Genomic DNA, 56,475 nt, shown 5'->3' on the forward strand with positions numbered 1-56,475 from the left:
CAAATAATTTAATAGTGCTGCTGTATCATCAGCCATTTGTTTAATAGTATATGGACTGTCTGGCGCCGAGCTTTTCCCTACTCCTCGGTTATCTAATCGAATTACTTGATATTTCTTTATAAGTGCTGGTACAACTGCCGACCAGTAGGAGCTATCACAATCAAATCCAGCAATTAATATAAGAGGTTCACCCGTTCCTTGAACGTTGTAAAATAAATCAATTCCGTTGACATTAATTTTTTGCATAATGATTACTCTTACAGCATCGTGCGTTGTAACTCAGGGAAAACTTTCGATACTTTACTCAATATATAATCTCCGTATGTACTTTGAAGTTTATGTACACTGGCGTCATCCCAGCGTTCGCTTCTATCATCTACAATTACTTTACCTATGTTAAAAATAATCTTACCAACAGAACTTGCCTTTTTGGTCGAGCCACATCTCCCACAAGATACTAAATTTATCTGCGTAAACCCTGATGGTGACTTTGATGGTGATATTAGCGATGCTGAAGTCTACTTTAACGGGTTTAAATTAAAAAATACGACGCTTCATAAAGTATTAGCAGCAGCACCAAGCATACGCTGGCAGCATACACCAAGTTCAGGTGTGAATCATATTCTTACACCTATATTTTTAGAACGCTATATAACTCTTACCAACGGTTCGGGAGTTCATGCTATACCCATTGCTGAATTTGTGCTGAACTTTATGCTCTACCATGCCAAAAATGTCCAGAAGTTGCAAAGTTTGCAAGCAGACAGGTCTTGGAATAAATGGTTTGAGTTACAGGAATTATATAACAAAACTGTATTAATTATTGGTACGGGAACTATTGGTAAAGAAATTGCTGTTCGCGCAAAAGCTTTTGGTATGAATGTTTGGGGTAGTCGTCGCAATCCTGAACCGTTACCTAATTTTGATAAAATAGTCGGCGCCAATTCATGGCAATCTCTACTTCCACAGGTAGACTATTTGGTAGTTGCCACACCGCTAACTCCAGAAACCAAAGGTTTAATAAACGCTTCGGTACTACGGTCAATGCGTCCGACTGCTTACTTTATTAATATAGCTCGCGGCGCCATTGTGGATGAAGAAGCATTACTTACCGCACTACGTGAAAATTGGATTGCTGGTGCCTCCTTAGACACCTTTATTACTGAACCTTTACCACCAGAAAGTCCTTTTTGGTCATTACCTAATGTATTTGTTACACCACATAATTCAGCGCTAACTCCACAGCTTTACGACCGAATTGTGTCATTGTTTCTTGATAATTTAAATAGATATCGAACTGGTCAGCCGTTACGTAATGTTATAGATAAACACATAGGTTATTAAGTAATTTTCACGAAGTAATATATCAAATGGCGCCATTCAATAACTTAACGAGTAATCCGTACTTAGGAACACGACGTGTAATGATGGGTTCTCGCGGTGCAGTTGCCACGAGTCAACCAAATGCAGTTGCGGCAGGTATGTCCATGTTTAACTTGGGGGGAAATGCAGTTGATGCAGCGATTGCAACAGCTATTGCCCTTACTGTTGTAGAACCGACTTCCAACGGTATTGGTTCAGATGCGTTTGCTATTGTTTGGGATGGAAAAATTCACGGTTTAAATGGTTCTGGTAAAAGTCCTCAACATCTTACACTTTCAGATTTTGCAGAATTTACTGAGGTACCAGAACGAGGTTGGCATTCTGTAACTGTACCTGGCGCCGTTTCGGCATGGCGTGCTTTATGGGAACGCTGGGGAAAGTTACCATTTGAGACTTTATTTATACCAGCAATTCGTTATGCTGAGTCAGGTTTCCCTGTGGCGCCAGTTACATCCATATTATGGAAAGCAGCAGAAAGAATTTTTCTTCCCCTTACAGGTGTGGAGTTTGAACCGTTTAAAAAAGTCTTTTTTCCTAAAAATAGGGCGCCTGTTGCTGGAGAAATTTGGGCTTCTCAACTTCATGCCGAAACATTAAGGGAAATTGCTGCGACAGGTGGTGAAAGTTTTTACCGAGGCGCGCTTGCTCAAAGCATGGTTGAGTTTGCTAATGCTACTAGTGGATACTTAAGTTTGAATGATTTCGCAACACATCGAGCTGAATGGGTGGCGCCTATTTCTACCAACTACCGAGGTTTGACAGTTTGGGAAATACCTCCTAACACTCAAGGTATTGCCGCATTAATTGGTTTAAATATTCTTTCTGGTTTTGATTTATCTGATTATCCACGAGATTCAGTAGAAAGTTACCATTTGCAAATCGAAGCAATAAAACTAGCTTTTGCTGATTTACACAAGTACGTTGCTGATGAACGTTTTTTTGCTGTACCTACTGAGCATTTTCTTGACCCTAATTATGCAGCAAGGCGCCGTGCTTTAATTACAGACACAGCTATTCCACTCGCTTCCCCAGGACTACCAACAGGAGGAACAGTATATTTAGCAACCGCTGATAATGACTTGATGGTATCTTTTATACAATCAAACTATCACGGCTTTGGCAGTGGAATACTCCCACAAAATACAGGTATTGCATTACAAAACCGAGGTTACGGATTCACTTTAGAATCAGGACACGCAAATCAATACGCACCAGGTAAACGTTCATTACATACAATAATTCCTGGTTTTCTTACTCAAGACAATCAACCTATAGGCCCATTTGGAGTGATGGGAGCAGCAATGCAACCCCAAGGACATTTGCAAGTAGTAACCAATATGGCTGATTATGATATGAATCCGCAAACAGCTTTAGATGCTCCCAGATGGCGTTTTAATATAGGTTCTCAAGTATTTCTAGAACCGAGCGTACCGCAAGTCATAGCTCAACAACTTTCAGCGCGCGGTCACGATGTACAATACAGTTCAAATATTGGGCTTTTTGGTCGCGGTCAAATTATTTGTAAGCACAATGGAGTTTTTATCGCTGCAAGTGACTACCGCGCAGACGGGTTAGCAAGCGTCTGGTAATAATATGTATACGTAGGGTGCGTTACAGTCTGAAAAAATTGACACTAAGAATAAAAATTAAACTAGCTGTAACGCACCAACCATATTTGTCAATTATATAATTAATATATGCTTGACACATAGTGAATTAAAGCTTATGAATTTAGAAGAATTTAAGCAAGCTCTAACAAATGCACAAATATCTTTAACCTCGCTCCCGACTCCATTGAAAGCACTCTATCACGATAAAATAGGTAATTGGGATGCAGCACACGAAATCTTAGAACATGCCATTGATAAAAATAGCGCATGGGTTCACGCTTATTTACACAGGAAAGAAGGTGATATTAATAACGCTCGTTACTGGTATCGACGTAGTGGAAAACCAGAATTTCAAGGTGAACTAGACGAAGAATGTGAACATATAACTACGCAGTTACTCTTAAACATAAAGCGCGTGATCTAAATTGGCGCCACTCCAAAAAATATCTTCAAAACAAGAATTTCACTTTTGTATATTACCGGATTTAAAATTATATATGTTTGATTAAGTTTAAGGAAAAAGATGAATCAAGAACAATGGACTGTAGTTGATAAATATATTACTGACCTTTTTATACCCCCTGACCCAGTACTTGATGCGACAATTCAATCTACCATTGATGCTAATATGCCATTAATCAACGTGGCGCCTAATCAAGGAAAGTTACTGCACGTACTTGCACTTATGAAAGGCGCCCGTAAAATATTAGAGATTGGTACACTCGCTGGTTACAGCACAATTTGGTTGGCACGCGCGCTACCTGTTGATGGTAAGTTAATTACATTAGAAGCAGACGCAAAACATGCTGCGGTTGCTCGCGATAATATTGCACGCGCAGGATTAACTGATAAAGTTGAGGTACGTTTAGGAGCAGCACTAGATACTTTACCGCAGCTTGAAGCCGAAGGGCAGGCGCTGTTCGATTTAGTATTTATTGATGCCGACAAAGTTAACACGACAGAGTATTTCGAGTGGGCACTTAAATTCACGCGACGTGGTAGTTTAATTATTACTGATAATGTTGTGCGAAAAGGCGCCGTAATTGATGCCAATAGTACAGATGTAAATGTTCAAGGGGTGCGGCGCTTTAATGCTGCGCTGGCAGCAGAACCCCGTGTGACAGCAACAGTAATTCAAACAGTCGGTAGCAAAGGTTACGATGGTCTAGCAATTGCACTTGTAAATAGCAATTTTTAATTAGATGTTAAAGCGAAAATAAATGTTTATTTAAAAGATTGTAATATTGCTTTTTTAGCTAAAACGGCACCTTGGTTTGTAAAGATAATTTTCCTAAAATTGGATGTGTAAAGTGAAGCTCGCGTGCGTGTAAATGTAATCTATCTGATGAGTTATTGCTTCCATATAACCTATCGCCTAAAATAGGTGTTCCAAGTCCTTGTTTATCGGCTGCATGAACTCGTAACTGATGCGGGCGCCCTGTTAGAGGTGTAAACTCAATACGAGTATAATTACTCTTGTCAATTACTTTGTAATGAGTTGTGCATTTTTTGCCATGCTCCCAGTTTACTTCTTGGTATGGACGGTTTTGTGGATTTCCCCAAAGTGGAAGTTCGATGATACCTGTGTCTGAATTTATGTTACCGGAAAGTACAGCTTCATAGACTTTCTGAACTTGCCTTTGTTGAAACTGCACAGCAAGTTGACGATATATATCTAAATTACGTGCAATTAGTAATATTCCTGATGTATCCTGGTCTAGACGATGTACAGGAATTAATTTCATCCCATCGGTTAATGTATTACGTAAACGGCTTAATACACTATCTTGAGTATTACGATAGCGACCAGGAACGGACAGTAACCCCGAAGGTTTATTAATAGCTATTATATATTCATCTTCATACAGTAAATTTTGAAGGGGCGCCATTAGTTCTGGTGTATGTAACCCAGAAAGTAAAAACCCCATAATAGGTTGGCAACGTTCGGAACAGGCGCCATAAAACTCTCCTTGAATTTTATCACCGTTGGGTAATGACTCTCCCCACCAAAATTCAGCCATTGCCAGAGGTTTTAAATTATGTATTGCAGCATAATGAAGTAATTTTGGGGCACAACAGTCACCCGTCCCAGTGGGTGCTTGCGGCATTAATTGCTGTAACGATTGTGACATTCCTAAAAAATTAGTCAGCGAATATACTGCGTGCATTTTTGCTTGGAGTTGACGCGATATTTCTTTACGCTGCTGTTTTAATTCGGTAATACGGATGTTGGCTGATTCAATAATTTGTTTTAATGGGTGTAATTTTTCATCACGTTGACGCTTGAGTAATTTTTTTTCAATACCATCTCGACGACTTTCTTCTAGAAGTTCTTCTTCGTTTATATTGGATAGCAGGCGCCTTTCTTGACGCTGCTGTTTACGTTGTTCATGGCGTATATTTAATTGTTGTATTTTGTCTGCGAAGTGAAGCGATAAGTTTTCATATTCTTGATGCTCAGGCATTTGTTGTAAAGTGATTAATTCTTGTTTGATAGTATCTAACTGTGAAAGCACTTGCGTTTCATCAAATGCAACTTCCGAGCGTCCGGGTATAGGTGGCGCCCAACCTGGTACAAAACTTTCTCCATTTAATAATCCTGAGAATGCTTTAATAACTCTAGTATCATTTGATGGTAATTCTACTATTAATATGCCATACATTTTACCTTCTTGGGAATAACGCGCGTCTTGTCCTAAATGTCGCATCAAACCACGCGCAACTTCTTCTGAAAGGGCAGTTCGAGGAAGTCGCTGTGAATGTCCTTCGTAATAGTAGTTAGGAAGTGCCGAACTTTCTAATACTGGATGAATGAAGTCTGATATTTGATGTAATATAACCATAAAATCCCCCTAATCCCCCGCTTTCTTTGGGGAGATTAAATATTTTTATATCAAACTTGCAGAATCAGCGTCTAAAAATAACGTTGCCTGCGTTTGATGGCGTAAAATAGAAGCTGGACAAGTTGTAGTAACTTCACGCCGGAGCATTTGAGCGATGATTTTAGCTTTACGTTGACCAGGCGCCAGACAGATTATTCTCTTAGCAGCGCAAATTGTAGGTATCGTAACAGTAAAAGCATATTGGGGCACTTGTTCAATATTAGAAAAATATCCTGTATTAACCTGTTGTTGACGATTAACCTCATCTAGTTTAACTAGCTTAACAGTATATGGGTCATTAAAATCTGCTACTTTAGGGTCATTAAATGCCAAATGCCCATTTTCCCCAATACCTAATAAACACAAATCAATCTTGTGTGTTTGTAGCAATTCTGAATAACGCGCGCACTCTATCAATGGTTGTTGAGCATCTGCTTCGATATAATGAAATACCTGGGGATGAACTTTTTGCTCAACCTTTTCTCTGAGGTATTGTCGAAAACTTGCTGAATGGTTAGCCGAAATTCCTAAATACTCATCTAAATGAAAACAAGTAACCCGTGACCAGTCAATACCACCTAGTGATATTAACTCGTCTAAGAACTTAAGCTGTGAATTACCTGTTGCTAATAATACACTTGCTGTTTCTTGTTCCTGCAACACATTATATAGATACTCATATACAATTTCAGCAGCAGCGCGCGCTATCTCAGCTTCAGAATTATAAACATTTACCTTAAGGGATGAGACGCTAAAGTTCTTTGACGGATTTATCATATGTTGTAAAGCTCTGTAGGATAGGCGTCTTGCCTGTCATACAGGATTATTGATTTCTCGAATTACCCTCACATTATAATTTTACTACTATCAAGGGTCTATGGCGCCACTAACAAAACGGACGCTTATATAATTACATTCTCTGTATAAAAACAATCTACGTATATAAACGTAATTATCAGGGTTAATATGCAGGCGCCTTCAGAGTGAGTTTACATAAATGGTAGTATTATCAAGTAACTCAATAGTAAATTCTAAATATCATTAAAATGCATATTCCTGAAATCACTCAAACATTGTTGGAAGCAAAAGACGAGAAAGGGTTAAGTTTTGAAGATTTAGCCAAACTCGTGAAAAGGAATGAAGTTTGGGTTGCTTCTGTAATTTATCGGCAAGCTAGTGCTTCACTTGAAGAAGCAAAAATTTTAGTTGATGCGCTAGAAGTTGCTCCATACTATGCTTCTGAGTTAATCAAATATCCCATTAAAGGTAGTGATTCTATTGTACCAACTGACCCTTTTATTTATCGTTTTTACGAAATTGTGCAGGTGTATGGACTACCCCTCAAGGATATAGTTCAAGAAAAGTTTGGCGATGGAATTATGAGCGCGATTGATTTTACTTTAAATGTGGAAAAGGAAGAAGACCCAAAAGGTGATAGGGTTAAAATCGTTATGTCTGGTAAGTTTCTTCCTTATAAAAAATGGTAATTTTGCTCTCTAATGATACGAAATAATGCATTTAGACGTTAACCGATTTGTCGCGCGGTAGCTTTAGAAACATTACAATCAGTAACGACACACAATTTGTGCAATTTCAAACTTGTTAAAATTGAAAGTACGGTGGGCTTCGGCCCACCATTCATAAACGCGCTTTAATAAAATTTTATTGTTTAACGTTTTCCTGGACAGTTTTCACATCCAGCTTTAAGCTTTCTGCTATTTGCTCGATAGTAAACCCTGCCTTTAGTAAGATAGGGATTGTCTCTATTTTTTGTTCGAGTCGTCCTTCTTCTCGTCCTTCTAAATAGACCTTGCTTTTTCTTAACGATTCTAACTCAAGCATAGCTTCTAATTCCTTTACTGATAAGTTTGGAAGTTTGTCCATTACCACCGTTTGAATAAATTGTAGAACTTTTTCTTTCAAAGCGGGACTGGTAATTTCCGAATTTGTTCTAATTATTAGCTGTCGAGCTAATTTCCCTATTTTCTCTCTGCCTTGCTTCTTTGCAACTAAACACATAACACCTACGCTCAAGGATTGATTTGGGTCTTTACCAAGTTCATCTAGATAAAACCGACGTAGGACAGGTAAGAATATCTCTAAATATGGTGGAAGCGTTCTTTCATTGCAGCGTCTATCGTAGATTACTATCGCGTACCATTTTTTGTTAGGTGGTTTTTTTTGGGTCAAATACATCATTATTTTGCCAAAAAAGCTGTTGTAGAAGTCACTGTCCTTATATCCTTGTGCTTCGACAAAATATAGTGGCATAAAGCTATATCCTGAGCTTGTTTTGTATAAACCATCTAAGCGATAACTTTGTTGCTTGAGTTCTTCTGCACCGAACTCGTATCCGGTTTTATTATCCTGTCCTTCACCGATGAGTTCAAAAAATAGCTCTGGTAGGTTTTGGAAGATTTTGTAGAAGAGTGGATCTGCTGTCATTCACTTTTCGCTCACACCTGGAGACGTGGTAGATTTTGATTAAGTATAATATTACCATATAGTTTAATGGTTACATGTCTATATACAAATTAATGTTGGCGAACTTAGAATTTTGGACAGGCGCCCTTTCTCATGTAAAATATGTAAAGAAAGTTTATGTTTTCTTAACTTTATTTACATAGCTTATGCTGGCAGCACTTCTGTTCGATTTAGATGGAACCCTTGTTAACACAGACCCCATCCATTTTTTAGCTTGGCAGAAAATGCTAAGTCGCTATGATATACATATAGATGAAAGTTTTTACCAGAAAAATATCAGTGGAAGATTGAATCCGGAGATACTCGCGGATATTTTGCCACAGTTGTCACCGCACCAAGCTGTGGGATTTGCCGATGAAAAAGAAGCGATGTTTCGAGAAATGGCGCCATCTTTACAGCGTTTACCAGGACTAACCGAGTTATTAGCTTGGACAGACACGCATAACATCAAGCGTACATTAGTTACAAACGCACCACGTGCAAACGCTTACTTTATGTTAGATGTATTAGGATTAGGCACCGCATTTGAATTAATAGTATTAGCAGAAGACGAAGAGAAAGCAAAGCCAGACCCCACACCCTACCGAGTTGCAGCACAACGTCTAGGAGTTAATATTGAAAATGCAATTGCTCTTGAAGATTCACCATCGGGTATTAGGTCTGCTGTTGGTGCAGGTATAAAAACTATCGGTATTGCATCAACTCATGACCCAGAAAAATTATGCGAGATAGGCGCCTGTATGGCAATATCCGACTTTACAGACTTACGTTTGTGGACACTTTTAAACTTTCAACTAAATTCTCAACTCTTAGAAGCAGCACCAATCACATAATTAAAAGCTGGTGCGTGACGCTACAAGTCTTATAATGAAATTGAAATTTGTTCATAGCGTTACGCACCCTACCAAGATAATTATGAATAAAGATGAGTTTGCCATTTTTTTTGAACAATCTATAGATAATCTCCAGCAAAAGCAAGAAGACTTAAAGGATAAATACGCTTTTGGAAGTTTTCCTAAGTATTGTTTTGACCAAGAAATCGGAACGCTTCAGTTTCAAGATGACCAAGATCAGGTACAAGTCGAAGCGCTTGTTACACCTATTGGTAGTTTCTCGTATAAAAGTGAAACATGGCAATGGTCATGGGCAAATTCGTCGATACTTGAGCGTTTACGGCTAAAATCTGAGAGAATAAAAGAACTCTACACGTTTACAGGCGCCCCAATTTTTGAGGCATCAATAGTCAAGGTGAATGAGGAGCAAGCTTGGGAGCTTTCAGCGATGGCAGTTGAATATTTAAAGTCCTTGGGATGTTATTCTATGCCTTACGAGGGAAGACAATTGCGAAATTTTGTTTCTATAGATGAAATTATCAAATGCCCGAAGGACCTGAGATTAAATTAGCAGCAGCCAAAATTGCCAAAGCTATTTGTAACGTACCCATAACTGATATATTCTTTGCTTTTGACGCACTGAAAGAGTTTGAAAAAATTCTGGCAGGTCAGCAAGTAGTGTCCGTCAAACCCAGAGGCAAAGCATTATTAATTCGATTTAGTAATGACCTGAGTATATATAGTCACAACCAACTTTATGGACTTTGGTATATACGTGACGCAAATACTTATCCCAAAACAAACAGACAACTAAGATTAGCAATTCACACGCATAAAAAATCAGCTTTATTATACAGCGCATCAGATATATCTGTTCTTAATGATGCTGAAATCGCTGTACATCCATTTTTAAAGAGTCTTGGGCCCGATGTATTGGATGAAGCTACAACTATAGAACAAGTTGAAGAACGGTTGCTTGATAAACAATTTTATAGGAGAGGGTTGGCGCCGTTATTACTCAATCAGCAATTTATTTGTGGAATAGGTAATTATCTTCGTAGTGAGATTTTGTTTGTAGCACGTATAAATCCTTCATTTCGTCCTATGGACTGTACTACCAGGCAAATTCAAAAACTAGCAGAAGCGGTGGTTGTAATTCCTCGTAAGTCTTATATTACTAAGGGAATTACAAATGATATTGCCATTGCGACGAAGCTTAAAGCTGCTGGTAAACCACGCAAAGCTTATCGTCACTGGGTTTTTAATCGAGATAATCAACCTTGTCACGCTTGTGGTACGACTATTATTAAAAGTGTAATGGGCGCCAGACGCATTTATTATTGTCCTCAATGCCAGAGTTAATTGTCATTAGTCGCATATTATTGTCATTAGTCGCCATTATTGTCATTCTGAGCGTAGCGAAGAATCTGAAGAATCTAATTTTCTAACTAGATTTTGAGATGCTTCACTGCGTTCAGCATGACATGTAAGGGCATCCGTTACATCCGTTGCATCCGTTACATCCGTTACATCCGTTGCCAACTATCCTTTAACTGCTGTAAACGCACGCTCTAATGCTTCGAGTGCCAAATTAATTTCAGCTTCGGTGACAATTAATGGTGGTACAAAACGAATTACTTTAGGTCCTGCGGGGACTAATAGCAACCCTTCTTTAATCGCAGCGTTAACTACATCACTAGAAGTTAACTCAACATTGTCGTATAATTCCATACCATTAATTAATCCCCAGCCTCGGACATCACTGATAAGCTGTGGATATTTAGCGGCTAATTGCTTCAATCCTGCGCGTAATTGTTCTCCTCTGGCTTCAACGTTTGCAAGTATATTTTCTTTCTCTATCGTTTCGCATACGGCCAACGCTACTCCGCAAGCAAAAGGATTTCCCCCAAATGTCGAAGCGTGTTCACCAGGTTGGAATATATCACAGAATTTTTTGGCTAACATGGCGCCTATAGGAATACCACCACCCAAACCTTTTGCACTAGTCAAAATATCTGGCTCAACACCAAGCTGTTCATAACCCCATAGTTTACCACTACGTCCCATGCCAACTTGCACTTCGTCAAATATTAATAGTACTCCTGTCTCATTACAAATTTGGCGGAGTTTACGGAAGTAGGAAACATCACCTGGTCGAACTCCTCCTTCTCCTTGTAATGGTTCGATCAATATTGCCGCAACTCCGTAGTCTCCTTCGTCGAGTTCACCTATTGCCGCTTCGACTGCTGCAAAGTCGTTGTATGGCACGTAACTGAAACCTGGTACTAGGGGATCAAAATTCTTTTGATATTTTGGCTGTGCTGTGGCTGTAATTGTCGCCAAAGTCCGACCGTGAAAACTTGAATGTGCTGTTAGAATGATTGGACGTTCTATGTTTAATACTGTATGCGCGTATTTACGTGTTAGTTTAATTGCAGCTTCGTTTGCTTCGGCGCCGGAATTACAAAAGAATACTCGGTCTAGGCAAGAATGTTTAACTAGCCATGTGGCTAATTCTCCCTGTTCAGGAATATAGTACAAATTTGAAACATGGTGTAGTTTCTGAATTTGACGTGTAACAGCTTCAACCATTGCTGGGTGAGCATGTCCAAGTGTACAAGTAGCGATTCCTGCAACAAAATCTAAGTATTCGCGTCCTTGTGTATCCCAAACACGGCAACCAGCACCTCGTTCTAAAGCTATTGCGTATCGTCCATAAGTGGACATTACAGCTTTATCAAAGCCATTATTATCAAAATTATGTGATGTGGGTGATGTTGGTTCTAATGTTGCTAGCTCAGTACTCATTAGTCTTGCCTCCCTAAAAATATCCAAATTCTATAGCCGTTTTTACCAATACTAAATCTTAGTTCAAATACTTAAATATCTCAAATGCGAGTGGCGGTGTGAAAAAAAGAACTGTATACTCAACGCTTGAACAAAAATATCAGCGCATTCAAAAAGAATTGATGGCAGGGACACTAGCACTTGTAGGTGTTTTCCTCATTGGTACTGCTTGGTACTCGCTGGTAGAACGTTGGTCTTGGCAAGATGCAGCGTATATGACTGTTATTACTCTAGCTACTGTTGGCTATGGTGAAACACATCCTTTAGGAAATAGAGGTAGATTATTTACAATTGCGTTAATCTTAATGGGTGTAATTACCATTGGTTATATAGTCAATCGATTTACAGAAGCTGTAATCGAAGGCTATTTCCAAGAAAATCTTCGTCTCAGACAACGGCGCCTATTCATGAATTCGTTATCAGGTCATTATATTATTTGTGGTTTCAGTCGAACAGGTCGTCAAATTGCCAAAGAATTCCAGGCAGAGGGCGTACTGTTTGTAATTATCGAGAAAGACCTTGATTCAATGCAGCAGGCTCAACAGGAAGGATATACTTTTTACCAAGGAGATGCCACCCTCGATGAAACTCTGCTGCGAGTTGGAATTGAAAGAGCAATTTGTATTGTTGCCGCTCTTCCATCTGATGCCGAAAATCTTTATACTGTACTTTCTGCTAAAACTTTAAATCCTAGTATTCGTGCCATTGCACGCGCTAGTACCGAAGAAGCAGTACAAAAATTGGAGCGTGGCGGCGCCGATGTGGTAATTTCCCCTTATATTACAGGTGGAAAGCGGATGGCAGCAGCAGCACTGCGACCCCAAGTTATGGACTTTGTGGAAGGTGTCCTAACTGGTGCAGACCGTCAAGTTTATATGGAACAACTTGTGCTTGACCCCGCAGTTTGTCCCGTTGTTGGGTTAACATTGCAGAAAGCTTGCTTACGCGCTCAAACTGGTGCATTAGTATTAGCTATTCAACGTGCGGACGGTTCTGTAATTGGTGGTCCAACGGGAGATACGCTATTACTGCCAGGGGATTTACTCATCTGCATGGGAACAGCAGAGCAACTGCGAAGTCTCAACCAAATTATCGAACCCATAAATACCAAGTCTCGGCGCCGTTCCCAAAGAAAGTGAAGATAATATAATATACGGATGATTGCGTAAATGATATGTAAATTTTTTGCCAAGATTCCCCTCGCTTGGCAACTGTTAGTTAAAGAAAAGACACGTTTGGCTGTAGCTGTTGCGGGTATAACATTTGCAAATATACTGATGTTTGCTCAAATGGGATTTGAGGGAGCATTGTTTGAAAGCGCAATTGCTCCTCATAAAAGTTTCGACACCGATTTAGTATTAGTGAGTCGTAATTTTGAAACTATTTACTCAATCAAAGATTTTCCTACTGAACGATTGTACCAAGCACGTGGATTTGCGGGAGTTCTTGAAGTGAATCCTGTGTATATAGGTTTAGGTAGGTGGAGTAACCCAGAAACTCAAGGACTGCAAACGATTTTGATTATGGGTACAGACCCAGCAAATAAAATTTTTAGATCACCCCAACTCAATCGTGATTTGAACGAGTTGCAAATTCAGAACCAAGTATTATTTGATAAAACTGCTTTACCCACAAACAGCTATATTGCTTCGTTATTTCAAAATCAAACCACACCAGAGACAGAGGTAAATAAAATTAAAGTGCGTATTGGTGGTTATTTTTCTCTGGGTAAATCATTTGCTACTTATGGAAATATCATTACTAGTGATTCTACTTTTTTAAGACTTTTTGCAAGTCATGAACCCAACCAAATTGGTACAGGGTTGATTAAGCTGAAAACAGGCGCCGACATTAAACAGGTTAAAAACAATTTAAAATTAGGTTTACCCGACGATGTTTTGATATTAACCCACGACGAATATATCGATATGGAAAGAAACTACTGGGGAAAAACAACTCCCATTGGTTTTATGTTTGGAGTTGGTGTCATGGTATCGTTTATAGTCGGTTGCGTTATCGTCTATCAAATTTTATACTCAGATATTTCAGCGCATTTAGCCGAGTATGCAATGCTCAAAGCAATAGGTTATACAAACAATTACTTACTCTCCGTTCTTGGACAAGAAGCTTTACTACTAGCAGTTTTAGGATATCTACCAGGTTTAATAACTGCATTAGCATTTTATAAACTTGCAGCAAATACAACAAAGCTACCCGTATTTATGACGATAGAACGAGGCGCCAGTGTTTTTGTGTTAACAGTAATAATGTGCTTTGTATCTGGTATTTTTGCCATGCAAAAGCTACGCACCGCAGATCCGGCAGACTTAATGTAACTTAATATAAAACTAACGAGTTATTGTGCAAACATTAAACAGAAGTTAACTATTCACGAATGGTTGTTGAACGTCAACTTCCTGCCAACCATGCATAGAAGCAACGCTTTTCAACATCCACTCAATTCCTACAGGAGGCGCCGAGCTTATTAGAATACCAGGATAAACAGCAGTACCCCAAGTAGGATGAAGCACAACACGACATTTATTTTTAATAATTGGATAACCCAGTAAAGCTTTGACGACAGCAGTATCATCATGGGGAAACTCACCGGGACGTGACAGAATTGGATAACCAGTGCGAGGGTCAACTAAATCAGAAAAATACCCTCCATCACGTAAATTGAAAGCAACATCAAACCCATAGCGAATAAATTGTTCACGCAAAACTTGCTTTTCAGCTTCAACAACATCACTGTCCTCAAGCATTTCGTAACGTGCTTTTGCGAGAACAACTGCAACCCACATTGACTTATCCTTCCAGTCTGGAAATATCCGCTCGCGGTTGGTACAGATATATTGACTAGGAGAATGAATTGAAATTTGAATAGCTTGTCCCAGTTTGCCAACCAAATGAATGGGATAGCTTTCATCCGAAGTCCGAACTCTAAAATAATCCACCTATTTAATACTGTTTTTTACAAGAGAGTACAAACTTGTCCTTGATAAAAATAATAACTCTTAATTTTTAATAAAAAACACGATTTTTTTGCAAAATCATAGTTTATATGCTGAATTGTAAAATTTTTATATTCTTTTTAACATCAATTTTATATTTTCTTAATAATTTGACATCATCTCCTCCCAAAAACCCGAATATCCGAACCAACATTAGCATCCGTAGTAGCATCCGTAGGTTGGGTAAAGCGCAGCGTCACCCAACAAACTCACTATCGTTGAAAAGTCCATAATCGATGCTTAATACAAACCAAGTATTCACAAACCAAAGCATTTCATAATATTTAGGTATATTTACCATAAATTAGTACAAAGTTTACATCTACCTTAAGGAATACCCTGCACACTTGCTTATCTCGTCAGTAATAATTGGAATATCAAAAATCAAATTTCAACTCACCCAACTAAAGGTATTTTTATACCTCACTCTTTGCCGTGCAATGTTTGCAGATAGCAGATTTTGCGCTTTACAAATGTTTTTAATGAAATCATCAGAACAAATTGGTTTGAAAATGCATCAACATAATCCAGGTAGCAAAACTAACAAAGTAATCGGCGCCGTTATTGTGATAAAGCTAGTAGTGACAAGTTACTTTAGCTGTCAATTTGTTGGTTCTTGGATAAATTACTACCAACAGACTGCAAATACGTACCCAACATCACTTCCTTGGGTAAGCACAAAAACAGACTGCGAACATCGTGGTAAAGAATGGCGTAACGAAAAATGTTGGGACTCAGAACACAGTATGTTGTTCTAGAAACATAATTATTCTCTTGTGGAATGGGCTTAAGATTGCCCGTTCCATCCAAAAGGGCGGGCAAGGATGCCCACCCCACAAGATACAGATATAAAACAACGATTAATTAAGCGTTAAAGCATTTACAGGTACTTCATCCCAAGAAGTAACCTTGCGTAGTCTTGCCTGCCAACCCCACGCTTTTTGGATTTCGGTCAAATTTTTTTGAAAAGACTCGTGGCAGTCTTTGGCATGGGACTCGCTACTTGTAGCAATACACGCATGAATCATACCAGACGCATCAATTTGTTCGTTTACCCAAATAGTCATATAATTCCCCCAAGTACTTGAGTTCTTTAAAATATTACGCGATTTTCTACTTCTATTAAAGCCTATTTACAAAGTTCTTATTTTTTCGCAATGAGTCGTAAAATATATAAAACCACAAAGGACACAAAGAAGCAACGACCATGCTGGGGTTTACTCTGAGTCACGCAAGTGGCTTGACATAAAGCGAAGACAAGTGAGATTATTCTCTCAAACGGCGCCTGCGTCTTCTTCTGGGCTGATTTTCATGATATTTTTGAATTTCTTGAGCATTTGCTAAAAGTAATTTGGCTATTTCTATTTTTATTTCGGTTAGTTTATCTGAGTCTTGCGTATTTGTCCCATCTAATATTTGCAGTGCAGTACCAATATAGTTAGTTGTCATTAGTGCTTCAATGTGCCTATTTGCTTGCACAATGCTTGACCTATATATAAATAAAGAGATAAGGCTGATGATTTGAGTTAGTGTACCTGTTATAGAGCCAACTAATATTAAGGTTAAACTTGGTTTTTGATATACTAGTGCAATTGTAAATGCTACTAAACCAAAGCCGCATAACATCGTGATAACACTTAATCGAAATATCCAATCTATTTGTTGAAGGTTTCGATTAAAGTATGCTGAAAGTGTCGCTGTTGAGATATCCCACGCTGGTTTTACTTTGTCTTGACTTTGAGATGTTAAGTTTGCAGCAGCTTGATAATTGCTTTCTGTAATATATGTTAACTGGTTTGGTAGGTTATCTAAGATTGTCCAAATTATTAAACTTAATATTGTGCCAAGTGCTAAAACTATACTAGCTCCAAAAAAGCTAAATTTATCAAGTATATAGTTATATCTTAGTAAGAAAGCTAATACTACTCCTACTATTAACAAGAATAAGAAGAAAATTATATATATAGATATTCTACCCGATTTACTTGCTGAAATATAGTATCCGTTCAGGGGGGCGCCTGATATTGAAGTAGACGGGTTGAGTTCAATACTTCTTAAAAATCTTCTCGGTAATACTATGTAGTCTTCATTTATACCTTGCCTAATTAAGTCTTTTGCTATTTTCTTCTTGGTTTTATCAACTCTAATTTCGACTCCTTTACCTCTCAAAACTACAAGAATAATTATTGCATTAATTTCTCGTCCTCTTTTCCAACCAGTTTTTACAAGTGCATATTGGTTGTTAGAGTCATCAAATTTTGTTTCTACATCTATTGTTTTGCCTTTGGGTATTGAACTGGCATAGTGGAGAATAACGTTTTTGACGATTTCTCTATGTTCGATGATGATATCGGTACTATCGGAGACATTCATATAGTTTAATTTACTGCGTTTTTACACGTTATTTGATATGAGTGTAATTTTAGATTTAGGTTTAGGACTTAACGTTGGTGGTAGTCGCAAGGCGCCTTATCTTACATCTTGCAGCATTCTCAATAAGCTTAAAGAAACCGGGCTTATGTACGAAAAATCAACGTTTTATAGCAAAGTCTTTGTCAAGAAGCCCGGTTTCTAGGACTGGTGCAAGATGTGAGTTATGCTTATATTTGTTGGATTTGCTCTGATGAAGCTCCCGCTTTTAGAAGGTTGATGACTATTTGTCGTATGCTTTGCTCCTGGCGCCTTCTTGTAAAATTGATTGGTAAATTACTGACTCGCGCATAATATTTTTCCTTGCCTGATGTTGGAGATAGTGCGTGAAATAGCGACATTCCACCCTACTTATCTACTCTTGCTGATTTTCTTCTTGTTCTGCTTGTATTTGTTAGATTTTTTCTACTGTTAAACCAGTTACTTGTGTGATTAATTCTAGTGAAGCTCCCGCTTTCAAAAGGTTAACGACTATTTGTCGTTCTTTTTCGTCGGCGCCTTCTTGTAATATTGATTGATAAATTACTGACTCGCGCATGTTGTCTCTCCTTAGCAAACGTTGAATAAGTGCTTCGTCTAGTACCAACCCGGCAAGAATAGCCGTAGATGCCATGACGTTGTTTTGTGTTCTTGGGTTGGTAATGTTTTCTATTTGGGCTGCTACAGACTGCAATATGCTGTCTTTAGTACTAGTATCGCTCAAAACAGCTAATGGTAACAAGCCAGGATTGGCCATGAATTTGCTTGTAGGTTGTTCCCACAGACGGATGACTTGAAATCGATGAGTTGTATTTTTTAGTTTAAATGTATTTGTTTTAACTAGTTTTAAATCTTTTTTGCTTGTGACTTTTTTCAGATATATATAAATATGTGTTGACTGATGCTCTTGCTATTAAATGGTATGAGAATAACTACGGATGTAACGCGAAATACTTGCGAAAGTGCTACTAGTGTGACGTTACGGTTATAGTCTGCTGCTATTGCTGCCATTACCCCTACTCCACCTGGTACTGTTGCTAGCATTGCTGTAAATAGATTTATTTTTGCTAGTCGCGAGTATATGTAACCTGTACAGGCGCCGCTTAGGAGTAAGAATAAGGTGAGAATTATATAAATGGGTATACTTGTTGCTATGTTAGTAAAGTCTGCACGTGCGTTTGAGTGGTTTGAGAAGGATTGTGTCACTACAGAAGTATCTATATATAGCTGGATAGCTTCGACATACTATCACTCCGGCGCCTATCCCTGAGAGTATCCATGTTATTCCACCTAGGTTTAGTGATACTCCTATGTAACCTAACGGTGCGGCTAGTAACATTTCTAAACATAGTTTTGTAATTGTTGGCTCATGTTTAGGCACCTGTGTTTGGGTTACGGGGAATGTTTGATTGATTAACACGTTGATTAAAAAGGTTGATTTTATAAGGGTTTTCAGTAGGGGTTGGTGGGGTAATTACTATAGATAATTACTTGTAAACCTCCTTTAAGTTCTTTGTCTTGTTTGTTAACTTGTAGTTATTATTTCTTTACATTTTCACATTAACCCGGACGGTAGACTTATACACCTACTCGCCGTTAGATTTATTACCCTAACTTCTAACTCCTAACTCCTAACTCCTAACTCCTAACTCCTAACTCCTAACTCCTAACTCCCATGCATATTCTTTGGTTTCGTCGTGATTTACGTTTGACTGATAATGAATGCCTTTCGTTGGCTTGTGCTAGGGATGCTTCTGTGTTGCCTTGTTTTGTTATTGACCCCTGGTTTTATGAGCGGTGGGCTGATATTGGTAATGCTCGCGTTAGGTTTTTGTTTGAGTCTTTGGAAAATCTTGATGCGAACCTACGGATGTTGGGTAGTCAACTTTATTTGTTTGAAGGTGATGCTGCGACTGTTATTAAAGATTTGACGAAGGTGTTGCTCGAAAAAAATATTGGTCAACCTAAGTTGTTTTTTAACCGTGATGTTCAGGTTGAGTATGGTATTGAGCGCGATAATCATATTATTGATTTTTATAAGTCGCTCAATCTTGACTATCATGTTGGTTTAGCCAATTTTCTTCAAGCTGATGATAATCACCGTGATGAGTGGTTTAATGAGTATTATAGTTACCAGCGTCATCCTATTTATCCACAGCCTTTACATATTAATACCCCTCAGTTGTCTTTTAATATTCCGCAGCTTACTTTTAGACAATTAAAGAAGAAGTACCGCGCGTTTTGGCAAACTGGTAAGGTTTATTTTCCAGGAGGAGAAACCAAGGCTTTTGAAAAACTCGATTCTTTTCTGACATCTCGCTTTCATGGTTATCACTGGAAGTTATCGCGTCCTTGGCTTGCTCAAAAAGGCGCCACTTCGCATCTTTCACCGCATCTCACTTTTGGCACTATGTCTGTACGTCAAGTATATCAAAGCACTAAGCGACGTGCGGAAGAGTTAGCGCAAGACCCGAAAGCAGGTTTTTCGCTCAAAGCGTTTCGTGACCGTTTACGTTGGCATGATAGTTTTAGCCAAAGATTATATTTTCACCCAGAAATTGCTCATACAAATCGCTTTCGAGAGTTTGATGAGTTGTATACACACGACGAATTAACACCTGAAAAACAACAATTATTTCGTGCTTGGCAATTGGGCGAAACTGGATTCCCTATGGTTGATGCTAGTATGCGACAATTAAAGACGATGGGATGGATGAATTTTAGGATGCGTGCGATGTGTGCCACTTTCCTAACTATTAATTGTGGTATATCGTGGCATCACGGCGCCAAACATTATATGAATTATTTGGTAGATGGTGATTTAGCTATTGATAACTGGCAATGGCAAATGCAAGCAGGTGTCACCAACCCTCTTAGTGATACGTTCCGTATTTATAACCCAACTAAAAATATTGAAGAACGTGACTCTGACCTGCGTTTTATTTCGTATTGGATACCCGAACTAAAAGGATATAGCGTACCCGAAATTATTCAAGGTGCATATCTGGGACGCAGCACTTATCCACAACCAATGCTAGATTGGTCAGAAACACGTAAAATTAACGGTAAAATTGTCTCAGACCTACGTAAACAAGTCAAACAACGAATTATCGACGAAGGTGGAGATGAATTAGAAGGCGCCTTAGCTACCAAAAAAGCTGTTGATACCTATTGGCAATCTAAAGATAAACAATATCAAGAATATACCCAAAAATTAATCATCTCATAGGGATAACTAACCGCCTGAAACAAAAATTTCGAGCTTACAAAAATCCTTGGTCATAACTATGGTTCATTTTGTAACCATAAGCAAATTTTATCTATTAAATCTTTAATTAGTGCATATGTTTGGGTGCAAATATTAAAAAAGTGTTAAGATAGACGCTGACGACTCGATTATCTAAGTTCACAACTACCTAGCACAGTTAAAAATGAGTAAATTAACTTTATTGGCAGTTGATGATAACGCCGATAGTTTAGAATTGCTAAAAATGATTCTCGATAGCTCAGTTAACTTCAATGTATTAACGGCGACATCAGCTAGTGAAGCTTGGCAAATTGTCACACAAGTTCAGCCAGATATATTAATTACTGATATAGTCATGCCTGTGGAGGATGGTTTTTCGCTAATTAAGAAAATTAGGAGGCACGTCAACGAAAAAATCAGTAATATATCCGCTATTGCTGTAACTGCTTTAGCTGAAACTGAGTTAGCCAAGTATGAAACAAGTAATGGTTTTAATAAATTGATTTTTAAACCATTTGATTTTGATAATTTGATTGAAAATATTTATGCGATAATGCCACCATACTCTTAGAAGTATCTAGGAGATATTTGGTAATATGTCAGAACTTATTGATAAACGAAATAAAACTCTATGTAATGATTGTATTTTTCATGTTTCAAGGCTAGGCACCATCGAGTGTACGCATCCAGAAGAGTTTGAAATTAATTGTTATAATATTACCTTCTGTAGTTCTTTTCAACCAATGCATGAGGTAGAAAGTCCGTGCGTTGCTTATGGTCAAGATGTGGAGACATTTTAGATGCAGCGAGTACTCGAACCAGAAGTCATGGATACCTTACAAGAGGCTATCGAATATGATGCAATGGATTTTACTAATGTTAACACCGCATTTGCAGAACACGCAATTAGTTTAGGCGCCTCTGGTTTAGTGTTAGATGCAGGTACAGGGACAGCACGTATTCCAATTTTAATGTGTCAATTAATGTGTCAACGGTGCCCAAATTTACAAATCATTGGCATAGACCTTGCGGAGAATATGCTAAAAATAGGCGCCAAGAATATAGAAGCAGCAGGATTACAACAACAAATATCACTTGAACTCGTAGATTCTAAAAATTTACCATATCAAGATGGACAATTTGATATGGTGATGTCCAACAGCTTAGTTCACCACCTACCCGACCCAATACCCTTCTTTACTGAAATTAAACGAGTATTGAAACCAAACGGAGCGATTTTTATTCGCGATTTACTTCGACCTGTAAATGAAGCGACCATTAATAGCATAGTTGAAAGTATTGGTACTGAGTATAATGAACACCAAACAATGTTATTTCGAGACTCACTACATGCCGCATTTACTATTCCAGAAGTTGAAGAAATGCTAGAAATCGCTGGAATAACAGGTGTTAAAGTTTACCAATCATCTGAGTTACATTGGACAGCGGAAATTGGCAACGGATGTAACGGATGTAACGGATGAGTTATGGATTACAAATAAAGTTTAATCGTCTAAAATCAATTATCCGTTACATCCGTTTATAATCCGTTGCCAAATGCACCCACGAGAAATTTATAATCTTTTATTAGACTCAGCTTCAACAGACACAGTAGTAAAAGAAATAATTATTGGACTGACTTGGACATACTGCTCTTCAGAAGGAATAGGGTTATGTATGAGTCCTGGTCAACCAACCCGTACTTTACCCTGGTCGGGAACTTTAGTAAATCAAAAAATTAAAGATTTGGCGCCTTGGTTGAAATCTTGGGATAGTTATCAAGCTACTATAGGTATGGCAGCTATCAATGCTGTAATTAACGCTTCTTCTTCACTTATCGCAGCATCGGCGCCATTATATCCCAAAGTTTCTGGTAATTTGGCGGTTTTTGAACATTTTTTACCATTAATTCGGGGAAAAAAAGTAGTAGTTATCGGACGTTATCCTGGGTTATCACAATACGAACAAGAGATAGATTTGAAAGTACTCGAACGTCAACCGAGTTCGCAAGACCTTCCTGATACTGCTTGCGAGTATATTTTACCAGAAGCCGATTGGGTATTTTTAACGGCAACCTCAATAGTCAACAAAACATTTCCTCGTTTAGTTGAGTTATCACAAAACGCGAAACTCGTATTGATGGGTCCTACTGTACCCTGGTTGCCAGAACTAGGAGAAATGGGAATTGATTATTTGGCAGGTGTTACGGTTACTCACCAAGAATTACTCAGACAAACGATAGCTGAAGGAGGTGGAACTAGAATTTTTGAAACAGGTGTGCAGTATCGTGTTTTAGAGTTAGCATCTTAACATATGAAAATCTTATATTTCTCAATGATATCTGCATTTCCTGCTAAATTGATGTTGCCAATGTAAAGTAGGGTGCTATATATTCAGTGGGGTTAACCGAACGGGTGTTTGTTTTGGTTGCAGGTTTGGCAAAGGATAACTTTCTACTGCGTTAAGTCGAATTTCTCGCTGAATAATAAAGTGACGATATAAATTACTTGCGCGTGTAATTAGTTTACGGTTACTAAAGAAATATATTAAACGATGACTGAAAGCATATCCCATCGGACTTAAATATATTTCACCTTCTCTTACCGTCATTACTAAGCCACATTTTACTATCCGATAATACCATTTTACTATTAAAGGTACAAGCAACGCTGATGAAGCAATACTAAATATTAATGCTAACGGCGCCAGTATTCCAAAGCTAGAAAAATTTAGAAGTGATAAAATACCAGTCCATACAGGTAATGTTAAACTAAGACCAAAAAGAAAGTATCCTAGTAGCATTACATATAACCACAGTTTTGAAGGTTGATAAATTATACCGCTATTAATATGCTCTAAAAATCCATCTTGATATGTAACTTCACCAAATAAACCAACTGTAATATCGGCAACTCTACGGTTTGTTACACAAGCAAACTGACGAGTTCCTATTCCCCAAAGTCCCCGAATACCTAAATAACATGCGTATTCAATTTGCTCGTCTTCTGGAATAAATTGCTTGAACATCACTGAAATGGCGCCGAAGTCATTTTGAGATGCGTTTTGTAATATACTTTGACCAAGTGTAATTCCACCTTGCTGTTTAACTTGATTTTGAGCTTCTATTTGTAAAGTCTGTAAGTTATACGAGTTGTTTGGAATATTATAGTTTTGGTTTACTGGATATTGATTATTTTGTTGGTATTCAGGAGTGCTGACTTGAGTTGGGTTATATTGATTTATATTAGCTGCTACTGGCGCCTGTATTTGATTTTTGATTTGTACCCTCATACTCTCTACTGTGATTGGTACATCACGCAGTACAATTATATCACCATTATGGATTTCAACTTTTTCTGTGACTATATCACTATTTAAAAATACAGTATTGGGTTGGGGTTTATGTAAAGTTGCATTTTGCAGGTAGAATATTCCAGAATCACTATTAAATATAATTTCTGCGTGCAAACGTGAAACATGGTTATTTGCATCGACAACAAGGACATCACATTGGTTAGGGTCACGTCCAATTTTAATGATTCCAGGCGCCTTTGTTGAATCAAATGATAAACTTTGTGATAGTCGCTTTCCTTGTATTTGCCATCCAAAAGTAATTTCGTACATACTTAAACAACTCCACGTAATTTGATTCTTTCTTCCCGACTTACCGTCATTACCCGACACAATGTATTCGCGCGCGTTAATAGCTTACGATTGGTAAATATATATATCGGAATACCCCCACGCACCGCAATTAATATTCCACATTTGTTAAAACGGTAGTAAAATTGTACAAATATGGGCAGTAGCAATAAAGCGATTCCAGTTGTAATTACTAGAACAATCAAATTAAGAATAATATCTACTGGAGATAATAACAGCGATAGGAATGTCATTATAGGAATCGCAAACAAAAACCCTACACTTATATATAGTTTGAGCTTAGATGGTTGAAATACAAAAGTACTGTTAATATGTTCTAAATATCCATCTTGGTAAGAAACTTTGCCAAACCTACCAACAGTGATGTCAGCAACACGTCGGTCTGTTAAACATGCAAATTCACGAGTACCAAAACCCCATAACCCTTGTAGTCCTAGATATGAAACTAAATATATCTGTTCGTCATCTGCTAAAAACTGTTTAAACATTGTCCCAATAGCATCTGAGTCATCTTGGGTTGCTCGATGAAGAATACTTGATGCAATTTTAATTTCGTTTTGCTGACTTTGCTGACTTTGCTGGTTTTGGTTATATGATACGTTTGCTGTCATGATTTTTAGTTAGTTAGTTAGTTAGTTAGTTATCGTCGAGTAAAGAACCGAGAAATTTAAAAAATCCTCTTTTCTGAGTTTTTGCCCAGTCATCGGGATGAACGTCACTTTGTTGAAGTTGGGGATTTTCTGGTTGTTTTTGGGTAGAGTTTATGGTTACAACTTGTAATGATGTTCCACAACTTTGACAAAATTTATGCGTTGCGGGGTTTGATGCATTACATGCATAGCAATTTATTTGTGATGTTGTTTGCTGTATAGTTGGGGAATGGCGCCACCATTGTTTGACATTACTAGGGCGCATGTGTTTTTGTATTTGTAGTGCCGAGATAATTAAGTTTTTCCAGGGTTCGGTGAATGGGTGTAAGTCTGGATTCCAATTATCGTTAAATATTCGGTCGATTGCGCGTGGTGGCAATTCACCTATAATCATTTCATGCAGCATCATTCCTAGTTCAAATATATCACTTTCGGCACCGTAGTCTTTACCAGCGAGAACTTCGGGGGGTGCATAATCTAAAGTGAAAGCTTGACTCGTTGTACCAGTACTTAACCCTTGTCTTGAGGCGCCGAAGTCAACTAGAACTAAACGGTTATCAGAGGTTAATAATACATTATCAGGTTTTAAATCTAAATGATAAATGCCTTGTGCGTGTACAGTTGCTAACGCATCGACTAACGCGGATATGATAAACTCAATTCTAGAGTGTGTAAGCTTTTTATTTGGTTGTTTGTTTAATTCTTCACGCAAAGTATAACCATCTATTAGTTCCATGACTAAATAAGCTGTACCACGTTCTTCAAAGTAATTTTCGACCCGAACAACGTTAGGATGATTAATTTTTGCTAAGATTTTACCTTCTGTAACAAATCTTGATAAACCACGTTGATAAATGTCTTGTTTTGCAGTTGGGACAATTAAGTTTCCGGTGGAAGTATCGCGCAGTGCATGTTCTTGTGGATAATATTCTTTGATTGCAACTCGTTTTTCTAATTTGGTGTGAACTGCTTGATAAGTAATGCCAAACCCACCTCGACCCAGTGCATAATCAATACAGTAGGCGCCTTGATGTATAATAGTACCTGGTAACAATACATCACGCATCAGTGAAGGAAGATGTACGTTGCATCTTGGACATATTTGTGTTGATGTTGTTATGAGTTGGAGGTGACAGTTTAGACAACGCATTGAATTTTTGGGATGCATTTAAAGGTATTGTACCAAGTTTGTTATTCGCGAACAATTTGTTTTTATTACTTTTATTTAAGTTTTAATACATGAAAATATTCTTCATAAATCTCAACTGTCATTCGGAACGCAGTCAAGAATCTAAATTATAATTATAAACGTAGCGACAATTCTCAACTGTCATTCGGAACGCAGTCAAGAATCTAAATTATAATTATAAACGTAGCGAATAATTATAAATAGTTATTAATTTGGAGACTTATCAGATGCTTCACTTCGGTGACTCATGACAAATAAAAAAATATGTTAGCGAGTTGCTTGAGAAATAGTTTTACCCAAAGACATTAAAGTGCGTTTAAAATCTTCCGCACGTTTACGAAAATCATCACCTTGTCCGAGTTCAAACGCAAGTCCTCTTGCTGCTTCTAATAATTTCAGATAAATTTGACACTTCGGGTCTTGTGTTGGAATTACTAAATATAACTGCTGGATATTAACTGTGCGAATTGCTTGTACTACTTGGTCAATGCTCTTTGTTTCCAAGTCGGGGATATGGGGTGATGCGTCAGTAACTAAAACAATTACTTTATTTGCAATGTTACTAAAAGGTTGACGCAAAGCGAGTAAAATTGCATCGAGACTACTTTCAGGTTCATCACCACCACCTGATGCTCTAAGCTTTCCTACCTCATTACGAAATATTGCTGGGTCACTTGTAAATATTTCTCCATTAAACTTTAATACTTGGTGTTCTTCGTTAATTAATCTATCGCGAAATTCAATTAACCCGACTCGTGCGCGTACACCATCAGACTTTATACTATCGGCAAAGCTAATAATTGCATCCTTAATACCATCAATTTCTCCTTGCATACTTCCGGTGCAGTCGAGGACAAACATAATATCAGCGCTACGTTGTTGCAATTTGTTAAATATTGCTAAACGATAAGCTTCTGCGTTCGTTGATAGTTGTTGAGTTGCGGGTATTGATGTACTTGCTACTGTTAAAGCGGCGCCGCAATTAGTACAAAATCTACCACTATCAGGATTATGTATTCCACAACGGGTGCAAATTTTCATTATTATTAACTTTTAATTACAAACTGTAAAAAAACGTCACCGACTTTAATACGGTCGCTATGTTGAATCAATGTTAGTGTACCGTTAGGAGTAAGTGCTAGACCTCGTACTAAAGTACCATTTTTGCTACCGACATCTCGAACGAAATATTGATTTCCTTTTCTAGTGAATTCAAAATGGCGCCTGCTAATACTATCATCTCCACCTGCAATTTCAGCACGTCCGAGAATTAGAACTTCACCATCATCTATATTAATCACACTTGCGGCGCCTTTATTTGTACCAGACTCAACAATTAATAAAGGGTAACGCAACTGTACTTGAGGAATCACTGGGTTATTAGTAACATAACCGAGTTCGTGTAAAATTTCTAGGATTGAAGCAAATCTCTGAAGAGGGTCAATTTTGACCATACGTGATATGATACTTTTAGCGTTGGGAATAAAATCGCAGTCAAAACCATCCAATTCTATCGCGTCAGTTGGCGCCGGAGTTTGTTTAAGATAGCGAAAAAAGTCATCCATATTTCGTAAATTGTTTCGTGTCCAGAAATGCTCACCCGTCGTAAGTTGATACAAAATGTGACCCAAAGCGTAGATATCTGTGCGTGCATCTGCAATTGAGGTGCCGTAAAATAATAATTCAGGTGCAATATAAGGAATAGTGCCAAAAATCTGCTTATCCTGCGTCAGCTTAAAATCTTTGAACTTAGAAATACCAAAGTCGATTAACTTAACTTCACAATTATCACCCAATAATATATTTGCAGGTTTTAAATCACGATGGATAATATTACAACGATGAGCATCAGCCACACCAAGCAAAATTTGATAAAAGATATGACGCTTCTGAGACGATGATAAAGTATTGTAAGTTAAAAATCTATCCAAAGAATAACCGGGGAAATACTCAAACAACAAAAAGAAAGTCGTCGAATCCCATTGCCGTAATCCAACCACAGGTATAATATACTGCGAAGGAATCGAAACCCCCGCTTCCAAACGCACCCGTTCAGCAAGCAAACTCCCATTAGGGATATTCTGAATAACCTTTAAAACATATATATTATTAGCCCGAGTATCTGCGACCTTCCATACCGACCCAAATCCCCCAGTGCCAAGTAACTCAAGCAGCGTCACCTCAATAACTGAAGTAATACCTACACTCAGCTTACCACCAAGCGTTAGCTGTAAACCCATTAAAAACCTCTTTCTCTACGCTTTCTGTGTCTCTGTGGTGAAAAGATATATTACCACAGAGGGACTAACTGTACAAAAACTTTACAATTTCAAAATGTGCGCCAATGGCGCACAAAATTTTCACTGAGTTTGGTGTAGCCAGGTAGGTTATCCCTACCTTCCGTAACCCGCATTACTTCGTTTCAGTGGCTACTGTTGAACACTTTAATATTATTTAGTTAACATTATGTTGGGTTCCGTTCCTCCACCCAACCTACGAGGGTTACGCGCGCTTTGCTAAGAAAGCCACACTGTTAGAGATAACGTCCGCGATATCCGCAGGGTCTAATAAGTATATTTGTGCTAGTAGTTGCTGTTTAATTTTTTCTGGAGGAAGTATTTGATGTGGTGTGTCGTCGCTTTGTGAGGTTTGCTTGCCTTGACGATATGCTGCAAGCGGTATTTTTCCAGTTAAGTATAATTCCAATGATGCACCGTCACCCCCTGTCAATGCAGCTAGGCGCCGGAAATTTCGAGATTCAGCTTCAGGTACTGTTTTACCCTTCGACCATCGATAGACAGTTGTAAAATCGACGCCCAGCGCTTCCGCTATAGTTGATTGAGTCCAACCTTCATCCGTAAGATGCTCAAGCAACACTGTTAATCGTCGTTGGCGTTCCTGGATGGTAGAAGACCCGGAATTACAAGTCACTAGTGTTGCCCTGTTTTCCATAGTTAGTTTACTTTGTGTAGTCTTTATACCACTGTTTACCAACCAAAGCGGAATGCTTCTGTTGTTTGGGAGCGGTTGTGAGGTTCAGGAATTAGTCCCTAGTAACTAGTTTAAAACCAAATTTTCCATATTTACAAGGGTTTTAGTAATTCTTGATTATTTTCTCGTATCACTTTTATACTTCAGTTTCTGTATTCTTGATTACACTTTTTAAATATTAAGAAATGTTAAGCATCCATGTACTATTGCATTGCATTGTGCAAACCTAGATATTGCAACCTGCAAGTTTAGGACTTGCATGGTGAAAAAAGCGTGTTTTGACGATGGCGCCTCTAGGTATCACCTAGTAACGACATCAATACATTATGCCGTAAAAAGGAGGAATACCAGCATTTATGCCACCCATATTATCTAGCTTGGATAATTCCAACCAACATAGACAGGCGCCTTTGCATGATGATATAAGTGAAGATAGTGAAGATGTGCTAACAACAGCCGAAGCAGAAGAATTTAGGTATTTAGAGACAAGAGTCGAAGAGTGTTTAAAGTCTTTTTGGGAAATAGGACGTGCGCTAGCTAGGATTAGAGATGAGCGTTTGTACCGTGAGAACTACAAAACGTTTGAGGAATATTGCATGACACGTTGGGAAATGTCTCGACGTTCTGCTTACCAGTTAATTGATGCAGCAGTTATTTATAAAAATATTTCAGAGAATATTATCGATGAACCTGATAATGTTGCTTATGGACGACAAAGTATTAAAGTTCTACCAGCGAATGAGCGCCAAATTCGTCCTTTAGTAGCATTATCCCCTAAACAGCAGCAAGAAGCTTGGAATGAAGTTGTTTCCACGGCGCCAAATGGAAAAGTGACAGCAGTACATGTAGCCTGTGTAGTAAATGAATACCGTAGAAAAGGCGCCGTGCCAAATAAAAAATCGAATCTAGATAATATATATATAGAGACTGAACAAACTCGTAGCTGTTGGAACTGTTCGTACTGTAGTAAAGAGCTACCAGAAAACCCTCAAAGCTTTTACTGCAATAAACTCGGAGAATTAAGCTTACTAGAGAAAAACGGTAATGAACGGGGAGCAGAATGTCAGCATTGGAATCACCGCAACACCCCAGCAGATAATAAAAGTCAACAACCAGAAACATTTAACTTAAATGTTCAGCTTCCCTCACATTTACAACCTTTGATACAAGACGCTGCCAGAGCATCTGGGTTAATAATAAGCGAGTGGGTCGCAAAAGCCATCCAAGAAGCATTACTGGCAACGGATGTAACGGATGTAACGGATTTAACGGATAACTAATCATCTGTTGTCAGGATTATGAGAACAATATGATAAAATAATGAGATAAAAATGAATAAAGTTAAATCATAATGGCAATAACGGTGTGATGAACCAGCTAAAATCGCCAGCGTGCATTATATTGAGTATGCTTTTATTGACAACTGTCTTTGGGTGTACTTCATCTCAAAATCCTTCAGATAATTCATCGCAAGCGCAAATTTCACCGTCAGCTAGAACTGATGGTAAGAAAAAGGTGCTGACGACTTTTACTATATTGGCTGATATGGCTCGCAATGTAGCAGGAGATAAGTTAGTTGTAGAATCTATCACAAGACCAGGCGCCGAAATTCATGATTATGAACCAACACCTAGCGATATTAAACGCGCACAAGAAGCTGATTTAGTTTTATTCAATGGGTTGGGGTTAGAACGGTGGTTTGAAAAATTCATGGGGTCTGTAAGAAATGTGACTTCTGCAAATCTCAGTGATGGTGTTAAACCCATAGAAATATCTAGTGGTTCTTATCTAAATAAACCAAACCCCCACGCTTGGATGTCTCCTAATGATGCAGCTATATATGTAGAGAATATTCGTAAGGCTTTCGTCAAGCTTGACCCTGCAAATGAAGCAACTTATAACGCGAATGCTAAAGCTTATATTCAACAAGTAAAGCAGGTAAGTCAAGAAGTAAAAACGCAACTTGCTACTTTGGCGCCAACTCAACGGTATTTAGTGACTTGTGAAGGAGCTTTTTCTTATATGGCACGTGACTATGGTTTGCAAGAAGCATATTTATGGGCAGTTAATTCTGAACAGGAAGGAACACCCCAACAAATAGCCAAAGTTATAGATACTGTTAGACAAAATAAAATTCCGGCAGTATTTTGTGAAACAACCGTTAGCGATGAAGCCCAAAGACAAGTAGCAAGAGAAAGTAATTCAACTTTTGCTGGTGTGTTGTACGTAGACTCGTTGTCTGAGGTAGGAAAACCTGCTGCAACATTTTTAGACCTTCAGAGGTATAACGCTTATACCTTAGTGCAGGGATTATTAGGCAAATCTAAATGAAGAATATATTGTATTAACTTACATTTATTTTACCTTTGTAATTTATGCGTAATAAATATATGACAGTCGAACCTATAAGTGTTTTGGTTGAAGATATTAATGTTGCTTACCACGAAAAAGTCGTATTGCATAATGCGACTTTCGAGTTAAAGCCTGGATGTATTGCTGCATTAGTTGGACCGAATGGAGGTGGCAAGTCTACTTTATTTAAAGCAATTATGGGTTTCTTAACTCCACATCGGGGAAGAGTAGTAATTAAAGATTTACCAATAAGGAAAGCGCAACAAAAGCAAATAGTCGCTTATGTACCTCAGTCTGAAGAAGTAGATTGGAATTTTCCTGTCAGCGTCGAAGATGTTGTGATGATGGGACGCTATGGACATATGAACTGGTTACGAATACCTAGTGCTGAAGACCATCGAATTGTTCGCGAAACACTTGAACGAGTAGGTATGTACTCTTTAAGACGGCGCCAAATAGGGGAACTTTCGGGTGGACAGCGTAAACGGGTATTTTTGGCACGAGCATTAGCGCAGCAGGGAACAGTGATGCTTTTGGATGAACCATTTACAGGTGTTGATGCGAATACAGAAAAAGAAATTATTGAATTACTAATAACACTACGCGCACAAGGACATACAATTTTAATTTCAACTCATGACTTGGGTTCAATTTCTACTTTCTGCGACCAAGTTGTTTTTATCAATAGAACTATTCTTGCTTATGGTTCAGTAGAAGACGTATTTACAGACGATAACTTAGCCATGACTTTCGGTGGAGTTTTACATCATCGCAGTTTTTACAACAATAAAGAATCTAAAATCTAATCTAAAATTTCAAATTATATGCTTCTATCTGCTTGGCAATGGTTAATTGTTCCATTTCAATATGAGTTCATGGTGAAAGCGGTATGCGTCAGCGCTTTAGTTGGTGTCGTCTGTGCCGTACTTTCTTGTTATGTTACACTCAAAGGCTGGTCACTAATGGGAGATGCTATTTCCCACGCTGTTGTTCCAGGGGTAGTTTTATCTTACATGGCAGGAATACCCTTCGCAATCGGCGCCTTTATATTTGGATATGGGACAACTGTAACAATAGGTTTCGTTAAAGAAAAAACCCGTGTTAAAGAAGATGCTGTTATTGGCGTGATTTTTACTGGTTTTTTCGCATTTGGTTTAGTATTAATTTCTAAGGCACGTAGTAATATTGATTTATTTCACATCTTATTTGGAAACGTGCTTGGTATTTCTAACGAAGATATAATTCAAACTGTAATAGTCAGCGTAATTACACTTATTGCCGTATACATCTTCCGTAAAGACTTATTACTATTCTGCTTCGACCCAAACCACGCACGTTCTATAGGCATAAATACACAATTCCTCTACTACATGTTTCTCTCACTGATGTCATTAACAGTAGTAGCAGCATTACAAGCTGTTGGTATTATTTTAGTAGTTTCTATGTTAGTAACACCAGGCGCCATTGCTTATTTAATGAGCGACCGATTTAATTATATGATTGGCGCCGCAGTTTCAGCAAGCGTAATATCGTGCGTTGCTGGTACATACATTAGCTATTATTTAGATGGCGCCACAGGTGGTTGTATCGTCGTCTTACTAACAATACTCTTTTTCATTGCCATGATATTCGCACCAAGACACGGATTGCTAGCTCAACACAAATCAGTACATTAAAGAAACCTGGTTTCTATGCAAAAGTACAATTGTATTACAAAATATCAATAAAGAAATCAGGTTTCTAGATATTCTTTTCAACTCCTTGTATCCAAGTGTCTAACGTTGAAGGCGCCACAGCAACCAAATTTCGTCCACTATGTTTGGCTTGATACAGTGCAGCATCCGCTCGTTTGAGGAAATTGCTCACATTTTCTGTTGTTTGAAATTGAGCTACACCAAGACTGATTGTAATATTTTTTACTATCTTAAAACTAGCTCTGGCAATTTTTAATCGTAGTCTCTCAGCCAAATCTGTGGCTTCTTTAACTGAAGTGAAAGGAGTAAGAATAACAAACTCCTCACCACCCCAACGTGTTAATACATCCGAAGTACGAATGTTTTCTTTTAAAATATGAGTCAGTTGAACTAGTACAGCGTCTCCAACCTGATGCCCGTATCTATCATTGATACTTTTAAAGTAATCAATATCTAATATTAGAACCGATAATGGTTGATTATGGCGTGAAGCACGACTCATTTCGGCTGATATTACTTGTTCAAAGTGGCGCCTGTTCCAAGCACCTGTTAGTTTATCAGTTAAAGCCAAAACTTCTAATTCGTTTAATGCCCTTTTTAATTTTTTATTTGTTTGCTCTGCGATTATACGTGCTTTGTCTAATTTCTTAAATATTTTATCTATAGTCCGTATGCTTACCAACAGCAACCCTGTAAATCCAATTAGAACTCCACAAATTACAGGTAAATACTTAATTAATATATTCTTAGCGAGAGTGTTTACTGGTGTAACGTTAGCAATACCCCATGTTACATTCTGTAATTTATAATACGTCAAAACATATCCATCAATCGTAACTTGGCTATTTCTAGCATTTTTTAATAACTTGAGCAGTGTTGTTCGAACAACAGGGTTTTTGACAAGCTGTTCTAAACTTATTGCTGATGTAGTTTTCATAGTATGACGACTTAATACTTTCCCGTCAACAGTTAAGAGTAAGGAATGTTCACCACCAAGTTGTTCGACGAAACGGTTTAACGCTTCTAGTTTAAAATCGATACCGATATTACCAAGATGCTTATCTCCGTGATAAATGGGACTGGTCGCTGTCACGATTAATTCTTGGTCAAATATATCTTTATAAGGATGAGTTAAATAAGTTTCGTGCGTAGGATTATTTTTTTGCATCCCACCTGTAATAATCTCTTGATTTCTAGCATTTTTGAATATTTTTATCTTTTCATCATCAGTAACTTGCGATGTCGCTGGATAAGTCATTGTAAGTGCAGCAAACGAAGTATAACGTATGCGTCCTTCGATTGGTAATTGCTCATAAATCGGACGCAGGAGCGGAGTCAGTGACAGACTCATCTCTACCTCGTGTCCTAAATTTGTATTTTTTGTTCGTGTAAAAACAGGACTGACGGCGCCTATATTAGAATCTTTGAGTACAATTAAGTTAAGATTATGATTATTGTCTAATCGTTTTGTGTAGTTATAGGTAGTTAGCTCAGTTTGAACATCGGGTGTTGACTTTAAAAAATATTCAGCTTGAGAGCGCAGAAGATTAACATTGCTGAACGTAGTCTCCAGAAATTTATCTATTTTTAGCCCTTTTGTGTAAACTTCTTGTTGTTGCTGTACTATTTGCTGCTCATATGACTGAAAAATTCCCCAACTCAATAGCACAGTAAAGGCTAGAACCATTATTCCATATGAACACCGGACAACAAATCCTGGGTACCGACGAGCGATTATAGTCAGTTGATTAACGCTCTTAGCCTTTTTCATGAAGTTTCGCGCCATTAACTCATTCTTTCGATAACTGAAAGATGTGAAGTGTATAATATGCGACGATTGTCAACTTACCTGTTAGTTTTATATTAACTTTATAATTATAAGTAAATGTAACTATTCAGAGGCGCCTATGTCTTAAAACTTCTTCATGTTTGATTACTAAAAATTGTATATGTTCGGGACATAAATCTGATATAGTTGAGTAACAGCACCTCAACCGTCGTTCTAACTTAATTTAAGTAGTTCTAACTTGTACAAATTAGAGAAACTATAACATTTTATACAAGTAAGAATGACATTTTAGGGAATTTGTGTAATTAATGAAAGAAGCGATAATAGCTAGTAAATGGGGAATCAAAAGTAGTGTATATCTCAAAGCAAAGTTAGATTAATTGAAATTTAGCTTTATATTGGCTTATAAAGCACAAGGAGATGTTACAAATGGATACATTTGTGAGTTATGACCTAGAAATTTTCAAAGAGGAAGCTCGTCAGTTGGTTAAGAAAGGTGATATAAGGCGTAACGAGCCGATTTATAATTTGTGTAGGTTTATGCCTACTTGTGACTGGAATTGCTTAGAAATGGAGTTAGAAAGGAATGACTTTTTATTGCGTGATAAAGTCATTGACCTTTTAAGCAACGAAAAATGGGATGAAGATTGATATGACGTAGAGACGCATATACAAAGGCGCCTCTACAATAAATGAGCATGGAAAAAAAATCTAGCGCTTTGATAGAATATAAAGCTAGTAACCCATGCTAAAGTGACTGACCAAGCAATTGACATCCATGTAAACTTAGTACTTTTAGATTCGGCTTTAATCGCTGCTACTGTAGAAAGGCACGGAACATATAGTAGAGTGAATAACATAAAGCTATATGCTTGTACCCAGTTGATTTGTTGAGCAATAACTGTTCCTAAACTGTCTTCAGTAGTTGCGTATATTACAGCTAAACCACCTAAGACTATTTCTTTGGCAATAAAACCAAATATTAATGCGACTGCGAGTTGTGGATTGATTCCTAGAGGAGCTAATATTGGCTGTGTAATTTGCCCTATTATCCCAGAAAGAGTTTGGGTGCTGGCTGGTGGTACATTTGTAGGGAAGTTATTACAAAACCAAATTGCTATAACTCCAAAAACAATAAATCGTCGCGACCAGAATAAAAAGTGCATTGCCTCACGCCAAGCACGTAATATCATTTGTTTAAAGGTTGGCAAACGGTAGGGTGGTAGTTCTAACACTAACGGTTCTGTATTCGGAAATTGAGCTTTAAATACTGCTGCTGTAAAAATTGCGGCTAAGAAGCTGAATAAGTATAAACTGAATAAAACGACAGGCGCCTGTCTTTGAGTAAACAGTGCAGTAGTCATAAAAACAAATACATTCAAACGCGCAGAACACAAAGAAAAAGGAATTACCAGCATCGACAGCATTCGCAAAGCGGGAGAACGCATGACTCGTAACCCCATAATTGCAGGAACGTTACACCCAAACCCCATCAACGACATTACAAAAGAGCGACCATCTAAACCCAACCGTTCCATAAACGCATCCATTAGGAACGCGGAACGAGAAAGATAACCACTATCTTCAATAACTGCCATGCAAATAAAGAATAAGAATATAACGGGTATAAATGCTGCGACTGTTCCTATACCTTGATAAAGACCATCAATCAAAAAGTCATGGAAAAATTTGCCCCACGTACCCAAATCAATTAAGAAAGCAAGTAGCGGTTCAATTGCTGTATCCTTGACCCAAGCCAACAGTTCAGCTAATTTATTCTGCATGGGTATACCCAAAGCATAAATAAACTGAAACATTAAGTACATGGCGCCGAAGAATATAGGCAGCCCCAACACTGGATGCAGTAAAATACTATCCAAGCGAGTTGTTAAGTTTTCTTTGACATCCTCAACATTACTAACTGCATTTTGTAATAACTTCTCCATTTCAGTAGCTATTTCAGCTTCTTTGGGTAGTTTTGCTTCAATATCCCCAATTATTACTGATTGATATTGTTTTGCTAATTCATCACGAATTGTTTTGTACGCTTGCCCATAATTTTGTCCAAACTTTGCGCTGAAAGGAACAACGGGCATTTTTAGATATTCAGATATTTTCTCATGGTCTACTTCTACACCAAAAGCAGGCGCCTCATCTGCCATATTCAACAATAACACTGCTGGCACGCCTAAGCTTTGAATTTGTAGAGCTAGACTAATTTGTCTGTCGAGTTGAACAGAATTAAGAATAATAACTATTAAATGAATAGGTGTAGAGGTTAAAAAAGTTCTTACTACCTCTTCGTCTTCTGAAAAGCCACGTAAATCATATATACCAGGCAAATCAACAACTTGGGTTTCTTGACCTCCCATCTTAATAGTTGCCGTCATCAAGTCAACCGTAATACCGGGCCAGTTCCCTACACTCGCGTTGGCGCCTGTAAGTCGGTTAAAAAAGGTAGACTTACCAGTATTGGGCATTCCCAACACAGCTATTTGCTTGACACCTTCAATCACTTGATTGTCGGAGGGGCTACAGGTGTTACAATGAGTCATTATGGCGCCTCTGATATATTAATTAATTGAATTGATTTTGCATCACGACGACGCAACATAACTTCGGTTGTCCCGACACGAACGTGAACTGGACCATTAAAAGGCGCCGCACGCAGCATTGTTATTTGCCGACCTGCACGAAACCCAAGTGCGAATAACCGCTGTTCCAAAGCAGCTTCTGCCAAAACTCCCGCAATCACAGCAGTCTCAAAGGGTTTCAACGAGGTAAGCTCAATTTTTGACATCTAAGTATATGTAAGTATATATAAAATGTTTTTCCTGCTCCACAGAACGATTATAAAAAATTTCCGAACCAACAATATTCTGCTCGTTATTATAACTTACATGATTATGAATGGAAACTATGCATAGACGAATATCTATACTTTGAAAAAATAGATGAGCTAACGCCAATAGATATAGAGTATCTTCAGAAGCAAGCCTATGATATTTATAAAAAATCCAACGGTGAAACTGTGTATGCCGTATATTTGGGAGAAGCTTGGCTTGGCTCTGAACATCAAAGTAAAGCTCTGGTATAAAGAATTACTAAAGCAAAAGTGGATCATCTACTAAAAAAATAAGCCAGAGCGCTTATTTTTTCGCTATGCCCATTTTACACACAAATGAGTACTAATGCTCTAACGGATAATAAATTTTGATTTTTTTCATTTATATTGTTTGACTTGCGACCAAGGGTTATGATACACGCTAAATTTTTGTTTCAAAACTAGCCAGAAGAATGGTAAATCATCAACTAAGTATCTTTTCCAGAGACGATGAGGTTCGCTTATAAGTCTGTAAAGCCATTCTAAACCAATTTTACTCATCCATCTAGGAGAACGTTTGACATTACCTGTCTCAAAATTAATTGTCGCGCCAATTGCTAAAAAAATCTTGACATTAGTTAGTTGATGTTTATTCTTATGAATCCATAATTCTTGTTTTGGCGCTCCAACACCAATAGCTAGGACGGTTGCGCTGGAATGATTAATGAGTTCGATAATTTTTTGACACTCTTGCTCATCATTTTCAAAACCAAAGGGAGGTGAGTAAGTATCAATAATAATATTTCTACCTGCCTTTGAATTAATTTTTTCTTTAGCTTGGTTTGCGGTTTCTTGAAAACCACCTAACAAAAATATTTTGATTGCGTGATTATTTCTATAATACATGTAAAAAGCCGGAAATAAATCGGAACCAGAGATTTTTTCTTGAATGGGTGTACCTAAAAATCTAGAGATATACATCAAAATTTGACTATCGCAAACTATGTAGTCAGCTTCTTGATAAACACTGTAAAATTCCTGATTTTCCTGTAATTTAACTAAATGGTCTACATTCGGAGTAAAGACAACACCACCAAATTTAAGTTTTTCTAATAACTCCAACATTGTAATGTTATCAATACTTATATTTAATAAATTAACTTGATTAGTCATTAGTTTATGCGTCATACAAACAAGCACAAGGAGAGCAAATTATTTACACGCATAGACGCTTTATCTCTATGCATAAGGACATCAAAACGATTTTTACCAAAACCGCACATTTACAAAGCATTTCTCTACACCAACACACTGACGTTGCGAACGGTGCAGAATCCCAGTTATAGGGAATATATATGTATTTGTAAATTAAATCTGTCTCTAGCCTAATGTAGTGGGGAACTTCCTAGCGTGGCATGTTTCGCGCCATCTTCAAGCTAGGTTAAATAAATTAAGTTTGTTGATTTTTAATCTTTGTAGATGCAATTATTCCGTTTAAGTTATGGGGTGGATATGATACCCTACAATTTACACGGTGCTAACTATGAATTAATATTAGCTAAAAAGTATCTTACAGTAATAACGAGTATAATTTCGTTAGCACCCAGTACTTCATTATATCTTTACATTGAAGTATTTAATCAGGCGCCCATGTTCAGATACTGTTACGTACATGCTGCCAAGGCTAGCCTTTTGAAGTCAAGAAAAACTAGAATATACCCCAACTTTACTTGAATTTAGTTTAACCTCCGTAATTTAGTGATATTTATAGCTACCAGTATTATTACATAAATTTGGTAAAAATAAAGTACGATTTTGTACAACCTTAGCAATTAATTTTCAAATGAAGTTGATTGCTACACTGGTGGCTGTTTCTAAGTTCCGAATAAGTTTTTAAAACCTTAACATACTAAATAAACTAAATAAACTAAATAAACTAAATAAACTTAAAAAAAGATTCCCAGCTTTTGAAACAAATGATTGTTGTAAAAGCTATCGGGAATCGAAGAAACTTATTTAATATTTATAGGACTTATATCATGTCTGGGGGCATAACCATAATAAAATCTCTGTAGAGACGCGAGGAACATCGCGTCTCTACGTGATGCGGTAATTATGGGTAATCAGCCGGACATGATACTACGCCAAGAAACCGAGTTTCTAAGATTTTTGTGTAAGTCCTGATTTAATTAATATTTTCGTTCTTGAGGTTGGAACATTGTAATGCTTACAGGGCAGTATTGAATGTCAATTCCTGCGCGTGAGTAATAAGCGAAGGTGTGTTGTAAGAATTTATTGTCATCGCGTTGCGGGAAGTCTTCGCGGAAATGGGCGCCACGACTTTCTTTACGACGGTTTGCTGAGGTCATGATAATTTGTCCAACTATCATTAAGCTACGTAGTTCCAATGCTTCTACCAGTTCAGTGTTCCAGTCTTTGCCTTTGTCGTCTAAATAAATTTGTGAGTATTTGTTTTGAAATTCTTGTAGTTGTTGTAGACCTTGCTGCATGAGTTCTTCGGTGCGAAATACACCGCAGTACTCGGTCATACAGTCTTGGAATGCTTCGCGTACTCGGTTAATTCGATATTCTCCTGGTTGGTCGAGTAATGATTGAATTTGCTGTTTTGCTTCTTTTATATAACGTTGTTCGTCTATACTAGGCAATTTCCGATTTTGGACATACTGTGCAATACTCGCGCCCGCACGTTTACCATATACAACACATTCTAATAAGGAGTTGCTACCCAAACGATTGGCGCCGTGTACCGATACACACGAAGTTTCACCTGCTGAGAAAAACCCTTCTACAATAGAGTCGGCGCCGCTACGAACTTGACAGTCGGTATTAACAGGAATGCCACCCATACAATAATGAATAGTTGGGCGAACTGGCATTGGTTGCGTTACTGCGTCAACTCCCACTAAACGATGTGCTTCTTCCCAACAAAAAGGAACGCGACTCATGATTTTTTCTTTACCCATGTGGCGCAAGTCCAGATATACATATGCTCCTCCTGCACTACCATCAGGTTTAACACCCCGACCTGCACGAATTTCATAAGCTATTGCGCGTGAAGTTATATCGCGTGGCGCCAGTTCCATACGACTCGGAGCGTATCTTTCCATGAACCGCTCACCTTCACTATTAATTAAATAGGCGCCTTCTCCTCGCACCGCTTCAGAAATTAATACACCAACAGGATATAATCCAGTGGGGTGAAACTGTACAAACTCCATATCTTCTAACGGTAAACCAGCTAATGCCGTCATCGCTAACCCATCACCAGCCGATGCATAATCGTTAGAAGTAGTGTTATAAACGCGACCATAACCACCAGTGGCAAACATCACAGCTTTTGCCCGCACCACCTCAATATGCCCGTCTTCTATACGGAACATTACAACACCTTTCGCCTGACCTTTTTCTAATATCAGGCGCATTACATACCATTCTTGGTAAACGTTAACACCATGCTTACGCAGATTATTAACTAATTCGTGCAAAATTGCGTGTCCTGTTTTATCGGCAGCGTAACAAGTTCTATTGTGTGAATGTCCACCAAAAGCGCGCTGTGCAATTCTTCCATCTTCAAGACGCGAGAATAACACACCCATATGTTCTAAATCTATTACAACCTGTGGCGCCTCGCGGGTGAGTATTTCTACAGCATTTTGATCAGCTAAATAATCAGAACCTTTAACGGTATCAAAAGCGTGTGCTTCCCAAGTGTCTTGTGAATCTACATTTTTTAAAGAAGCTGCCATTCCCCCTTGTGCAGCAACGGAGTGTGAACGAATAGGATGAGTTTTTGCGACAACGGCAACATTTAAACTGGGGTCTTTACGGGCAATTTCAACTGCCGCACGACATCCAGCTAGTCCACCACCCACTATAATTACATCATGTTCTAGCATAAGTAATCTGGCATACAAATCTCTATTGTACGAGGGGGAAAGGGAAAAGAGGAAAACCTTTTCCCCTAATAAATAGAATTAATTTGTTAGTTGCACTGGTTGTTGCTGAGAAATGTTACCAGGTATTGGTTCCATTTTGCCACCAGCTTCCATCGGTGCCACTTCGATATGGTTCAATAAGGTAGTGACAAAAGCGAATAGTAAGAACGGTAACGATAACAGTACAATAAGTCCGACTGTTGCTAGCGCGTAAATAGGTCGTCTGGCACCCATCAATGCTAATGCAGCAGCTAAACTAATTGTAATGGTGATTAGCCAAACAATGATTTGACCGTAGATATCACCAAAAGTTAATGTACAGACAAATCGATATTTTTGAATATTACTCATAAGTTTCCCTTGAGTTTGCCTTAATTTCTACCTTAAAGCCATGTTATTAAATTTGACGATTTCTAAATATTTCTGAAAACTTTCGTAATATCCCTTCATAAAGATTTGGAATCGAGGTGCTTGAGTCGGGATTTTAAATCATAGTCCTCGGTACTGACAATTGCCTCTAAATCTCTGATACGCTGTTCGAGTAATTCTACTTGTTGTGGCGCCAAATTATATCCTTTAGATTTTTTATCCTCAGAACGCCATACTGCTAGTGTACCAACTGTGGCGCCTGTGAGAGCGGCGAGGGGAATTAATGAATTACGTAGAGGTATTGACAGAGGCACACTAATTGCTAAAATTCCAAGAGTAAATCCCCAAATACGAGTTGTTGCAGCAAGACGTATATCTTTTGGCTGCTCTGATTTTTTACCCATATACTTATATAGCTGCTAGATTATTTACATAATAATATTTTCTATATAAATTGACATACATAAGTAAAAAAGCGCTTCACCCTTTAGGCTTAGGTAAAGTTACTCATAAACCCTAGAAACCCGGTTTCTATATAAAATATTTATTTTCATTACAAGATATCAACAAAGAAACCGGGTTTCTGATTTGTTATTTTTTGATTAATACTCAGTAGAAGAATGTGAATCACGTGTAAAAATCAATTAATCATGTGGAATAATAATTAAAGGAGACGACAATGGGACTTTTCGACCAAATCCTCGGTGCAGTTGCCAACCCAAATCAGCAAGGCAGTATGAGTCAACTTGGCGGTATTATAAACGCAGTGCAACAAATGAGCGGGAATGCTGGCACTGACTCTTCAACAATGCAAGCAATAATGTCGATTGTTGGTGGTCAGGTTCGTTCAGCATTGCAAAATAAGCAAGCAAACGAAGGTTCAGATGCAGTCCAAAATATTGTAAGTCAATTTGCCGGAACTTCTCCTAACCCTAATGCTGTATCATCTCTGTTTTCAGCCGGAATGCAACAACAAGTTGCCCAAATGGCATCACAGCGCACAGGTGTAGACGCAAATATGATTCAACAAATGTTACCAATGATTGTACCAGTGGTACTTAACTTTTTACAATCAGGCGCCAGTACTGCTGGTGGTGGTAACTCAGTTCTCAGTACTTTTCTAGACTCAGATGGAGACGGTGACGTTGACATAGCAGACGCAATGCGAATGGCAAGCCAATATATGGGAAGATAATTACATTCATTTTTTGCTCTCGGCGCCTCTAATTTAGTAACTTATCTTGTCGAGGCGCCTACGCTCCCAGTTATTTCGTCATCTTCTCACTATCAAGCCGTGAGTTCTCAAAAATGAGAAATAAGATAAATTCATATCTTAATGTATATTTTGTTTCTCATAAGATAACAATTCGATTTCGGTGACACAGTTGTAAAAAATAATGAAACGGCAACTAAGTTTACCTAGCCTGCGTCATCAGAATCATACTTATATATATTTTCTATGAAACTGAAAGCTACTATTGTAACAATGGTAAGCTGCTTAACGCTGGCTATTCCCTCTACAAATCAATATACTTTTGCTTCTGCTCCAAGCCGATTATCTCAAGTGACCCCCTCATCAAGAGTTTCTGAGATACCTAAATCTGTCATCTCGCAAATTCGGCAAGATATGGCGAAACGCTTAAACTTGAAACTAGGTGATGTGCGAGTTGTACGGGTAGACCCAAAGATATTTGATAGTTGCTTAGGTCTGCCAGAAAAGAATGAGAAATGTAAAGAAATTGCTTACACGGCTTGGGCTGTTAGAGTTGCTGGTGGTAAGCAGAGTTGGTTGTATCATGTGGTTTCATCCAAAAGTTTACGCAATAATTTTCGAGTGAATTGGTTGGAAAGTCTACCACAAAGTGTTAGGAAAAAAGCAATTAGCAATGCAACTCAACTTAGCGAGCCACCTATAGATACAATCAAAATTATATCCGTCGAACCACGGGTTTGGAAGAATAATTGTTTGGAACTTCCCAAAACTGCTCAACGTTGTAATTCCATACAAACTCCTGGATGGTTGATTAAGCTGAAAAACAATAAACCACATCCGAAGGAACCATTAGAGTGGGTATATCGTAGTGATTTAGACGGGAAAATACTAGAATTCGATTTAATTGCGAGTGTTGGTAATATATCTCAGAAAACGATTGCAGATATTTTATTAAATGCAGCTAAACTTTCTCAGATTGAGCGTTCTGCTTGGAAAGTTGATAAAGTTCAAACTTTACAATGGTCTAGTTATGGTGGAAATGGTCGATCAAGACCAATACAAGGAATGGCGCCTGTGAAAGATAATGTGTTTGGTTGGAAAATGTTGGTTTCATCTCCAAAACAACAATGGGTATATTATGTTACTAGAAATTGGGTTGAATTTGATTCTCCTCAAAGCGTACCATCCTATTTAGTTGAGGAAGCCACAAAGATGGCTGCTGCACAAACTGGTAAACCTGCTGCTAATTATAGGTTACATTGGGTACAGCATGTTACTTGGGGTGACACATGTTTGGGTATAAGTATAAATAAACCCGCTTGCCAAAAAACTTCGGTTCCTGGTTGGAGTATACAGGTAATCGGACCAGGAGAGACTGACACTTCAATGTTCATGATATTTAATTTCCATAGCCGTTTAGATCGAGATGTGCGATTTAATGGTAGTAATCCTTGGCTTCCACCTCCAGTAGTTAATCCTGGTTTGCGATAAATACAATGAATCTAAAGGATGATTTTTCTGTAATTTAAATCGTCTGTTTCCAGCTTTAATTTGTTCACTCGTAGGGGTTTGGATAATTTCGATTAAAAATGACCAGGCGCCATCAAACTGTGGTTTAATGACTAATTGACCAGTGTTGTTGATAAATCCCCATTTATGCCCAATCGTGACTAAAGCCAAACCATCTGAAAAATAGTAAATATCATCAAACTGCGGTTTAACTACCAATTTACCCTTACTATTAATAAATCCCCACTTTTTCCCCACTTGGACTGCTGCTAATCCCTCCAGAAAACGCTCGACATCATCAAACTGTGGTTTAATTACTAAATTGCCCGTCGTGTCAATGAACCCAAACTTTTGACCTACTTGAACTTCAGCAAAACCCTCATAGAACGACGAAGCATCATTAAACTGCGGTTTAACTACTAACTTATCCGCGCGGTCTATATATCCATGAGTATTATAAAGCTCATTTCCAGAAATTGAGGAGGCACAGGTGTCTCACCTGTGCCACAAGAATCCTAATATATAGGAGGATTGATGGTTAGAGTTAATTGTTGCTTGTTTGAACGTAAGCTAGTGTTAAACTATCTTTGGCGAGGAAGTGAGCTAAATGGTAAGCTCTTTCTTCTGTCTTAAGGAGGATTTTTTCGTATAGATAGCGGGTTGCTCTGTCACCCAAACTTTCTGCTTGTGAAGCTAGGCGCCGTATTAATTGAATTATTGCTTGTTCGGCAGCTAAGTCATGCTCTACCATTTGATGGCAAGAGAAAACACCGTCAGCTTCTGGTTCAAAGCAACATAGTCTAGCTAACTGAGTAAAGCTTGCTACAGGTACTCCACCAAGTCCATCTAACCGTTCACCGATATCATGAACGTGTTCTTGAGCAGCTTCGTAGCTTTCATTGAAGAACTCGTGCAAAGAATAAAATTCGGCACCTTCAACTACAAAGTGATGCTTTTGATACTGTAAGTACAGCGCTTGAAAGCTTGCCAATGCGATATTAAAACCTTCGCAAACAGGCTCAGTAACACTTTTATCTAATAAAACAGGATTATCGTAAACCTGACCAAAATTGCGTAAAACTGCTGGTGATGCACTCATAGTAAACCTCGTAATTGAGTTTTTAATTTTGAAATAACTCTCTAATACCCTTTATACAATACTTTTCTAAATTTGAGGCTTTTGAAAATTTATTTTGAAACCTTACAAAGCGTAATGCAAAACTTTATTTTTAAAGAACGTAAAGAAACCGGGTTTTTAGGATTGAACATTCATAAAAACTCATTCTGTTAGGGTTGAACTTTTATTCAATAGGTATTGAGTATGATGTTAATTAGGAATTATTGAAATAAATAGTCATTAAGTAATAACACCTGGTGGTGATTATGAAGGGGAATCACTGCGTCATAGATGTTTATAGTTAATATTGGAGATAAAATGTCTGCTAATTTTGATGCACTTTGGGTTAGCGCTAGTCCCTCATTGAAATGCCTACACATGCCTTTGCTAATAAATTTAAATCAATATAAAAGTATTGGACACTGGGAGTATTTTCAAACCGCTGATGAAGGCGCCTCAATTGATGTTGCGGTAGATTTACTACATAAATTTCTCAAAACTAGTCGTCCAGTGCATTTAGTAGGACATGGCATAGGTGGAGTAATTGCACTAATTTTTACTCGTAAATATCCACAGTATGTAAATTCATTAACGCTATTGGCAGTTGCAGGACAACCTGCAAATACTTGGCACGTACACTATTATCAGCAGCGTCAGTTATTCAACCTGACTCGTACCCAAGTTTTAATCAATACAGTGTATAACTTATTTCGCGATAAACTTCCGTGCCATGCGAATAAATTAATTAATAACTTAAATAAAGATTTAGAAAATTTACCCTTAATGCATTCAATGTACCAAAGAGAGAATTTACCCAAGGGTGGAGTATCTGTTCCATTAATGGTGTGTGGTTGCAAAACTGACCCTATCGTAAGTTACCCTGAACTACATGACTGGGAACTATATCTGAAATTACAAGATATGCTTTGGGAGTGTCCTCAAGGTGGTCACTTCTTTCACTGCTTCTACCCTGAAAAAGTCGGCGCCAAAATTTCTAGTTTTTGGCAAAATCAAGATATACAGCTTTATCAAAAACAATTTTCGTTACCATAACTATGTCTCTTTGTTTTCTACCACACAGACGCAGAGTTCACTCCAGAAAGGAGTTTAGTTAGTTTTTAGTGAGAATGTACCTAGTATCTCATCAACGAAGGCGCCTTTAGATGCTTCTCCATCAGATGCAAAGTCACCGTTTTCATCTAAGCTAACGACACCAGCTGTAAAATAACACTGTAGCTGAACGGTGTTATTTTGTTTATCCTCTAAAATATTAAAGGCGCCGCTCTTAGTTCCACACTTAAATTGAGCTTGTTTAATTTGTCCTAAGTATTTAGTTTGCAATTCTTGGGTGTATGCTGATGTGGGTAAGGGAATTAAAAATTTTGACTCACTTCCTGGCATAGGTAAAGAACCCAAATAGTCACCGTAACGAGTTCGCTTTTGTTTCTTTGCTTCCCAGCAGTTAAATAAGGCTCGTTGTCCTCTCGTTTCATCGTTTATAACTTGTAAACCAAGAGTTTTAGGACGAGGACATTGTTTTTCAAAGTCTTGAACATAGATTGGGTATGTCTTACGTAAGGTTTTTAGAACTTCGTTACAACTACGTTTGCCACAGTTTCCTCGAACTACTTGTGGTTGAGGCTTTTTAGAATGAGCTTCTGAAGGTAATATTACTCCTAAAAATAATATACAAAGTAGGGCTATTTTACGCATAATTACTTAGTCTTTGTTTAAAGTTATTTTTTTTATACATTTATATTATTAACAGGCAAGATGCCTGTTCCACAAGAGATTTTGTCAAAACTTTAATTATCTGTAGGGGAAGTAAATGTAGAGTTAGAGTAGCAGGCTGAAATTACGTATATTTACATGTATGGGCAACTAACAGCTTGGGTTTGTCCTCTATAGGAAGAACATGAGGGTCGGAATTAGATATTTAATTAGTGCAGCGTTATTTTCAATGATGGCATCAGTTAGTTATGCGGCAGAAATACGCGGAACGGTTTACTTCAATCAACCGCCGCGTCTTGTCGAAGCTGCAACTACATATAATGATGTATATGTTTGGGGCGCCACATATTATTTTACGATTAGTGTTCCAGATAATGCCGTTGAACCTCTACAAAGGATTACACTCAACCAACGCGAAGGTGTTGATAACATTCGCTTTGACCTTAAGAAAACTTATGCTTTTGAAGGAACACGCAGCAGGGAAGGTCAAAAGTTAGGACTTTCTGATGTGACTTCTCAACGCACAGAAAGAACCGTTTCCATGACTTTTAACCCTGCCATCCCACCAGGAAAAACTATTACAGTTGCCATGAAACCAGTGCAAAACCCTACGGTTCCTGGTGTTTATCTATTTGGTGTAACGGCATTTCCCGCAGGAGAAAAAGCTTATGGACAATTTCTCGGATACGGGCGCCTACAGTTTTATAGTTCTGGTGATTCTGTTTTCAAATGGAGGTAGAATTGATTTTAAGTGGATGATTTAATGAATGCAAGTAAATTAACTCTAGTTCGCTACCAACTTTGGAAAAGTAGTCCATCTGTTGTGCGCGCAAAATCATGAAAGTCCGAAGAAATACAAATGCTGCTACCGCTAGAGATATTCCTGCACCACTAGCTATTAAAGCTTGCCCAATACCGCTTGTAACCGCCAATACACTAGTGCTATCTGCTCCACCAGATTTAAGATTGTAGAACATGGTAATTAAACCGTTTGCAGTTCCGACGATACCACATAGAGGCGCCACAGCCGCGATGCTTTCGAGTAGTTTATCACCCCGACGCATTTCAATAAATTCTCTGTCTAAAGCAGCTAAGAGAGCGAGGTGAAATGTTTCTGGTGATGCAAATTTTAACTTGAGTGGCGCCGCAAGTACACGACCAATAGCTAAACCTTCCGAACGTTCGGCAAGAGTTAAAGCTTGGTCTAAGTCTGTTTTTGCTGCTCTGAGGACTTCATGTACCACTTGTTTTTCTTGAAAAATTAATTTAAACCAATACCATACCCGTTCTATAGCATAAGCAAAAGTTAAAACTGATAAAGCTAGCAAGGGGTACATAACAAGTCCACCCGCTAGGAAAGCATCGAATATTCTGGTCATTGCGGCTTAATTAAGTACTTTATTGTTAAAAATTACGCATACAGACCTGTAATATACCCTGTTAGTGCTAAATTGATGATTAAGAAAAGTTAATTACATCATTAATAACCATTTAAAAATTACAATGTATCAATCAGTTCTCAGTATAGACGTTTTTTATTCTTCAAGTTGCTTCTATTTAAAATCTAGCTTATTGTAAGTGCTGAAGTTAATTCGAGAATCTAACAGCATTAATAAAATGTATAATAAATTGCTTTTGCACGGAAAAAGAATAATCATAACGGCGCCGCGTGTTTATGCGGTAAGGTTGTCTAGTGCGTTAATTAATCAAGGTGCTTTGCCACTGTTTATGCCAGTAATTGAAACTAGCCCTTTAGAAGATTTTACTATATTAGATGAGCATCTGAGAAAAATTAATACATATGATTCGATTGCGTTCACTAGTCGAAATGGCATTGATGCTGTTAGTAAGCGGATGCGAGAGTTAAAAATGGATACTTCATTGCTTCAGCAGATACATTTATGTGCGATAGGCAAAGATGCTGAACTTTTGGAAGCTTTAGGCGCCGAAGTAGATGTAATACCCGAAGAACCAAGTCCAACAGGTATAATTCGGGAACTGGCAAAAATATCTGATATTGAAGGTAAAAATATTTTAATTCCAGCATCCGAAGTAATTGGCATTCCTGAACCTGATGTTATTCCGAACTTTGTAGCTGGACTAGAAAAATTGGGAATGAATGTCACTCGCGTTACTGCGTATCAAACGCGGAGTTTGGACAAAGAGATATATAACGTTGAGTTAGAATTGATTCGTCAGGGTAAAGTGGATGTAATTGCTTTTAGTAGCAGCGCGGAGATTAGTGCTTTCTTAAATATGTGTGATGTTTCTGATTATCAAAATACCGTGATAGCTTGTTTTGGCCCATATACAGGCGCCAATGCGAGAAAATTAGGGTTAAACGTCTCTATTATTGCTGACGATTTTAGCTCTTTTGATGGATTTGCTGCTGCCATAGCTAGCCATTTTAATTAATTGCCTTTATGCCATGACAAAGCCCAAAGTCTTTATTACTCGTAACCTTCCTACTAATTTAAGTATATTACAGCAGTTTGCTGACGTTGAAGTATGGCTTGAACGTCAACCTCCTGCATATGAAGTATTGCTTTCAAAAGTTAGAGGTATTGATGGTTTGTTATGTTTGTTAACAGACAAAATTGACGAACAGTTAATTGAAACTGCGACAAATCTACGTGTAATAAGTCAGATGGCAGTCGGTTATGACAATATAGATGTTGGTGCTGCTACCGCTAGAAAAATACCCGTTGGTAATACTCCTGGTGTATTAACTGATGCAACGGCTGATTTGACTTGGGCATTGTTAATGGCATCTGCACGTCGTATCGTTGAAGCAGATAAATTTACTCACGCTCTTCGGTGGCAAACTTGGGAACCAGATTTATTATTGGGTGCAGATATTACTGGCGCCACATTGGGGATTATTGGGTTTGGACGTATTGGTCAAGCTGTTGCTCGTCGTGCCAGCGGATTTGATATGAAAATTATTTATACCAGTACAAAATGCTGTGATAAAGAGTTAGAAAAGAAGTTAAATGCTGAATTTGTAAGCTTTGAGACTTTACTAGAAGAATCGGATTTTGTTACAATTCATACACCATTAACTAATGATACATATCATTTGTTCGGGAAAACGCAGTTTGAACTGATGAAACGAAGTGCTATTTTCATCAACACCGCACGCGGCAGCATTGTGAACCAAGAAGAATTATATAATGCGCTTGTAAATAAACAAATTGCAGGCGCCGCTATTGATGTCACCGACCCCGAACCGATAAAAAGCGACAGTCCATTATTAAGCCTAAATAATTTAGTTATTGCACCACATATTGGTAGCGCAAGCTACAAGACACGCCAAAAAATGGCAGATATGGCGATTGAAAATTTAATTTCTGGGTTGAAAGGTGAGCAGTTGCCTTACCGTGTAAATGTTTGATTATAAGATTAGGGGCGAGTTTATCAAAATTTAGATTAATATATGAGCATATTGTTAAGCGTTGCTAAGAAACTTTATAATTGAGGTAGCTGGCGCAAGCGATAGTGCGAACAGAATCATGGAAGCGTGTACGTGGGTGTGGAGTCGCTGTTGTTAGTGTAACTCCAAAGCAAAAATTTTTAAAATAATTGCTTCAAAGTTCACAAATAAACTATATATTAAGTAAAGATATATTGCTATTATTAGTAAAAAAACTAGATAAGTGCTTGGGAGAAAGTAACTGCTATGGGTCGTGTAGGCGTATTACTGCTAAATCTCGGTGGTCCCGACAAGCTGGATGACGTAGGGCCATTCTTGTACAATTTATTCTCAGATCCAGAGATTATCCGCCTACCGTTTCGTTGGCTGCAAAAACCTTTGGCATGGTTTATTGCTTCACGACGTACAAAAACCTCACAAGAAAATTACAAACAAATTGGTGGAGGTTCACCACTGCGGCAAATAACCGAAGCTCAAGGTGAAGCTCTTAAACAAGAACTGCAAACTTTGGGGGAAGATGCTGAAATATACGTAGGAATGCGTTATTGGCATCCATATACAGAAGAAGCAGTAGCTAGTTTGACACACGATACAGAGATAGAAAAGTTAGTTATTCTCCCCTTATACCCGCAGTTTTCCATTAGTACCAGTGGTTCTAGTTTCCGCTTACTCGAACAGATGTGGAAAACAGACCCTAAGCTTCAACAAATCGAGTATACTGTCATTGCATCTTGGTACAAGCAACCTGGATATTTGAAGGCAATGGCAGACCTGATCGCGCAAGAACTTGACCAACTGCCCAACCCCTCAGAAGCGCATATCTTTTTTAGCGCACACGGTGTACCAAAGAGTTACGTTGAAGAAGCAGGTGACCCCTACCAGCAAGAAATAGAGGAATGTACCGAATTAATAATGCGTACCCTCAACCGTCCCAATGCTTACACGTTAGCTTATCAAAGTCGTGTAGGCCCAGTAGAATGGTTACAGCCTTATACAGAAGATGCAATTCAGGAATTAGGCGCCAAAGGTATTCAGAATTTAGTAGTTGTACCAATTAGCTTTGTATCCGAACATATTGAAACACTCCAAGAAATCGATATAGAATATCGTGAGCTTGCAGAAGAAGCGGGAATACACAACTTCCGTCGTGTTCCAGCATTAAATACACATCCAACATTTATTCGTGCATTAGCTGACTTAGTTGTTAACGCGTTAAAATCTCCAAATCTTGACTTATCACAAGTCACGCAAATGAAGAAGCGCATCAAAATGTATCCTCAAGAACAATGGCAATGGGGAATTACAACAAGCGCAGAAGTTTGGAACGGTCGAATTGCAATGCTTGGATTTATCGCCCTGGTAGTAGAAATGATAACAGGTCGCGGTTTACTCCACTTCATCGGCATCTTACAGTAGGTTGGGTGCTAACCCAACATTAGATTAACAATCTTGTGGAATGGGCATCCTTGCCCGTTCATATTATTAGGCGGGCAAGGATGCCCACCCCACAAGACAAGAGAGAAACAGTAATTACGGACGAGGTGTATAGCGATACCAATTGTACCAACTTTTACCGCTACGAATCGCAAACCATAGTAGTAACAAAGCAATTAAACCCCCCTGCCAAGGGGCATTACAAGCAAAAACTACTAAGATGACACATAAGAAGTCTTGAATAAAAACTGCCCATGTGGGTAACCCTCGCAACCGAAAAAACCAACCCACTTGCACGAGTTTGAGAACTAATGCCAAGCTGGCACTAAATAACACTACTAACCACTGCGGAGTTTCTGTAACATTTGCACAAGCTAACCCCATAATGGCGCCCACAATTGGACTAAATATCAGTTGAAGTACTTGCAGCACCCTTTGTCCTGTCAATCTTTTAGACGCGAGTACTTCTATAATCGATAAACTAGTCAAAGCACCAAATAAAAGTGGCGAAGAAATTCGCGATAAAACTGGGACTTGTGACCACAGACTATGACCCTGCAATAACCCCACGAACAGTAAAGGTAAGGCAGTTCTGATTCCTGCTGCCGCAGAAGCAGATAGTGCGGCTAGAACTTCAATCATAATCGCATCAGTTGCAATTTATTTAAATCGAGGGATTGATTTAAACTTACCCAAATTTGTCACAATTACACTCACACGAAATCAAAAATGTCAACTGTGAAACTTGGTAATTGAAACGGATGTTACATCTAGCCCTGAAAAATAGCATTTTATACTGCGTGATAAATCTCCCAATGCTTATCTCTGATGTGAATACAAGGGTGAGATTCAAAAATTTTTGCTCTATGAGAAAGATACGAAACATCTTCTAGCACTGGCATAGTTTGCCAACAATTACGGCAGAACCAATAAATGTGTGAGGAGCGAATGTGACGCAGTAAGACGTGAGAACAGCAAGGACAGTAATTCATAGTGTGGCACCCAGTGATAATCTAATTTCAACATATTTTCCAAATATGAGAAACTTGTGAAGAAGATTACTTTTCGTAACATATCGTAATATAACTAATTATTCATTAATAATAGGCGCCTGTGATTAATCATGTCTATTATGAATTAAAAGTCGATGCTCACAATTTCCTCAAATTGTATGAGCGCCAACAATTTGCCCTTCTTGACGCCGAAATTCTTCAGCTAGCACACTACGCAAAAATGAGGTACTGATGTTTTATAATAATACAAAAGTCACATTTACACGCATAAAATGGTTAAAACAACTCAAGCAAGTGATTTATCATTGTATGAAGTAGAAGAAAAATTTAACTTAGTGCAGGTTAAAACGCTATCTTTTTTTCCAGAATGGCAACTCGATTTACCTGAGTTAAACGAATATGAAAAAGAATGTTTAGATAGAAGTCGCGATGACTTTTTATCATTAATGAAGTATCCTTTGCATGAAGAAGTTGTAAAGCTTTCAATTTTGGTGCCGTTATTATCGTTGGCAGGTCTGTTGCGCTTCCCTTTTTACCCGCAAGCAGAAGCAGATATAAAAATTGCTGTAGAAGATGGGGAAGAAATTATACGTGGTAAAATTGACATAAGAATTTTACTTAAACATCTGTGTGCAGTCGTCATTGAAGCAAAAAATAAGCAGTTTAGTGTTGATGTTGCCTTACCACAAGCATTAATTTATATGATGGCAACTGATTACAATAATGAAAAACCAATATTTGGTTTTGTTACGAATGGTAAACACTTTCAATTTATCAAGTTAATAAAGCAAGACACTCCTCAATATGCTTTATCAGACGAATTTACAATTGTGAATCAAGAAAATGGACTATACAGGGTATTACAAATATTGAAACTTCTCAAACAATTAGTACAAGTTTAATGACATGGTTACAACTCTTATAAACACCTCTTCAACGTTTGCTGATAATATGAAATTACCAGTTCACCGTTGGTTTAGATATAGTGCAGGATTTTCGGCAATGTGGGTTGAGAATTTAGTTTCTCAATCTCTTCAGCAAGGATATGTTACAGTATTAGACCCATTTGCTGGTTCTGGAACAACGTTACTCGCATGTGAAAAACTAGGAGTAGAATGTTATGGTGTAGAAGCTCATTCTTTTATCGCACGTGTCGCAAAGGCAAAGTTATTATATAAAACGGATGTAGAGAGTTATAAAGAACATATACAAAAAATTATAAAGATAGTTGATAATATACAAGGCAGTGTGGAAGGTTATCCAAAATTAATCTGTGAATGTTTTAAAGATTCTTCATTAGAAGGTTTAGATAAATTACGAAAAGCCTGTTTAGAGTTAGCAGATAATTCTCCTCAATCAGAGTTAGCTTGGTTAACGCTTGTAGCTATCCTTCGGCATGTTTCTCATGTTGGTACTGCTCCTTGGCAATATGTTTTACCTAGTAAAAATAAGCAATGTTACTTAGAACCAATCGTAGCATTTAAATTGATGGCAGAAACTATTGCTTCTGACATGACTATTACCAGAAATGCAACATCTGTAACAGCACAAATGATTCAGTCAGACGCGCGCTACTGTCAAGAATTGCCTGATAATAAATTTAATTTAGTCATTACTTCACCACCCTATGCAAATAATTATGATTATGCAGATGCAACAAGACTAGAGATGTGCTTTTTACAAGAAATTTCCGGTTGGGGTGATTTACAAGCTACTGTACGGCAATATTTAATTCGTTCATGTTCACAACATGTAACATCAAAAAATGTTAACTTAGATGAAGTAACTTCGGCGCCGGAATTAAAAGTAATTCAAGGAGCAATTACAGAAATATGTTATAAACTATCTCAAGAAAGATTATTACATGGCGGCAAAAAGAATTATCATTTAATGATTGCTTGCTATTTTTTAGATATGGCTAAAGTTTGGATAGCATTGCGTAGAGTTTGTCAATCACCTGCAAAGGTTTGTTTCGTAATTGGAGACTCGGCGCCTTATGGTATTTACGTTCCAGTTATCGAGTGGTTAGGGTTACTAGCGCTGTCAGGAGGGTTTAAAAGCTTTAAATTTGAAAAAATTCGCGACCGTAACGTTAAATGGAAAAATCGTAAACATCAAGTTCCTCTTTGTGAGGGTTATTTGTGGGTTAATGGTTGATTATAAACTAATATGGCAGAATCTTACTCTCATAAATGGGGACAAATTATTGGGAATCTTATTCAAGAGTTTATTCGCGAAACACTTCAGGGAGTTGCGGATGAACACGGTTTTTATTTAGATTACCAGAAAAAACGCAAAGCTCGAACTAGTAAAAAGGTGTCTTGGCAAGATAGGTATGGTAATTTTCATGACCTCGACTATGTGTTAGAAAGAGGTGGAAATGAAGATACTCGTGGACTTCCCGTAGCTTTTATTGAAACAGCATGGCGCCGTTATACTAAGCATTCTCGAAATAAAGCACAAGAAATTGAAGGTGCGTTAATCCCTTTATCGGAAACTTACAGTAATCTCAATCCTTTTTTAGGTGTTATTTTAGCAGGAGTTTTTACAAAAGGCGCCCTTGAACAGTTGGAATCAAAAGGTTTTAAAATTCTTTATTTAAAATATGAACATATTATTCAAGCATTTACATCTGTTAGTATCAACGCTTCTTTTAACGAAAGTACTGCGGAGACAGAATTTCAAGATAAAATTAATCGTTGGAATAATTTATCTGCTGAGGATATAGCTAGTGTGAAAGCTCAATTACTCAGCTTAGAGAAGACTAGTATAGATATTTTCGTGAATGATATAAATAAATCATTTAGTAGACAAATTCAAAGTGTAAGTATTATAGTTT

Annotated in this window: 63 protein-coding genes (2 of these 63 only partly in view); 33 read left to right on the forward strand and 30 right to left on the reverse strand. The window is 37.9% G+C overall.

From position 1 onward, the window contains the following. Positions 1–246: the 5' portion of an alpha/beta fold hydrolase gene (locus DSM106972_RS33010; RefSeq protein ID WP_127084659.1), read on the reverse strand. The gene continues 555 nt to the left of window position 1, outside the view; the window shows 246 of its 801 coding nt (coding positions 1–246); it begins with the start codon at positions 244–246; the stop codon falls past the left edge of the window. A gap of 147 nt (positions 247–393) precedes the next feature. Here DSM106972_RS33010 and DSM106972_RS33020 point away from each other — a divergent pair, with 147 nt between their 5' ends. The 4 genes from DSM106972_RS33020 to DSM106972_RS33035 all read left to right on the forward strand — a co-directional run bounded on the left by DSM106972_RS33020 (position 394) and on the right by DSM106972_RS33035 (position 4,191). Then, positions 394–1,344: a D-2-hydroxyacid dehydrogenase gene (locus DSM106972_RS33020; protein ID WP_127084660.1), complete on the forward strand. Its 951-nt coding sequence runs from the start codon at positions 394–396 to the stop codon at positions 1,342–1,344. Positions 1,345–1,370: 26 nt separating this feature from the next. Beyond that, on the forward strand, positions 1,371–2,972 hold the full coding sequence (locus DSM106972_RS33025) for a gamma-glutamyltransferase family protein (protein ID WP_201800818.1): 1,602 nt from the start codon (positions 1,371–1,373) through the stop codon (positions 2,970–2,972). A gap of 136 nt (positions 2,973–3,108) precedes the next feature. Continuing rightward, positions 3,109–3,417: a hypothetical protein gene (locus DSM106972_RS33030; protein ID WP_127084661.1), complete on the forward strand. Its 309-nt coding sequence runs from the start codon at positions 3,109–3,111 to the stop codon at positions 3,415–3,417. Between the two features lie 99 nt (positions 3,418–3,516). Then, entirely contained in the window at positions 3,517–4,191 is a 675-nt protein-coding gene (locus DSM106972_RS33035; RefSeq protein ID WP_127084662.1) for an O-methyltransferase, read from the forward strand. A 58-nt stretch (positions 4,192–4,249) separates the two neighbouring features. Here the strand turns inward: DSM106972_RS33035 and DSM106972_RS33040 are convergent, their stop codons facing one another. Both DSM106972_RS33040 and DSM106972_RS33045 read right to left on the reverse strand, forming a co-directional pair. After that, entirely contained in the window at positions 4,250–5,836 is a 1,587-nt protein-coding gene (locus tag DSM106972_RS33040; RefSeq protein WP_127084663.1) for an RluA family pseudouridine synthase, read from the reverse strand. A gap of 45 nt (positions 5,837–5,881) precedes the next feature. Then, on the reverse strand, positions 5,882–6,652 hold the full coding sequence (locus tag DSM106972_RS33045; RefSeq protein WP_127084664.1) for a glucosamine-6-phosphate deaminase: 771 nt from the start codon (positions 6,650–6,652) through the stop codon (positions 5,882–5,884). Between the two features lie 269 nt (positions 6,653–6,921). Here DSM106972_RS33045 and cynS point away from each other — a divergent pair, with 269 nt between their 5' ends. Next, positions 6,922–7,362: a cyanase gene (cynS, locus tag DSM106972_RS33050; protein ID WP_127084665.1), complete on the forward strand. Its 441-nt coding sequence runs from the start codon at positions 6,922–6,924 to the stop codon at positions 7,360–7,362. A gap of 175 nt (positions 7,363–7,537) precedes the next feature. Here the strand turns inward: cynS and DSM106972_RS33055 are convergent, their stop codons facing one another. Continuing rightward, positions 7,538–8,320 carry an Rpn family recombination-promoting nuclease/putative transposase gene (locus tag DSM106972_RS33055; protein WP_127084666.1) on the reverse strand — a complete coding sequence of 261 codons (783 nt, stop codon included), beginning with the start codon at positions 8,318–8,320 and terminating at the stop codon, positions 7,538–7,540. 185 nt (positions 8,321–8,505) lie between these two features. On the opposite strand from DSM106972_RS33055, the gene DSM106972_RS33060 reads away from it, so the two are divergent. From DSM106972_RS33060 to nei, 3 genes are all read left to right on the forward strand, one after another. Continuing rightward, a complete protein-coding gene (locus tag DSM106972_RS33060; protein WP_127084667.1) occupies positions 8,506–9,192 on the forward strand; it encodes an HAD family hydrolase in 687 nt (228 codons plus the stop codon). A gap of 82 nt (positions 9,193–9,274) precedes the next feature. Then, positions 9,275–9,763, forward strand: a complete 489-nt coding sequence (locus tag DSM106972_RS33065; protein WP_127084668.1) for a DUF6882 domain-containing protein — start codon at positions 9,275–9,277, stop codon at positions 9,761–9,763. Continuing rightward, a complete protein-coding gene (nei, locus tag DSM106972_RS33070; RefSeq protein WP_127084669.1) occupies positions 9,736–10,554 on the forward strand; it encodes an endonuclease VIII in 819 nt (272 codons plus the stop codon). The genes DSM106972_RS33065 and nei overlap by 28 nt, the downstream gene beginning before the upstream one ends. Before the next feature lie 42 nt (positions 10,555–10,596). On the opposite strand, the gene DSM106972_RS51670 is transcribed toward nei, so the two are convergent. Further along, complete coding sequence (locus DSM106972_RS51670) at positions 10,597–10,734, reverse strand: hypothetical protein (protein ID WP_158632917.1); 138 nt, start codon at positions 10,732–10,734, stop codon at positions 10,597–10,599. Further along, positions 10,735–12,000, reverse strand: a complete 1,266-nt coding sequence (locus tag DSM106972_RS33075; RefSeq protein WP_127084670.1) for an aspartate aminotransferase family protein — start codon at positions 11,998–12,000, stop codon at positions 10,735–10,737. It lies immediately after the preceding gene. A 161-nt stretch (positions 12,001–12,161) separates the two neighbouring features. Here DSM106972_RS33075 and DSM106972_RS33080 point away from each other — a divergent pair, with 161 nt between their 5' ends. Further along, on the forward strand, positions 12,162–13,178 hold the full coding sequence (locus DSM106972_RS33080; protein WP_127084736.1) for a potassium channel family protein: 1,017 nt from the start codon (positions 12,162–12,164) through the stop codon (positions 13,176–13,178). Between the two features lie 30 nt (positions 13,179–13,208). Then, positions 13,209–14,375: an ABC transporter permease DevC gene (gene devC, locus DSM106972_RS33085; protein WP_127084671.1), complete on the forward strand. Its 1,167-nt coding sequence runs from the start codon at positions 13,209–13,211 to the stop codon at positions 14,373–14,375. Positions 14,376–14,420: 45 nt separating this feature from the next. On the opposite strand, the gene DSM106972_RS33090 is transcribed toward devC, so the two are convergent. Next, a complete protein-coding gene (locus tag DSM106972_RS33090) occupies positions 14,421–14,996 on the reverse strand; it encodes a methylmalonic aciduria and homocystinuria type D protein (RefSeq protein WP_127084672.1) in 576 nt (191 codons plus the stop codon). A gap of 539 nt (positions 14,997–15,535) precedes the next feature. Between DSM106972_RS33090 and DSM106972_RS33095 the strand changes: the two genes are divergently transcribed. Continuing rightward, positions 15,536–15,811, forward strand: coding sequence for a hypothetical protein (locus DSM106972_RS33095; protein WP_233787416.1), 276 nt, complete (start codon positions 15,536–15,538; stop codon positions 15,809–15,811). Positions 15,812–15,913: 102 nt separating this feature from the next. Here DSM106972_RS33095 and DSM106972_RS33100 read toward each other — a convergent pair whose 3' ends face one another. Together DSM106972_RS33100 and DSM106972_RS33105 are read right to left on the reverse strand one after the other, a co-directional pair. Then, positions 15,914–16,120, reverse strand: a complete 207-nt coding sequence (locus DSM106972_RS33100) for a glycogen debranching protein (protein ID WP_127084673.1) — start codon at positions 16,118–16,120, stop codon at positions 15,914–15,916. Positions 16,121–16,319: 199 nt separating this feature from the next. After that, positions 16,320–17,426, reverse strand: a complete 1,107-nt coding sequence (locus tag DSM106972_RS33105; protein WP_127084674.1) for an element excision factor XisI family protein — start codon at positions 17,424–17,426, stop codon at positions 16,320–16,322. A 37-nt stretch (positions 17,427–17,463) separates the two neighbouring features. Here DSM106972_RS33105 and DSM106972_RS51675 point away from each other — a divergent pair, with 37 nt between their 5' ends. Beyond that, positions 17,464–17,628 (forward strand): hypothetical protein, encoded by a 165-nt coding sequence (locus DSM106972_RS51675; protein WP_158632918.1) that lies wholly within the window; start codon positions 17,464–17,466, stop codon positions 17,626–17,628. A 25-nt stretch (positions 17,629–17,653) separates the two neighbouring features. On the opposite strand, the gene DSM106972_RS51680 is transcribed toward DSM106972_RS51675, so the two are convergent. From DSM106972_RS51680 to DSM106972_RS33115, 3 genes are all read right to left on the reverse strand, one after another. Further along, on the reverse strand, positions 17,654–17,824 hold the full coding sequence (locus DSM106972_RS51680; protein WP_158632919.1) for a hypothetical protein: 171 nt from the start codon (positions 17,822–17,824) through the stop codon (positions 17,654–17,656). A 53-nt stretch (positions 17,825–17,877) separates the two neighbouring features. Then, on the reverse strand, positions 17,878–18,219 hold the full coding sequence (locus DSM106972_RS33110; protein ID WP_127084675.1) for an RpnC/YadD family protein: 342 nt from the start codon (positions 18,217–18,219) through the stop codon (positions 17,878–17,880). A 116-nt stretch (positions 18,220–18,335) separates the two neighbouring features. Continuing rightward, complete coding sequence (locus DSM106972_RS33115; protein WP_233787632.1) at positions 18,336–18,617, reverse strand: AbrB family transcriptional regulator; 282 nt, start codon at positions 18,615–18,617, stop codon at positions 18,336–18,338. On the opposite strand from DSM106972_RS33115, the gene DSM106972_RS55065 reads away from it, so the two are divergent. The 6 genes from DSM106972_RS55065 to DSM106972_RS33140 all read left to right on the forward strand — a co-directional run bounded on the left by DSM106972_RS55065 (position 18,598) and on the right by DSM106972_RS33140 (position 23,019). Next, entirely contained in the window at positions 18,598–18,732 is a 135-nt protein-coding gene (locus DSM106972_RS55065) for a hypothetical protein (protein ID WP_267901191.1), read from the forward strand. The genes DSM106972_RS33115 and DSM106972_RS55065 overlap by 20 nt on opposite strands. A gap of 405 nt (positions 18,733–19,137) precedes the next feature. Continuing rightward, positions 19,138–20,691: an FAD-binding domain-containing protein gene (locus tag DSM106972_RS33120; RefSeq protein WP_127084677.1), complete on the forward strand. Its 1,554-nt coding sequence runs from the start codon at positions 19,138–19,140 to the stop codon at positions 20,689–20,691. A gap of 202 nt (positions 20,692–20,893) precedes the next feature. After that, positions 20,894–21,280 carry a response regulator gene (locus tag DSM106972_RS33125; protein WP_127084678.1) on the forward strand — a complete coding sequence of 129 codons (387 nt, stop codon included), beginning with the start codon at positions 20,894–20,896 and terminating at the stop codon, positions 21,278–21,280. A gap of 25 nt (positions 21,281–21,305) precedes the next feature. Next, complete coding sequence (locus DSM106972_RS33130; protein ID WP_127084679.1) at positions 21,306–21,509, forward strand: hypothetical protein; 204 nt, start codon at positions 21,306–21,308, stop codon at positions 21,507–21,509. After that, a complete protein-coding gene (locus DSM106972_RS33135) occupies positions 21,510–22,193 on the forward strand; it encodes a class I SAM-dependent methyltransferase (protein ID WP_127084680.1) in 684 nt (227 codons plus the stop codon). Positions 22,194–22,266: 73 nt separating this feature from the next. After that, a complete protein-coding gene (locus tag DSM106972_RS33140) occupies positions 22,267–23,019 on the forward strand; it encodes a DUF364 domain-containing protein (RefSeq protein ID WP_127084681.1) in 753 nt (250 codons plus the stop codon). Between the two features lie 75 nt (positions 23,020–23,094). Here the strand turns inward: DSM106972_RS33140 and DSM106972_RS33145 are convergent, their stop codons facing one another. From DSM106972_RS33145 to DSM106972_RS33170, 6 genes are all read right to left on the reverse strand, one after another. Then, the gene (locus tag DSM106972_RS33145) at positions 23,095–24,333 is read right to left on the reverse strand and encodes an FHA domain-containing protein (protein WP_127084682.1); all 1,239 of its coding nucleotides are present in this window, start codon (positions 24,331–24,333) and stop codon (positions 23,095–23,097) included. Between the two features lie 2 nt (positions 24,334–24,335). Further along, positions 24,336–24,983: a hypothetical protein gene (locus tag DSM106972_RS33150; protein ID WP_127084683.1), complete on the reverse strand. Its 648-nt coding sequence runs from the start codon at positions 24,981–24,983 to the stop codon at positions 24,336–24,338. Between the two features lie 25 nt (positions 24,984–25,008). Beyond that, a complete protein-coding gene (locus DSM106972_RS33155; protein ID WP_158632921.1) occupies positions 25,009–26,088 on the reverse strand; it encodes a serine/threonine protein kinase in 1,080 nt (359 codons plus the stop codon). Positions 26,089–26,478: 390 nt separating this feature from the next. After that, a complete protein-coding gene (locus DSM106972_RS33160) occupies positions 26,479–27,252 on the reverse strand; it encodes a vWA domain-containing protein (protein ID WP_233787417.1) in 774 nt (257 codons plus the stop codon). A 5-nt stretch (positions 27,253–27,257) separates the two neighbouring features. Then, positions 27,258–28,451 (reverse strand): FHA domain-containing serine/threonine-protein kinase, encoded by a 1,194-nt coding sequence (locus DSM106972_RS33165; RefSeq protein ID WP_127084685.1) that lies wholly within the window; start codon positions 28,449–28,451, stop codon positions 27,258–27,260. 262 nt (positions 28,452–28,713) lie between these two features. Continuing rightward, positions 28,714–29,163: a helix-turn-helix domain-containing protein gene (locus DSM106972_RS33170; protein WP_127084686.1), complete on the reverse strand. Its 450-nt coding sequence runs from the start codon at positions 29,161–29,163 to the stop codon at positions 28,714–28,716. Between the two features lie 395 nt (positions 29,164–29,558). Between DSM106972_RS33170 and DSM106972_RS33175 the strand changes: the two genes are divergently transcribed. From DSM106972_RS33175 to DSM106972_RS33190, 4 genes are all read left to right on the forward strand, one after another. Beyond that, a complete protein-coding gene (locus DSM106972_RS33175; protein WP_127084687.1) occupies positions 29,559–30,482 on the forward strand; it encodes a hypothetical protein in 924 nt (307 codons plus the stop codon). 127 nt (positions 30,483–30,609) lie between these two features. After that, on the forward strand, positions 30,610–31,533 hold the full coding sequence (locus DSM106972_RS33180; protein WP_233787418.1) for a metal ABC transporter substrate-binding protein: 924 nt from the start codon (positions 30,610–30,612) through the stop codon (positions 31,531–31,533). A 59-nt stretch (positions 31,534–31,592) separates the two neighbouring features. After that, entirely contained in the window at positions 31,593–32,360 is a 768-nt protein-coding gene (locus tag DSM106972_RS33185; RefSeq protein WP_170213617.1) for a metal ABC transporter ATP-binding protein, read from the forward strand. Positions 32,361–32,378: 18 nt separating this feature from the next. Then, positions 32,379–33,230 carry a metal ABC transporter permease gene (locus DSM106972_RS33190; protein ID WP_127084690.1) on the forward strand — a complete coding sequence of 284 codons (852 nt, stop codon included), beginning with the start codon at positions 32,379–32,381 and terminating at the stop codon, positions 33,228–33,230. Between the two features lie 64 nt (positions 33,231–33,294). On the opposite strand, the gene DSM106972_RS33195 is transcribed toward DSM106972_RS33190, so the two are convergent. Next, on the reverse strand, positions 33,295–35,019 hold the full coding sequence (locus DSM106972_RS33195; protein WP_158632922.1) for a sensor domain-containing diguanylate cyclase: 1,725 nt from the start codon (positions 35,017–35,019) through the stop codon (positions 33,295–33,297). 447 nt (positions 35,020–35,466) lie between these two features. On the opposite strand from DSM106972_RS33195, the gene DSM106972_RS33200 reads away from it, so the two are divergent. Continuing rightward, on the forward strand, positions 35,467–35,688 hold the full coding sequence (locus tag DSM106972_RS33200; protein WP_127084692.1) for a DUF4327 family protein: 222 nt from the start codon (positions 35,467–35,469) through the stop codon (positions 35,686–35,688). 32 nt (positions 35,689–35,720) lie between these two features. Here DSM106972_RS33200 and feoB read toward each other — a convergent pair whose 3' ends face one another. The 6 genes from feoB to DSM106972_RS33230 form a co-directional block, all read right to left on the reverse strand. Beyond that, positions 35,721–37,592: a ferrous iron transport protein B gene (gene feoB / locus DSM106972_RS33205; RefSeq protein ID WP_127084693.1), complete on the reverse strand. Its 1,872-nt coding sequence runs from the start codon at positions 37,590–37,592 to the stop codon at positions 35,721–35,723. Next, positions 37,592–37,837 (reverse strand): FeoA family protein, encoded by a 246-nt coding sequence (locus tag DSM106972_RS33210; RefSeq protein WP_127084694.1) that lies wholly within the window; start codon positions 37,835–37,837, stop codon positions 37,592–37,594. Before DSM106972_RS33210 ends, feoB begins: the two co-directional genes overlap by 1 nt. 423 nt (positions 37,838–38,260) lie before the next feature. Next, positions 38,261–39,034 carry a WecB/TagA/CpsF family glycosyltransferase gene (locus DSM106972_RS33215; RefSeq protein WP_127084695.1) on the reverse strand — a complete coding sequence of 258 codons (774 nt, stop codon included), beginning with the start codon at positions 39,032–39,034 and terminating at the stop codon, positions 38,261–38,263. A 1,016-nt stretch (positions 39,035–40,050) separates the two neighbouring features. Then, positions 40,051–41,778 carry a succinate dehydrogenase/fumarate reductase flavoprotein subunit gene (locus DSM106972_RS33220; RefSeq protein ID WP_127084696.1) on the reverse strand — a complete coding sequence of 576 codons (1,728 nt, stop codon included), beginning with the start codon at positions 41,776–41,778 and terminating at the stop codon, positions 40,051–40,053. A 78-nt stretch (positions 41,779–41,856) separates the two neighbouring features. Continuing rightward, the gene (locus tag DSM106972_RS33225; protein ID WP_127084697.1) at positions 41,857–42,168 is read right to left on the reverse strand and encodes a hypothetical protein; all 312 of its coding nucleotides are present in this window, start codon (positions 42,166–42,168) and stop codon (positions 41,857–41,859) included. Positions 42,169–42,263: 95 nt separating this feature from the next. Next, positions 42,264–42,590: a hypothetical protein gene (locus tag DSM106972_RS33230; RefSeq protein ID WP_127084698.1), complete on the reverse strand. Its 327-nt coding sequence runs from the start codon at positions 42,588–42,590 to the stop codon at positions 42,264–42,266. A 275-nt stretch (positions 42,591–42,865) separates the two neighbouring features. Between DSM106972_RS33230 and DSM106972_RS33235 the strand changes: the two genes are divergently transcribed. Together DSM106972_RS33235 and DSM106972_RS33240 are read left to right on the forward strand one after the other, a co-directional pair. Next, positions 42,866–43,381: a DUF937 domain-containing protein gene (locus tag DSM106972_RS33235; RefSeq protein WP_127084699.1), complete on the forward strand. Its 516-nt coding sequence runs from the start codon at positions 42,866–42,868 to the stop codon at positions 43,379–43,381. A gap of 264 nt (positions 43,382–43,645) precedes the next feature. Then, complete coding sequence (locus DSM106972_RS33240) at positions 43,646–44,890, forward strand: DUF8738 domain-containing protein (protein ID WP_127084700.1); 1,245 nt, start codon at positions 43,646–43,648, stop codon at positions 44,888–44,890. Here DSM106972_RS33240 and DSM106972_RS54050 read toward each other — a convergent pair. Further along, a complete protein-coding gene (locus tag DSM106972_RS54050; protein ID WP_127084701.1) occupies positions 44,816–45,385 on the reverse strand; it encodes a WG repeat-containing protein in 570 nt (189 codons plus the stop codon). The two genes, DSM106972_RS33240 and DSM106972_RS54050, sit on opposite strands and share 75 nt — an antisense overlap. A gap of 67 nt (positions 45,386–45,452) precedes the next feature. Continuing rightward, positions 45,453–46,007, reverse strand: a complete 555-nt coding sequence (gene dpsA / locus DSM106972_RS33250) for a DNA starvation/stress protection protein DpsA (protein WP_127084702.1) — start codon at positions 46,005–46,007, stop codon at positions 45,453–45,455. A 336-nt stretch (positions 46,008–46,343) separates the two neighbouring features. Here dpsA and DSM106972_RS33255 point away from each other — a divergent pair, with 336 nt between their 5' ends. Then, positions 46,344–47,078, forward strand: a complete 735-nt coding sequence (locus DSM106972_RS33255; RefSeq protein ID WP_127084703.1) for an alpha/beta fold hydrolase — start codon at positions 46,344–46,346, stop codon at positions 47,076–47,078. Between the two features lie 54 nt (positions 47,079–47,132). Here the strand turns inward: DSM106972_RS33255 and DSM106972_RS33260 are convergent, their stop codons facing one another. Beyond that, positions 47,133–47,738, reverse strand: a complete 606-nt coding sequence (locus DSM106972_RS33260; RefSeq protein ID WP_127084704.1) for a hypothetical protein — start codon at positions 47,736–47,738, stop codon at positions 47,133–47,135. Positions 47,739–47,985: 247 nt separating this feature from the next. On the opposite strand from DSM106972_RS33260, the gene DSM106972_RS33265 reads away from it, so the two are divergent. Then, on the forward strand, positions 47,986–48,495 hold the full coding sequence (locus DSM106972_RS33265) for a DUF2808 domain-containing protein (RefSeq protein ID WP_411675355.1): 510 nt from the start codon (positions 47,986–47,988) through the stop codon (positions 48,493–48,495). On the opposite strand, the gene DSM106972_RS33270 is transcribed toward DSM106972_RS33265, so the two are convergent. Further along, on the reverse strand, positions 48,482–49,135 hold the full coding sequence (locus DSM106972_RS33270; protein WP_233787420.1) for a MotA/TolQ/ExbB proton channel family protein: 654 nt from the start codon (positions 49,133–49,135) through the stop codon (positions 48,482–48,484). The two genes, DSM106972_RS33265 and DSM106972_RS33270, sit on opposite strands and share 14 nt — an antisense overlap. Before the next feature lie 238 nt (positions 49,136–49,373). On the opposite strand from DSM106972_RS33270, the gene DSM106972_RS33275 reads away from it, so the two are divergent. The 3 genes from DSM106972_RS33275 (at position 49,374) to hemH (ending at position 52,605) form a co-directional block, all read left to right on the forward strand. Next, entirely contained in the window at positions 49,374–50,171 is a 798-nt protein-coding gene (locus tag DSM106972_RS33275; RefSeq protein WP_127084706.1) for a uroporphyrinogen-III synthase, read from the forward strand. A gap of 13 nt (positions 50,172–50,184) precedes the next feature. Next, positions 50,185–51,150: a 2-hydroxyacid dehydrogenase gene (locus DSM106972_RS33280; RefSeq protein ID WP_127084707.1), complete on the forward strand. Its 966-nt coding sequence runs from the start codon at positions 50,185–50,187 to the stop codon at positions 51,148–51,150. Positions 51,151–51,435: 285 nt separating this feature from the next. Further along, complete coding sequence (gene hemH / locus DSM106972_RS33285; protein WP_127084708.1) at positions 51,436–52,605, forward strand: ferrochelatase; 1,170 nt, start codon at positions 51,436–51,438, stop codon at positions 52,603–52,605. Positions 52,606–52,719: 114 nt separating this feature from the next. Here hemH and DSM106972_RS33290 read toward each other — a convergent pair whose 3' ends face one another. Next, the gene (locus tag DSM106972_RS33290; RefSeq protein ID WP_127084709.1) at positions 52,720–53,265 is read right to left on the reverse strand and encodes a DUF4126 domain-containing protein; all 546 of its coding nucleotides are present in this window, start codon (positions 53,263–53,265) and stop codon (positions 52,720–52,722) included. A gap of 643 nt (positions 53,266–53,908) precedes the next feature. Here DSM106972_RS33290 and DSM106972_RS33300 point away from each other — a divergent pair. The 3 genes in view from DSM106972_RS33300 to DSM106972_RS33310 are tightly spaced (at most 12 nt apart) and all read left to right on the forward strand, a layout consistent with a single transcriptional unit that may run on beyond the window. Then, positions 53,909–54,538: a restriction endonuclease subunit R gene (locus tag DSM106972_RS33300; RefSeq protein ID WP_127084711.1), complete on the forward strand. Its 630-nt coding sequence runs from the start codon at positions 53,909–53,911 to the stop codon at positions 54,536–54,538. A gap of 4 nt (positions 54,539–54,542) precedes the next feature. Continuing rightward, a complete protein-coding gene (locus DSM106972_RS33305) occupies positions 54,543–55,793 on the forward strand; it encodes a DNA methyltransferase (protein WP_127084712.1) in 1,251 nt (416 codons plus the stop codon). A gap of 12 nt (positions 55,794–55,805) precedes the next feature. Continuing rightward, positions 55,806–56,475, forward strand: partial view of a DNA methylase gene (locus tag DSM106972_RS33310; protein WP_127084713.1) — the 5' portion only. The gene runs 38 nt beyond the window's last position; the window shows 670 of its 708 coding nt (coding positions 1–670); the start codon lies at positions 55,806–55,808; its stop codon lies off the right edge, out of view.

The sequence above is a fragment of the Dulcicalothrix desertica PCC 7102 genome (genome assembly GCF_003991905.1).
GTDB lineage: Bacteria > Cyanobacteriota > Cyanobacteriia > Cyanobacteriales > Nostocaceae > Dulcicalothrix > Dulcicalothrix desertica.

Excerpts from the sequence above, each read along its gene's own strand:
- DSM106972_RS33020 (WP_127084660.1), top strand. The coding sequence starts at position 394 with ATGTTAAAAATAATCTTACCAACAGAACTTGCCTTTTTGGTCGAGCCA.
- DSM106972_RS33025 (WP_201800818.1), top strand. The coding sequence starts at position 1,371 with ATGGCGCCATTCAATAACTTAACGAGTAATCCGTACTTAGGAACACGA.
- DSM106972_RS33030 (WP_127084661.1), top strand. The coding sequence starts at position 3,109 with ATGAATTTAGAAGAATTTAAGCAAGCTCTAACAAATGCACAAATATCT.
- DSM106972_RS33035 (WP_127084662.1), top strand. The coding sequence starts at position 3,517 with ATGAATCAAGAACAATGGACTGTAGTTGATAAATATATTACTGACCTT.
- DSM106972_RS33040 (WP_127084663.1), bottom strand. The coding sequence starts at position 5,836 with ATGGTTATATTACATCAAATATCAGACTTCATTCATCCAGTATTAGAA.
- DSM106972_RS33045 (WP_127084664.1), bottom strand. The coding sequence starts at position 6,652 with ATGATAAATCCGTCAAAGAACTTTAGCGTCTCATCCCTTAAGGTAAAT.
- cynS (WP_127084665.1), top strand. The coding sequence starts at position 6,922 with ATGCATATTCCTGAAATCACTCAAACATTGTTGGAAGCAAAAGACGAG.
- DSM106972_RS33055 (WP_127084666.1), bottom strand. The coding sequence starts at position 8,320 with ATGACAGCAGATCCACTCTTCTACAAAATCTTCCAAAACCTACCAGAG.
- DSM106972_RS33060 (WP_127084667.1), top strand. The coding sequence starts at position 8,506 with ATGCTGGCAGCACTTCTGTTCGATTTAGATGGAACCCTTGTTAACACA.
- DSM106972_RS33065 (WP_127084668.1), top strand. The coding sequence starts at position 9,275 with ATGAATAAAGATGAGTTTGCCATTTTTTTTGAACAATCTATAGATAAT.
- nei (WP_127084669.1), top strand. The coding sequence starts at position 9,736 with ATGCCCGAAGGACCTGAGATTAAATTAGCAGCAGCCAAAATTGCCAAA.
- DSM106972_RS33075 (WP_127084670.1), bottom strand. The coding sequence starts at position 12,000 with ATGAGTACTGAGCTAGCAACATTAGAACCAACATCACCCACATCACAT.
- DSM106972_RS33080 (WP_127084736.1), top strand. The coding sequence starts at position 12,162 with ATGGCAGGGACACTAGCACTTGTAGGTGTTTTCCTCATTGGTACTGCT.
- devC (WP_127084671.1), top strand. The coding sequence starts at position 13,209 with ATGATATGTAAATTTTTTGCCAAGATTCCCCTCGCTTGGCAACTGTTA.
- DSM106972_RS33095 (WP_233787416.1), top strand. The coding sequence starts at position 15,536 with ATGAAATCATCAGAACAAATTGGTTTGAAAATGCATCAACATAATCCA.
- DSM106972_RS33100 (WP_127084673.1), bottom strand. The coding sequence starts at position 16,120 with ATGACTATTTGGGTAAACGAACAAATTGATGCGTCTGGTATGATTCAT.
- DSM106972_RS33105 (WP_127084674.1), bottom strand. The coding sequence starts at position 17,426 with ATGAATGTCTCCGATAGTACCGATATCATCATCGAACATAGAGAAATC.
- DSM106972_RS51675 (WP_158632918.1), top strand. The coding sequence starts at position 17,464 with ATGAGTGTAATTTTAGATTTAGGTTTAGGACTTAACGTTGGTGGTAGT.
- DSM106972_RS51680 (WP_158632919.1), bottom strand. The coding sequence starts at position 17,824 with ATGTCGCTATTTCACGCACTATCTCCAACATCAGGCAAGGAAAAATAT.
- DSM106972_RS33110 (WP_127084675.1), bottom strand. The coding sequence starts at position 18,219 with ATGGCCAATCCTGGCTTGTTACCATTAGCTGTTTTGAGCGATACTAGT.
- DSM106972_RS55065 (WP_267901191.1), top strand. The coding sequence starts at position 18,598 with ATGGGTATACTTGTTGCTATGTTAGTAAAGTCTGCACGTGCGTTTGAG.
- DSM106972_RS33120 (WP_127084677.1), top strand. The coding sequence starts at position 19,138 with ATGCATATTCTTTGGTTTCGTCGTGATTTACGTTTGACTGATAATGAA.
- DSM106972_RS33125 (WP_127084678.1), top strand. The coding sequence starts at position 20,894 with ATGAGTAAATTAACTTTATTGGCAGTTGATGATAACGCCGATAGTTTA.
- DSM106972_RS33130 (WP_127084679.1), top strand. The coding sequence starts at position 21,306 with ATGTCAGAACTTATTGATAAACGAAATAAAACTCTATGTAATGATTGT.
- DSM106972_RS33135 (WP_127084680.1), top strand. The coding sequence starts at position 21,510 with ATGCAGCGAGTACTCGAACCAGAAGTCATGGATACCTTACAAGAGGCT.
- DSM106972_RS33140 (WP_127084681.1), top strand. The coding sequence starts at position 22,267 with ATGCACCCACGAGAAATTTATAATCTTTTATTAGACTCAGCTTCAACA.
- DSM106972_RS33145 (WP_127084682.1), bottom strand. The coding sequence starts at position 24,333 with ATGTACGAAATTACTTTTGGATGGCAAATACAAGGAAAGCGACTATCA.
- DSM106972_RS33150 (WP_127084683.1), bottom strand. The coding sequence starts at position 24,983 with ATGACAGCAAACGTATCATATAACCAAAACCAGCAAAGTCAGCAAAGT.
- DSM106972_RS33155 (WP_158632921.1), bottom strand. The coding sequence starts at position 26,088 with ATGCGTGATGTATTGTTACCAGGTACTATTATACATCAAGGCGCCTAC.
- DSM106972_RS33160 (WP_233787417.1), bottom strand. The coding sequence starts at position 27,252 with ATGAAAATTTGCACCCGTTGTGGAATACATAATCCTGATAGTGGTAGA.
- DSM106972_RS33165 (WP_127084685.1), bottom strand. The coding sequence starts at position 28,451 with ATGGGTTTACAGCTAACGCTTGGTGGTAAGCTGAGTGTAGGTATTACT.
- DSM106972_RS33170 (WP_127084686.1), bottom strand. The coding sequence starts at position 29,163 with ATGGAAAACAGGGCAACACTAGTGACTTGTAATTCCGGGTCTTCTACC.
- DSM106972_RS33175 (WP_127084687.1), top strand. The coding sequence starts at position 29,559 with ATGCCACCCATATTATCTAGCTTGGATAATTCCAACCAACATAGACAG.
- DSM106972_RS33180 (WP_233787418.1), top strand. The coding sequence starts at position 30,610 with ATGCTTTTATTGACAACTGTCTTTGGGTGTACTTCATCTCAAAATCCT.
- DSM106972_RS33185 (WP_170213617.1), top strand. The coding sequence starts at position 31,593 with ATGACAGTCGAACCTATAAGTGTTTTGGTTGAAGATATTAATGTTGCT.
- DSM106972_RS33190 (WP_127084690.1), top strand. The coding sequence starts at position 32,379 with ATGCTTCTATCTGCTTGGCAATGGTTAATTGTTCCATTTCAATATGAG.
- DSM106972_RS33195 (WP_158632922.1), bottom strand. The coding sequence starts at position 35,019 with ATGAAAAAGGCTAAGAGCGTTAATCAACTGACTATAATCGCTCGTCGG.
- DSM106972_RS33200 (WP_127084692.1), top strand. The coding sequence starts at position 35,467 with ATGGATACATTTGTGAGTTATGACCTAGAAATTTTCAAAGAGGAAGCT.
- feoB (WP_127084693.1), bottom strand. The coding sequence starts at position 37,592 with ATGACTCATTGTAACACCTGTAGCCCCTCCGACAATCAAGTGATTGAA.
- DSM106972_RS33210 (WP_127084694.1), bottom strand. The coding sequence starts at position 37,837 with ATGTCAAAAATTGAGCTTACCTCGTTGAAACCCTTTGAGACTGCTGTG.
- DSM106972_RS33215 (WP_127084695.1), bottom strand. The coding sequence starts at position 39,034 with ATGACTAATCAAGTTAATTTATTAAATATAAGTATTGATAACATTACA.
- DSM106972_RS33220 (WP_127084696.1), bottom strand. The coding sequence starts at position 41,778 with ATGCTAGAACATGATGTAATTATAGTGGGTGGTGGACTAGCTGGATGT.
- DSM106972_RS33225 (WP_127084697.1), bottom strand. The coding sequence starts at position 42,168 with ATGAGTAATATTCAAAAATATCGATTTGTCTGTACATTAACTTTTGGT.
- DSM106972_RS33230 (WP_127084698.1), bottom strand. The coding sequence starts at position 42,590 with ATGGGTAAAAAATCAGAGCAGCCAAAAGATATACGTCTTGCTGCAACA.
- DSM106972_RS33235 (WP_127084699.1), top strand. The coding sequence starts at position 42,866 with ATGGGACTTTTCGACCAAATCCTCGGTGCAGTTGCCAACCCAAATCAG.
- DSM106972_RS33240 (WP_127084700.1), top strand. The coding sequence starts at position 43,646 with ATGAAACTGAAAGCTACTATTGTAACAATGGTAAGCTGCTTAACGCTG.
- dpsA (WP_127084702.1), bottom strand. The coding sequence starts at position 46,007 with ATGAGTGCATCACCAGCAGTTTTACGCAATTTTGGTCAGGTTTACGAT.
- DSM106972_RS33255 (WP_127084703.1), top strand. The coding sequence starts at position 46,344 with ATGTCTGCTAATTTTGATGCACTTTGGGTTAGCGCTAGTCCCTCATTG.
- DSM106972_RS33260 (WP_127084704.1), bottom strand. The coding sequence starts at position 47,738 with ATGCGTAAAATAGCCCTACTTTGTATATTATTTTTAGGAGTAATATTA.
- DSM106972_RS33265 (WP_411675355.1), top strand. The coding sequence starts at position 47,986 with ATGATGGCATCAGTTAGTTATGCGGCAGAAATACGCGGAACGGTTTAC.
- DSM106972_RS33270 (WP_233787420.1), bottom strand. The coding sequence starts at position 49,135 with ATGACCAGAATATTCGATGCTTTCCTAGCGGGTGGACTTGTTATGTAC.
- DSM106972_RS33275 (WP_127084706.1), top strand. The coding sequence starts at position 49,374 with ATGTATAATAAATTGCTTTTGCACGGAAAAAGAATAATCATAACGGCG.
- DSM106972_RS33280 (WP_127084707.1), top strand. The coding sequence starts at position 50,185 with ATGACAAAGCCCAAAGTCTTTATTACTCGTAACCTTCCTACTAATTTA.
- hemH (WP_127084708.1), top strand. The coding sequence starts at position 51,436 with ATGGGTCGTGTAGGCGTATTACTGCTAAATCTCGGTGGTCCCGACAAG.
- DSM106972_RS33290 (WP_127084709.1), bottom strand. The coding sequence starts at position 53,265 with ATGATTGAAGTTCTAGCCGCACTATCTGCTTCTGCGGCAGCAGGAATC.
- DSM106972_RS33300 (WP_127084711.1), top strand. The coding sequence starts at position 53,909 with ATGGTTAAAACAACTCAAGCAAGTGATTTATCATTGTATGAAGTAGAA.
- DSM106972_RS33305 (WP_127084712.1), top strand. The coding sequence starts at position 54,543 with ATGGTTACAACTCTTATAAACACCTCTTCAACGTTTGCTGATAATATG.